This window comes from Ignavibacterium sp. (assembly GCA_032027145.1).
Lineage (GTDB): Bacteria > Bacteroidota > Ignavibacteria > Ignavibacteriales > Ignavibacteriaceae > IGN3.
Window position 1 is genome coordinate 1730146 of the sequence record JAVSMP010000001.1, and the last position, 57671, is coordinate 1787816.

Genomic DNA, 57671 nt, shown 5'->3' on the forward strand with positions numbered 1-57671 from the left:
TTATATGAAGCAACTCGCGGAATAGCCGATATAATTACCATAGAAGGTTTGATTAATGTTGATTTTGCTGATGTGCGTGCTGTTATGAATTCAAGTGGAGAGGCTTTGATGGGATGCGGAATTGCAAGCGGTGAAAATCGTGCAATAGAAGCTGCACAAAAAGCTATCTCAAGTCCGCTGCTTGAAGGAGTTAATATTAAAGGCGCAAAAAGTGTACTTGTTAATGTTACCGGCTCAAGCAATATGACAATGCAGGAAGTTAATGAAGGTAATTATGTTATTTATGAAGCCGCTGGTGAAGAAGCTAATGTGATTTTCGGTATCGTTAAAAAAGAAGAAATGAACGATTACATTTCATATACAGTAATTGCAACGGGATTTGATAGTGCCAGACCGGCAGGTTTTGGAAAGGCTTCAAGCAACAAAAAATCTACTAATTTTATCTCAGGCAAGCTTCAGAGTGGTTTTGTTGATCTGTTTAACAATAATACTCCGGATACAAATGTTGATGCAAATAATCTTGATGTTCCAACAATTCTAAGAGTTAATAGCCCAAAGGCATCACTTGATGACGATGAACAAAAAAATACTCCGAGTGGATTTACTGTGGAGAACTCAAGATATTCCTGGGCGAAGGAAAAAAATGAAAAGAAAAATGATTCAGATAATGATGACGACAGCTCTTCATTTTTAAGAATGATTATGGACTAATTATAAGCAATTAGATAGAACTTTTTAAATCAATAGCTTTAGGAGAGGATTTATGAGTGATGGACATTCAAATTCTGAGTGTGAAAAAATTCTCTCTGCAATTAATACTGAAAATGAGTTCTTCGATGGTAAAGAATATTTCGAACAACTTGATAGGACTATTAAATTAAATGGTAAAGTTATCGTTTATCTTTCCATTATCTACGGGATAATAATTTTTTTAGCCTTAATCTATTTGCTAATGTCTTAAGCTGAACTTTAATAAATAATTAAAGAACAAAGTTAGACTAACGTAGATCTATATAATTAAAAGAACTATTTTCACTCGTCAATCAACCGCGATTCAATCATTACTTCTTTATCATAATCAACCGTAACAATTATTCGGTTTGGTCTGCAGCAAACACGGCAGTCTTCCACAAAATCCTGCTTACCCTCAATCGTTAAATCAATCCATACAGAATTTTCTACGCCGCAATATTGACAAACCCAATCTAATGTATCATCAGTTTGCATATTTACCTCGCAAGAAAATTTACACTTCTAATAAGGCATTTAAATTGTTTAAAATCAATTGTTAATTACGCTATTGATTCTTTGATGCAAAAATTTTATATAGTGTTCAAGTGTTCACTATTTTATTAATATTGAATCTGAAAAGAAAAGAATTATCATCCTTAAGAATGGAACTTGAAGAATTAACATATCGGGCGCCGAAAGAATGGCGCGAAACTACAAAGTTGTTTTCACTGCATCCGCCTATACCACGAAACACAAAGAGAATTGATTTTGATATTTATGACTTTGAAATGCTTTTTAATGATATAAAGACAAATCAACTCATTCGCACAGGACAGACAATAGGATGTTTTTATATCGAATCACCAGGGATGAGAGCATTGCTTCGTAAACTTGATGTACATGATTTTGAAATGCTAACTGCAGCAAGTTCAATTATTCGCCCAGGTGTTGCAGAAAGCGGAATGATGCAGGAGTTTATTGCACGCCACAAAGATCCTGCTAAACGCAAATATTTTATTCCGGAAATGCAAAAAGTTCTTAGTGAAACTTATGGAGTTATGATATATCAGGAGGATGTAATAAAAGTTGCACATCACATTGCAGGCTTAACTTTGGAAGAATCAGACCTTCTCCGACGGGCTATGAGCGGAAAGCTTCGCTCTCATGCAACAATGCAAAAGCTGACTGAGAATTATTTTTCTTCATGTAAAAGAAAAGGTCTTACAGATAAGCAAGCCGATGAACTATGGAGACAGATAGAATCTTTTGCAGGATACGCATTTTGTAAAGCCCACAGCGCATCTTTTGCTTTGCTTTCTTATCAGGTTGCATTTCTAAAATCACATTATCCTGCCGAGTTTATGGCAAACGTATTAAGCAACGGCGGTGGATTTTATTCTGCAGCAGTTTACATTTGGGAGTGTAAACGGCTCGGATTAAAGATTCTGTTGCCATCTATTAATAAAAGTAATTACGGATACACCGGCAGAAATGATGAAATACAAATTGGTTTGATGGCGATAAAAAATCTTTCTGCCAATAGCTGCCATATAATTGTTGATGAAAGAAAAAGAAATGGCGAGTATCATTCACTGGCGGATTTTCTTATTCGCACTAAACTTGGATTTGAGGAAACATCAATACTTATCAAATGCGGGGCAATGGGATGCTTAAAAAAAACGAGACCGGAGCTTTTACGTTTGCTTGATATTTATATCCATAAAAGAAAAATACTTATCGAAAATTATAACGATCTTTTTTTACACGAAACATTTTTACTTGAAAATGAAGTAAGGACAAATGTAAACTTCAGTGTCGAAGAAATCTGTAAAGCAGAATATCAAACATTTGATTATATGGTTACTCGTCATCCGCTTTATTTTTACCGAGATGAAACTGAAAAACCGGATATTGTTAAAGCCAGAGATCTTGAAAAACATCGCGGCAAAAATGTTAAGCTTATTGGATGGTATATGACTTCCAAGCGAATCAAAACAAGAAAAGGAGAGATAATGAAATTCCTTTCACTCGAAGACAGAACAGGAACTTTTGAGGCAGTTATTTTTCCGCGCGAGTATGAAAAATATGCCGAGCAGACAATCTCTATGGGTCCCTATGTTATTGTTGGCAAGGTTGATAAGAACGACGCGACGAATGTTGTTGTAAGTAGTTTATCAATTCTGTCATTTGCATCTGTAAAGGTTGCTGATCAAAAGGACAGCGTTGACAACAAATATTTTGGTGATATAGAAAAAGTAAGCGAAGATGATTTTACGCTGCTGGAAGGAATTGACAAAGAAAAACTTAGATTGGCTTATGCAGGTTGAAGTTTATTATTACTAGTCTTAAAGAGAATTGAATTATTTCATATTCACAAATTGAGTAGGGAAATCCAGTTCTGAATCTTTTATTAATTTTATAACCACCTGTAAATCATCAATCTTTGGTGCAGTTACTCTGATTTGTTCATCTTGTATTTGTGCGTTAACCTTTAACTTTGATTCCTTAATCATTTTTGTAATGATTTTTGCATTATCCTTTGAAATTCCGCTTTGCAGACTAATTGTCTGTTTTAGTCTTCCTCCGGCAGCAGCTTCCGGTTCATTAAACTTTAAGGCTTTAATAGAAATTCCTCTTCGAATAAATTTTGTTTCAAGAATATCAATTGATGCTTTGCGCGAGTAATCATCTTTGGTATTGAGTGAGAGTAATTTATCTTTTTTATTTAACTCAATCTGAGTTTTAGAATCTTTCAAATCGTAACGCTGATGTATTTCTTTTAATGCCTGATTAACAGCATTATCTACTTCCTGAAAATCAATTTCAGATACAATATCGAAAGAATGATTTTGTGCCATCTTAAACCCATTATTTTTAAGTCGGGGTGATAGGATTCGAACCTACGACCTCTTCGTCCCGAACGAAGCGCGCTAGCCGGACTGCGCTACACCCCGAATACTATTTGTAAAAGAAAAATTCTGCGTATTCGGTTCTAATAAATTTTTTATTTTTAAGTTTTTTGAGTTTTAACTCAAATCTATTCGCATCTAAGTTGTTTTCAAAACCTCTTAAAAAAATCAACTCCCAGGATCCTTTAGCTTTTGTTGATTTATTTTGTCCTGAATTATGTTCAACTAATCTTCTTTCAATATCTCTAGTATGTCCTATATACCAGCGTTGATTAGCAGATGATTCAATTATATAAGTATAAAACATTTCCACGACCTTCCCGACCTGTCGGGACGCGCTAGCCGGACTGCGCTACACCCCGAATACTATTTGTAAAAGAAAAATTCTGCGTATTCGGTTCTAATAAATTTTTTATTTTTAAGTTTTTTGAGTTTTAACTCAAATCTATTCGCATCTAAGTTGTTTTCAAAACCTCTTAAAAAAATCAACTCCCAGGATCCTTTAGCTTTTGTTGATTTATTTTGTCCTGAATTATGTTCAACTAATCTTCTTTCAATATCTCTAGTATGTCCTATATACCAGCGTTGATTAGCAGATGATTCAATTATATAAGTATAAAACATTTCCACGACCTTCCCGACCTGTCGGGACGCGCTAGCCGGACTGCGCTACACCCCGAATACTATTTGTAAAAGAAAAATTCTGCGTATTCGGTTCTAATAAATTTTTTATTTTTAAGTTTTTTGAGTTTTAACTCAAATCTATTCGCATCTAAGTTGTTTTCAAAACCTCTTAAAAAAATCAACTCCCAGGATCCTTTAGCTTTTGTTGATTTATTTTGTCCTGAATTATGTTCAACTAATCTTCTTTCAATATCTCTAGTATGTCCTATATACCAGCGTTGATTAGCAGATGATTCAATTATATAAGTATAAAACATTTCCACGACCTTCCCGACCTGTCGGGACGCGCTAGCCGGACTGCGCTACACCCCCAAAAAAAAGATATTAGCTGAACAAATATAAAAATAATTTTAAATACAGTTCGATAGTTCTTTACTTTAAAATCTTTTACCTTTAAGTTTGGGCAAATAAAATTAACCTTTAACTCTATCCCGCGAGATGGAAAAGGATGAAAGAAATTAAACATAAACTAAAATAAGGTAAACCTCTGAGGAATTTGTTCCGAAGAGGCTTTTTTGTATATGGTCATAAAATCAAAAATATTGGATGAAGAAGGATTTGATAGAATCCTAACCAGAATAGCACACGAAGTTCTGGAAAAAAATAAAGGTTCGCATAATCTTGTTCTAATGGGTATGAGAACAAGAGGTGAGTTTTTAGCAGAACGGCTTAAAGAAAAAATTCATCAGATAGATAACAGCGATCTTCCATTTGGTGTTTTAGATGTAACTCTTTATCGTGATGATTTTAGAACAAGATTAAAACAGCCTGAAGTGTCAGTTTCAAATATAACTTTTGATATAAATGAAAAAGATATAATTCTTGTTGATGATGTTCTTTATACAGGAAGAACTGTTCGCTCAGCATTAAATGCAATTATGGATATGGGAAGACCAAGTTCAATCCAACTTTGCATACTAATTGACAGGGGGCATCGTGAACTGCCGATTCGTGCTGATTATGTTGGTAAGAATATACCAACTTCGCACAGCGAAGAAATAAAAGTTAAAATGAAAGAATTTGATGGCGAGGATGCCATTTATATTGTTGAATCAGAAAAGAAGTAAAAAATATGTCATTATCAAACCGTCATTTATTAGGAATGAAAGATGTTCCTAAAGAAGATATACAGTTAATTTTAGATACAGCAACAACTTTTAGAGAGGTTTTAGAAAGACCTATAAAAAAAGTTCCGACATTGCAGGGAAAATCAATCGTAAATTTGTTTTATGAAAGTTCAACACGAACAAGAATATCATTTGAGTTAGCTGAAAAAAGATTATCTGCAGATTCAATAAACTTTGCAGTTTCAGGCAGCAGTGTTAGTAAAGGAGAAACACTAAAAGATACTGTAAAAAATATCGAAGCAATGAAAGTAGATATGATTGTTGTAAGGCATGCTGCTGCAGGTGTTCCATTGATGCTTACAAAGATTTCAGATGCAAATGTCATAAATGCAGGTGATGGAATTCACGAGCATCCAACACAAGCTTTACTTGATATGTATTCCATAAGAGAAAAGCTTGGAAAACTTGAGGGATTAAAAGTTTGTATAGTCGGTGATGTTGCACATAGCCGGGTAGCTCTATCAAATATCTATGGACTAAAAACAATGGGCGCAAAGGTTTCTGTTTGTGGTCCTTCTACAATGATTCCAAAATATCTTGATGAGCTGGGTGTAAATGTTATCCATAGTATTGATGAAGCAATTCAGGAAAATGATGTATTAAATGTTTTAAGAATCCAGCTAGAAAGAAAAGCAAGAGAATATTTTCCGTCTATCAGAGAGTATTCTAAATATTTTGGAATTGACAAAGAACGATTAGAAAAAAATGGTAAAGATATTTTAATACTGCATCCGGGGCCTATAAACAGAGGTGTTGAATTGTCTTCTGAAATTGCAGACGGCAGCTCGCAGATTATTTTACAACAGGTTACAAATGGTGTTGCTGTTAGAATGGCAGTACTTTATTTACTCGGGACACTCAATTAAAAATTTAGAAAGTTTATAAAAATGAAATTAGTATTAGACAATGTTAATCTTGTAAATCCAGATCAAAAGCTAAATGAAAAAGACGTAAGCATTTTAATTGAAGACGGAAAATATAAAAAGATAGGGAAGCTGACTGAAGCAGATAAAAAGGATGCAAAGGTTTTAGAATTAAAAGGAAAATTTGTTGTTCCCGGTTTTTTTGATATGCACGTTCATTTACGTGAACCAGGAAGAGAAGATGAAGAGACAGTTATTACAGGATGTAATGCCGCAGCAAACGGTGGATTTACCGGAATTGCCTGTATGCCTAATACTGAACCAGCAATTGATTCTGCTGAAGTAGTTACATTGATCAAAAAACAGTCAGTAAAACATTTAGTTGATGTTTATCCTATTGGTGCTGCAACTGTTGGACGGAAAGGGGAATTGCTTTCTCCAATGGCTGAATTAAAAGATGCAGGAGTCGTTGGATTTTCTGATGATGGAGTTGCAATTAAAACAGCAGCAATTCTGAAAAGAGCACTTGAATATGCAAGGATGTTTAATCTTCCGATTATTGAACATTGTGAAGATGAATCTCTTGCCGGTGGTGCAATGAATGAAAGTATTAATTCCACATTACTTGGTTTGCCGCCAATACCAACCGTAGCCGAAGACCTGATTGTTATGCGCGATATTTTATTGGCTGAATATGCTGATGCAAAAGTTCATATTGCACACATTAGTTCAAAAAAATCTGTTCAAATGGTCCGCGAAGCCAAGAAAAAAGGAATAAAAGTTACTGCAGAAGTTACGCCGCATCATTTTACACTTACGGATGATGCAGTTAAAACCTATGATCCCAATGTTAAAATGAATCCACCACTTCGAACAAGGGCAGATATTGATGAAATTATTGCCGGATTAAAAGACGGAACAATAGATTGTATTGCATCTGATCATGCACCCCATTCTCTTGAAGAAAAAGAGATGGAATTTGAATATGCTCCAAATGGAATTATTGGATTAGAAACTCAAGTTGGTTTAGCATTTACTGAGTTATATCATAAGAAAGTACTAACTCTTGAACAGATGATTGAAAAGCTGTCTATCAACCCAAGAAGAATATTAAATATTAATATTCCGCAAATAAAAGAAGGTGAGTTAGTAAATATCACAATTCTTGATCCAGATGTTATATGGACAGTAGATAAAACAAAATTTAAATCTAAATCAGTAAATACGCCCTTTGATAAACGTTTGTTAACTGGTAAATCTGTTGCAATAATTAATAAAAATCAGATATTTATTGATGGGAAGTTTGAAAGGCTATAAATGATCTAAAGATTTAAGTTATTGTATTCAGTTGTTGTTCATTTATCTATACAATTACTAATTGGAATACTAATTATTTCTTATAAAATGCCGCTTTTATAGTGGCATTTCTTTTGGCTAATTTTTGTAGTAATTGAATTTATCGAAAAGGTGACAACATGAAAAAGATAACTATAACCGCAGCTCTATTAACAACTATGTTAATAATAACTTCTTGTAATATTAATGATAGTTATGACAACGATTACACTCCGCCAGCAGCACCAAGTGGAATACAAGTTTTAAATGGAGATAATAGAGTAGATATTTACTGGAATAAAAACCGCGAGTCTGACGTTGCCGGATATAACGTTTATTACAATTATACTTATGAAGGCAGATACACCTTAATTGGTTCCACTTCAAGTACACACTTTGCAAACATCTACGCCGAAAATGGTGTAAAATATTATTATGCTGTAGCTGCTTATGATTATAACGGCAATGAAAGTGAATTAAGCTATGATGTAATCTATTCAACACCAAGACCTGAGGGTTTCAATCAATCTATATTTGATTATAGAAGATTCCCAAATAAATCAGGTTTTACATTTAATGACTATACAACTGTTCCATATAATGATAATGCAACTGATTTCTTTTTTGAGATTTATCAGGGAACACCTTATTTAGTTGTTTATGATGATACTGACATTCAGGATATGGGATTGACAAATGATATTTACGATATTCCTTATGCACCTGTTAACGGTTGGAATCCTGACAAAGAAGAAATCGCTAAAATTGGTCATACTTATGTAATCTGGACTTTTGATAATCACTTTGCAAAAATCAGAGTTAAAAACATTACATCTGACAGAATTGTATTTGATTGGGCATTCCAGTTAGTCAGTGGTGAGTATCAGTTGAAACCAGTTATAAAGGGTACTGGAGTACGTGAATTACACAGAAGTAAATTGGCGAGATAATAAAGAATTTATTACTTTTGTCGTGGGTTTGTAAGTAAATATTAAATTACAAACTCACGACAAATTTTTATCGATATGAACAAAATATTTTATATAATTTATTTTACATTTTCTCTAAGTCTTACTTTTTCTCAATCATCTAAGTTTACAAATAAAACCGGTGAACATATTGAAAGTAATCAGCAAGAATCAATATTTAATGAAATTGAGTCGGGGATTAAAGAAGGTAATGTAGAAAGTATTTCAAAATATTTTGGGCAGCGGACTTATTTTAGTTTTTCCAACGGTATTAATGGATATTACAGCAGCAACCAGGCATTTTATGTGCTTGAAGATTTTTTTAGAATTTACAAAGTAACATCATTTAAATTTGAGCATATAAAAAAAGACAAGCTTAATTCCTACGCAACCGGAAAGTATAATTATGACAATAAAGGTCAGCGAAGCACTGCACAAGTATATATTTCTATCAAAAAAGTTGGACCAAATTGGATAATAACTCAATTCACTATTAACTGATGTTAAAAAAGATTGCAGAAAAATTCAAAGGCGATAGAAAATATTTCTCTATCGTCTTTTTTATTTTAATGATGCTTGTTGTATCTGGTATTGTTACAGATAACTATATTGATAAAACTAAAGGTAATTGGTCCAATTTAGTAGTTGAAAAAATTTCTGAGCTAGAAAACTCAGTTAAAAAAGATTTCAATTTTAAACAAAGTGATCTGCTGCAGAAATTAAACATTGTTAAAAAGGATCTTCGCGCATCATTAGAACCGGAAAATGAAACATATAAAGAACTTTTAAGGTCTATAAATAACCGATCACTTGAGAATTTTTCAATTGAGATTTTTGCTCCAAATGGAAAATTAATCGCATGGAATAATCGTATTGCACTAAACCCAGAGGGATTATTTCCATTAAGTTTTCCATTGGGTGAAGTCTATTTCCTGTCTAATGATATTGTTACTAATCTTGCTATTATAGATACTGCTCATATTCAGTCGGATGATTTTTATATTGCACTTTCTACTCCAATTGAAGAATTGGTAAAAATTAATAATCAGTTTTCTAAAAATATAAGTTTTACGCAGGATATATTAGATAAATATGAGATTGATGCAGAGATAGACTATTCAGCATATTCAGAAAAATCAAAAGACGGAAGAAAATATTCATTTGAATTAATAAATAATCGGGGAAGTAAAATAGGCATAGTTTCTTTTGTTAAACCATCTTTGAATAATTCAATAAACATTATAAAAGATAATTCAACAAAGATTCAATCATTACTTGTATTACTTACTCTTCTTTTTGTCGGATTAGGATTGATGTCTGACTTTAAAAAAATTCAGTCATATTTCTTCAGATTTATTCTGCTTATTATTTATTTAGTGATATTAAGAATTCTGATCTTTGCATTCAGTTTTCCATCGAACTTTATTTCCGGACCACTTTCTAATCCGGCTTACTTTTCTTCCTCGTTTGCATGGGGATTTGTAAAGTCACCAATTGAGTTTTTTACAACTGTCTTTTTTGTATTGATTCTATCAATCCAATTTTTCCGTTATACAAAAAATTATTTGTTTAACTCTGAAAGAAAAACACACAAAAAGTATTTTATTGCTGCTGCATTAGGTTTATCAGTAATTATATTTTTATTAATAAGGGGTATAAGTGCAACAATAAGAAGTATAGTTTTTGATTCAACGATCAGATATTTTAAAGAACCCAACCTGATTCCTGATTTACCTTCAATTACAATGAATCTGAATATGCTGCTTTTTACATTTGCAGTAGTTCTGATGATTTTGGGATTCTTAAATATCATTTTAAGTTTTATCTGTTCAGAGAAGATTCGAATAAAACAGTATCTTTTTTTAGTAGTGATAATTTACATTGCATCTTTTATTGTTTACCTGATAAGTAATGATCAACTGCTTACACCAATAATGCTTTTTTTAATATTATTATTTCTGCTATTACTTTACTATCAGGTAATTATCAGAGAACAAAACTCTATCTACAATTATCTTATTATTTTACTTGTAAGCTCGGTGATTTCAATTTCCTTACTTAATCTCTTTAATACAAAGCTGGAAAAAGAATCGCTTAAAACTACTTCCTGGGAAATCAACAGAACAGATTCCAATTTATTATCATTTATGCTTGATGAAACTATACGGAATGTAAAAAATGATAAGAATATATTAAGTCAGTTTGGTGAAAGATTTGCAAATTACAACGCTATTGCTTTTAAGCTGTGGGCACAAAGCCCGATGCAAAGAGAATCTCTCAATTCCGGAATTCAATTTTATAACAGTAAGAAGCAAATTATTGGTGAATATCTGATAGGAATTCAGCCTGATCAGTCAATATTTAATAGCATTAGTAAAGATGATGAAATATTGGTAGTTCCGGTTTATGATAAACAAGAAAATGTTATTGATTATTACAGCGCAGTGATTGAGATAAAGGAGCGTGGAATATTAAGAGGGTACATTGCAGCTTTTGTGGATTTTAATATTAAATCTATTGGAGCTTTGAACTATCCGACATTTTTAGAATCAAATCTTTCAGTATTTAATAAAGTTGTTGATGTAAAGCAGCTTAAAATATTTCAGTTTAGTGATAGAGTTTTAAAAAATGTTTATGGAGATATTTATCCTTCAAGAGATCAGATAAAACAAATACTTAACACTTCAGTTGATAGTTTATTTAGCGACAGCTGGCTAAAAATAAATTTCAATTCAGAAAAGTATGAAGCCTATCTGCTTAAATCTGAAGAAGATGACTCTGAAATTTTAACTGTTGTAGCAATTCAGGAAAGTGCTTTTTCATGGGATCTGTTTAAATTTTTTAAGATATTTATAATTCATTCGTTGTTTATAATAATTGCTTATCTACTAATAGCTTTTTTCTGCGTACGCAAAATAAATTTGACTTTCAAAACAAAGCTTTTACTTTCATTTCTTTTTATCTCAATTATTCCTGTAATTGTATTAGCTGTTTATAATACAAATCTGGTTACCGAACGCGGCAGAGAAGAGATATTGAATGAACTTAGTCAAAGGGCAGATTATATTGAGAAAAATCTCGTTGCTCAATTAAATAAATATAATAACAGAGATATAATAACCGCATCACAAAATGCCTCTGATGAGCTTGGAATATCTTTCGCTTTGTATTCTTCAACTGATCAAATTTATAATTCAAATGATATATACAATAAGATTGGATTGATGCACAAAAAACTGAATCCAAAAGCATATTACTTTTTAAATTATTTAAAGTATCAGGAATTTATTACAACTGAAAAAGTGAGCAATTATCAATATGATTCATACTTCAGATTTATTCATATAAAAGATAAAGATTATATCCTTTCAGTTAATGATGCTTTTAATAAAATCAGGGTTACAATATCTACTAATGAAATTAATGTGGTGATATTTGGAATTTATTCTTTTGCTGTAATTATAATAATCATTATCAGTACCATTTTTGCTAATCAGATTTCTCAGCCAATCCAAAGATTAACAAAAGCTGCTGATGCTGTATCCAAAGGTGATTTGAATGTTACGATAGAACATAATGAAAGAGGAGAACTTAAAGATCTGCTTGATGGTTTTAATCAAATGACTTCTGAACTTAAAAAAAATCAAGCAGAAATTGCTGAAATGGAAAGGGAAGCTGCCTGGAAAGAAATGGCGAAACAGGTTGCACACGAAATTAAAAATCCGCTGACGCCAATGAAGTTAGCTTTACAGCAATTGATAATTTCTTACAAAGATAAAAGTAAGGATTTTGATAAACTATTTGAGAAAGTATCTGCTACTGTACTAAATCAAATAGAAAATCTGAATCATATTGCATCAGAGTTCTCTCACTTTGCTAAAATGCCAAGCCTTAAAATTGAAGAAGTTGATCTCCTAAGTGTGCTTAATGATACTGTTAATATGTTTATGCACGAAAAATCAAAAATTAGTGTTAGCACAGATTTGAAGAGTGTTGTTATAGATGCTGATGTAGGTCAGTTAAGAAGAATGTTCATAAACCTTATCAGAAATTCAATTCAAGCTGATGCTTCGGTAATTAATCTGAAAGTTTTTGTAAGTGAGAATAATTATATTTTAACTATTAACGATAACGGTAAAGGAATACCTGTTTTACTAAAAGATAAAATCTTTGAAGAAAACTTTACAACAAAAAAACAGGGAATGGGTTTAGGATTAAGTTTAGCAAGAAGATTTATGACAAATATAAACGGAGAAATTAATCTCAAAGAAAGCAGTAGTGACGGCTCAACATTTGAATTGATATTTCCGGCAAAACTATTTAACAAATGAGCAAACTTACACCTAATCAGGAATTAGCACTTAATACAAAAGGAAATATAGCTCTTACTGCAAATGCAGGATCAGGTAAAACTTTTGTACTTGCCAGAAGGTATTTAAGTGCGCTCTTGGAAGACAAACTTGATATATCTGCTATTGCTGCGATTACTTTTACTGATAAAGCTGCAAGTGAACTGTATAACAGAATATCTGGTTTGATTGATAATTATATAAAAACCTGTACAGATAAAAAAGAACAGATAAGAGCTGAAAAAATAAGAAGACAACTTGTATCTGCAAACATTTCTACAATACACTCATTTTGTATAAACATATTAAGAGATTTTCCGGTTGAATCGAATTTAGATGCCAGATTTATTCCTATTGATGAAAATTTATCACTGGATTTAATTGAACTTTCTGTAGAAGAAAGCATAAAAAAAAGTTTCGATGATCTATCTACTATTGATGAAATTAAAGACCTTATAAGAATTCTTGGATCAAAAAACAGATTGTTAAAGCAGGTTGTAAAGCTTGTTGAAAACAGAAAAAATGTTCAGGTATTGCAGAGTAAAATTTATTTGCAAAGTAAATCTGATATTAAGGATTTCTTTAATAAGACTTTTGAGGAATACTTCGATCAGGTTTGGAATGGTATTAAAGGAAAATTTTTAAACCGTTTACAACAAATCAATAATAATGTATTAATTTCTGATCCGGAGAACCCAAATGCTAAACAGCTTATTCCGATACTTTCAGTACTTAAAGAAAGTAAATTATCAAACGAAATTATTCTGTCATTAGATCAAATCAGATCGCTTATCTTTACACAAAATTTAACTTTAAAAAAACGCGGATATCTTAGCAAAGTAACAAATGAATTAATCATAGAAGAAGTGAGAATAGTTGAAGATATTTTTTTTGATATTCATAAATTCGGGATACCTGAAGAAAACTTTGATAATGAAATTCTGCTTGCAGATTTTGGTATAAAACTGTTAAAATTATTTGATAATAGTTTACAAACCTATGAAAGAAAGAAGAAAGCCGAAGGTTATATAGACTATGAAGATATTTTACTTTATGTAAAACAGCTACTTCAAATTCCAACCGTACAGGATAATCTTGCAGAAAAATACAAACTAATAATGGTAGATGAATTTCAGGATACAAATGAAATTCAGTATCAGATATTCTTACCTCTGCTAGACTATCTGCGGAAAGGTAATCTGTTTATTGTTGGTGATGAAAAACAGAGTATTTACAAATTCAGAGATGCAGAAATTGAGATATTTAACCTTACACGGAACGATATTAAAAAAGCAAGCAGTAATGATAATTTGTTAGTCCTGCCTGATAGTTTCAGAATGAGTCCAGAAATCTGTGTGTTCTGTAATTATATTTTCAGAAATATATTCAAAGATCCTGTTGAATTATTTGGAGAAGTTACTGCGGCAGATTTGATATGTGCACGCAAAGAAAAAGTTGATGGTAAAGTTGGATTCCTGATTAACATTGAAGATCCTGAATCAGAGATTACTGAAGAACAAATGATAATCAGGAAAATAAAACAAATAAAAAATCAATCGAGTTATAATTATTCTGATTTTACCATTCTTGTCCGTAAGCGAAAGCACTTTGACAGACTAGAAAAAGAATTAATCAATCATCTAATTCCTTACTCTATCATTGGAGGAAGAGGGTTTTATCAAAGACAATCTATAAATGATATTTATAATTACTTATCATTTTTATCTGATAAAAATAATAATACTGCATTAGTTGGAGTTTTAAGGTCGCCGTTTTTTAATGTAAGTGACAGCGATTTATATAAAATATCTCTGCAAAACGGCAGAAGTTTTTGGGAAAGACTAAACAGTTTTTCCAAAGAAAAAGGATTGAATGATATAGTTAATACTCTAACAGAAAATCTTGCACTGTGTAATTCACTCAACATCTCTCAGTTAATCGAAAAGCTTATTACTGATAATGATTATTTAGCAGCTCTTTCATCAAGGATAGATGGGAATCAGGAAGTTGCTAATGTGTTTAAACTTATTAGTATCGCCCGAAATTTTAATGCAACCGGATTCAGAAACCTTTACGATTTTATCAATTATCTGAAAGATGCAATTACAGAATCATTAGATGAAGCGCAGGCATCCGGCATTGTTAATACCGATTCAGTTAAATTGATGACAATCCATCAGGCAAAGGGCCTTGAGTTCCCGATTGTATTCTTATATAAAACAGAAGAAATAAGTCAGCGTTCAACAGCGAAAACAGGAGAAGTAATTGTTGATAAAACATTTGGTTTGTTAACCAAGCTTCCAAAAAATGGAGAGTATTTTGATGATTATTATTCTAGCCCAATAGTTAGTCTTTATAATTTTATAACCGAAAAAAAAGACTATGCAGAATTAAAAAGACTTCTTTATGTTGCTGTAACAAGAGCGATGGATCAATTATATATATCCGGAACAATAAAAAAAGATAAAGTACTAAACAAGAATTCTTTTTTGTCAATGCTTGGTTCAGGATTAAACAGTGATTTTAATTCGGAGAAAATTAATATATCCGAAGAGCTAAATTTTCTTAAACTTGAAGAAGATAGATATGTCAATGAAACCAAAAAGTATAATCTTGAAATTGTTTTTCAAAAAGAAATCGAAGATGTTGAAACACTTGGTAATGATGTAGAAAGTGAATCTTCAGAACTGATAATTTCTACCGGCGGGCTGTACTCAACTGAAAAATTAGAAATCATTTCGGCTTCCAAAGTGTCCATATATAATCAATGTCCTCTTAAATATTACTTAACTTACGAAGCAGGCTTTTCAAAACTTAATTCTTTACAACATACACAAATAAATGAGCAGTCAATTGATAATGAGTTTGATGAGGATACTGCTGATAATTTAGATGATTTGATTGGAGAAAATTTAATTGAGCCGGATAAAAACACTTCCACAGATTTTGATTCAGCTTTATATGGAAAAATGTTTCATAGCTGTATGGAGCAAAATTTAAGATATGAAGAAATTGATAAGTTTATTAACACAGATAAAGGTATTAAAGATTTAGAAAAATATACTGATGCTTTAAAAAATGATTTAAAAAAAATACAGCAATCTAACTTTGCCAAAAAATATTTAAGCATACCTACTTATAAGAATGAATTTGAGATGTACATTAAAGAGAATGATTATTTTTTGCACGGAATAACTGACCGGATAATATTTGATAAAAACAAAATAATTATTTGTGATTATAAAACTGATAATATTGAGTTGAAAGAAATAAAAAAACATTCTGAATATTATTTAATGCAATTGAAGTTTTATTTATATATTTCCAGTAGATTATTTAGTGATTTTGAGATATTTGAGGGAAATTTAATATTTGTAAAACATCCTGATAATATGGTCTCAGTCTTATATTCAAAAAAAGAATTAGAACTCCTTGAAAAAGAAATAACAGAAATTATTTTGAATATCAGAAATAAAAAGTTTGATAAAAATTTATTTCATTGCAGATTTTGTTCTTTTTCTGATTCTGCAAACAGATGTGTGATTAACTAAATATATAGTTACAGAATATGAAAAAACAATTAACACAATTAAGAGACATTGAGGAAATAGAAGAGCAGATTAACAAAGCTCATTCCGGTGTTTTATGTATTCATCTTGCAATAGAAAAGTTAATGCAGTTTGGCTGCAATTTTATTTATCTGGATAAAAACATTTATACTTACCTTGATACTTCGGATGAAAATTACGTACATATTAAATATGGCTCGCTTGGAAGTTTTACAATTTTATCTGAAGAAAAAGTTAATGCTAAATCAGCAGGACTAACTTACAAACTCTCTTACATAACAATTAGCGGAGAGATAAAAGAAGTTGATGATGCTAAACTTGCTGAACAGATTAAAGAGCTTTATCGATCAAAATATTCTGCGTCAGAAAAAGCCGAAAATTATAAAATTGATGAAAATCTTATACCTGTTATTCTTGATTCAAATGAGATTAAGGCTTTAATAGAAGAAGGAAATTAAATAATTCCTGTATAATACTGCTCATATAAATTCGGAGAAATAACTTGTTAAATTATGTTTGGCTTGCTTTACTCTTTCTAGGAATCGCATCCGCTCTCTTTGTAGATATTAGTGACATCTCTAAAAACACCTACAAAAACGATGTGCCTCTCAGCGCAACAGTTCAAATAACTGGCGCCGACAACAATTCAAATTTTGCTTTAGAGCTGAAGATATCACCTGATAATTACAAAAAATTTTCCGATAGCGAGGAGAAATCCGAAATTACAGTTAAAGGATTGGGAACATTCTCATCCGATAAAAAATCATTTCAGCTATATCTTACAATTGATAAATCAAATCCTAAATATTTACAAACCATCGCAGGCGCTTCTGGTAAAGATAATGATCTGATTGCTAATGCTGTTATTACTTCGCAGGTAGATTCTGTTACTTACTCAGCAAATGTTTATTTTGAAAAGATAACATTTATTGAAATGAAGAAAGTAACCAATGATGCAATTAAGATTGCTCAAACTGCAGTTGAAATTGCACTTGGTTTAATTGGAATAATGGCTTTATGGCTTGGTGTAATGAAGGTTGCTGATGATGCAGGGCTGATTAAGATTATTGCAAATGTTTTAAGACCAATTACAAAAAGATTATTTCCCGAAATTCCGCCTGATCATCCTGCAATAGGTTCGATGGTAATGAATATTTCGGCCAATATGCTTGGGCTTGGAAATGCAGCAACTCCTTTTGGATTAAAAGCGATGGAGGAGCTTGATAAGCTTAATCCAAACAAAGGAACTGCAACTAATTCAATGGTTACTTTTCTTGCTATCAACACCGCAGGAATGACCTTAATACCGGCAACTGCAATTGCTGTTCGTGCTGCTGCTGGCAGTTCTGATCCAACAATTATAATTGCTACATCACTTTTTGGTTCAACTTGTGCTACAATTACCGGAATAACTGTTGCAAAGCTGTTCGAAAAATTTCCAATTAAAAAAGGAGGATTTGGTGATTGGTTCAAAAGTAATGTTAAATTTTTAATTACTGTAATTTCACTTATAACCATTATTGTTCTAACCTTTTCAACTGGATTATCAAAATCAATTGGTTCACTTTTCAGTTTTCTTCCTCCAACATTTTTTAAGGATTTAATAACAACAATTTCAACTTTGGCAATTCCATTTTTAATTTTTGTTTTTATCGGTTATGGCGCAATTAAAAAAGTAAGAGTATATGAACAGTTTGTTGAAGGAGCAAAAGAGGGATTTAACATTGCAATCAGAATTATTCCTTATTTAGTAGCAATGTTGGTTGCTATTGCAATTTTCAGAGCTGGCGGAGCAATGGATAACTGGCTGATTCCTTTATTAAGAATTATCACTGATCCGATTGGTATGCCTGCCGAAGCTTTGCCGATGGCACTTATGCGACCGCTTTCCGGCAGTGGCTCGCTTGGTGTAATGGCTGAAACAATGTCTGTTTATGGTCCCGATTCTTTTATAGGAATTTTAGTTTCAACTTTTTTTGGAAGTTCAGAGACTACCTTTTATGTTCTTGCAGTTTATTTTGGAGCTGTAAATGTTAAAAATACAAGACATGCATTACCTGCTGGTTTGTTGGCAGATGTAGCCGGTGCATTAGGTGCTTTGTTTATAGTTAAGCTTTTATTTGGTTGATTAGTGAAAGTATTTATTACAAGAGAAATACCTGAAATAGGAATTTCATTTCTTAAGAAAAAAGGATTTGAAGTTTTTGTTTATAAAAAAGATGAACCAATTACATATAAGCAGCTACTAAATTCAGTTAATGATTGTGATGGAATAATTTCTTTATTAACTGATAAGATTGATAAAGGAATTATTGACTCAATGAAAAAATGTAAAGTGATTGCTAATTATGCTGTCGGCTTTAATAACATTGATGTTGATTATGCAAAAAGTAAAGGCATAATTGTTACTAACACTCCGGATGTACTTACAGATTCCACCGCTGATTTAGCTATTACTTTAGTTCTAACTTGCGCAAGAAGAATTCTTGAATCAGAAAAATTTGTAAGAGAGAAAAAATTTACCGGCTGGAAACCAAAACTTTTATTAGGGGTTGAGTTACGTAATAAATATTTCGGAATTTTAGGTGCCGGAAGAATTGGAACTGAAACTGCAAAGAGGGCATATTCTTTTGGCTGTAAAATCCTTTATTATTCAAATAGCAAAAACGAATATCTTGAAAAGCAACTAAGCGCAAAGAAATTATCTTTAAGACAAATCTTACTGAAATCTGATATAATTTCGCTCCACTTGCCTCTTAACGCAAAAACCAAAAATTTGTTAAACCAGAAAATGCTGAATTTATTAAAACCTGATGCTATTTTAGTAAATACTGCACGGGGAGAAATTATGGATGAAGAATATTTAATAAAGATGTTAAAGCAAAAATCAATCCTTGCAGCAGGATTTGATGTTTACCAGAATGAACCAAAATTAAACAAAGAATTATTTAATCTTAAAAATGTAGTATTACTTCCGCATATTGGCAGCGCCACAAACGAAGCAAGAGATCAGATGTCTTTACTTGCAGCTAAAAATATTGCCGCTGTTCTATTGGGAAAATCCCCATTAACACCTGTTTAAATCAATCCTAATTGATTGCTAATCTTGTAAGCCGTTGGTATTTTTGAAATAAAAAAAAGAGAAAATTAGATGAGATTTGGAATTCCCAAAGAAACTCTTTATGAAGAAAAAAGAGTTGCATTATCTCCTGCAGGAGTAGATGCTTTAGTAAGAGCTGGACACACTGTCTTTATTCAAAGTGGAGCTGGATTAGGCAGCCACTTTAGCGATGAAGAATACCGCACAACCGGTGCTCATATTGTTTACAGTGCTGATGAAGCATTTGCCCGTTCCGAAGTTATTGTTAAAGTTGCCCCTCTGTCTGAAGCGGAATCAGAAATGTTAGTAGAAAATCAGATACTTTTTTCATTCCTTCATCTGGCAATTGGCAAGAAAAATATAATTGAGAATCTGTTAAAGAAAAAAATTACTGCTATTGGTTATGAACTGATTGAGGAAGATGAAAGATTACCCGTTCTTCATTCAATGAGTGAGATAGCTGGACAATTAGCTATTCAGGAAGCTGAAAGATATTTAGAGAGTTTTGTACCTGGAGGTCGGGGAATTTTATTAGGCGGTATTACAGGCGTTGCTCCTGCGGCAGTTGTAATCCTTGGTGCTGGTGTTGTTGGTGTAACTGCTGCAAGTGCTGCTGTTGGAAGAGGAGCTCAGGTTATTGTGATTGATAAGAATCTTAACAGATTAAGAAACATTGATTTGAACTTTAGAAAAAAAGTTACAACTGTTATGGCAAACCCCTACACAATTTCACGCGGAGTTAAGTTTGCTGATGTACTAATCGGAGCAGTTTTAATTAAAGGTGAAAAAGCCCCTAACCTGGTAACAGAAGAAATGGTTAAGCAAATGAAAAAGGGAAGTGTTATTGTAGATGTTTCAATTGATCAGGGCGGCTGTATTGAAACCAGCAGAATAACCACACAATCCGACCCTGTTTATTTACTGCACGATGTTATACATTATTGTGTTCCGAATATGCCTGCCACGGTAGCAAGAACAGCAAGTTACGGTTTAAATAATGCAGCACTTGGTTATATCCAAAATATTGCTGAAAATGGACTGTCTAATGCACTGATTGGAGATCAAGGTTTATCAAAAGGAGTTTGTACATATAATGGCTATTGTTGTAATGAAGCAATCGCACATACATTTAATGTTGAATATCGAAGATTACATGTGTTTTCAAGCAATTAGTTAGATTTTTTTTGAAATGAATTTAAAGAGAAATAAATGACAACAACAGAAGAAATAAAAATTAAAAATCCAGTTCCAACAAATCTTCTTCGGATATATAATCAAAAACTTGTTAGCTCTGATGAAGCTGTAAAGCATATAAAATCAGGTGACAAAATTGTTGTACAACCGGGTTGTGCTGCACCAAATGAATTAATAAGGGCTTTGGTCAGAAGAAAAGATGAACTTGAAAATATTACGATTTACCATATCCTGATTGTTGGCGAACTGCCGTATCTGCAACCAGGTATGGAAAAACATTTTAAGCATAAAGCGTTTTTTATCGGAGCTAATTCAAGAAAATCTGTTAATGAAGGCAGATCCGAGTTTATTCCAATCTTCCTTTCGGAGGTTCCGCTGCTTTTTAAGTTAGGCAGAATTAATACTGATGTTGCACTCCTAAATGTTTCGCCGCCCGATGAACATGGATTCTGCAGTTATGGAGTAGATGTCGGTACCATAAAAACTCCTGCTGAAAAATCTAAAATTATTATAGCTCAGGTAAATAGACATCAGCCAAGAACTTTGGGTGATTGTTTTATTCATATTAATAAAATTAATTATATCGTTGAGCACGATGAAGAACTTAAAGAACTTCCACAGGTAGATCCTGATGCAACTCCTGAGCTGCTTGCAGTGTTTGATAAAATCGGACGAAATGTTGCAGATTTGATAGAAGACGGTTCAACTTTACAGATGGGAATAGGTGCAATTCCAGATTCGGTTATGAGGTATTTGCACGATAAAAAAGACCTCGGCATTCATACTGAAATGTTTTCTGATGGGATTATTGAATTAGTTGAGGCAGGGGTTATAAACGGCGAAAAGAAAACTTTGCATCCCGGAAAAATAATTGCTGGCTTTGTACTTGGAACTAAAAAGGTTTATGATTTCATTGATAATAATCCAATCATTGAGTTCCATCCGCAAGAGTATGTAAACGATCCGTTCATAATATCTAAAAATAATAAGATGGTCGCAATTAATTCTGCACTTGAAGTTGATTTAACCGGACAAGTTTGTTCCGATTCGATTGGAACAAGATTTTATTCAGGTATCGGCGGACAAGTTGATTTTATAAGAGGCGCTTCAAAATCAGAGGGCGGTAAACCTATCATTGCTTTACCTTCTACTACAAAGAATGATACAATTTCCCGGATTGTTCCTTCATTAAAACCCGGTGCCGGCGTAGTAACATCCAGAGGTGATGTTGATTATGTTGTAACTGAATATGGTGCGGTTAATCTGTGGGGAAAATCAATTCAAGAAAGGGCAAAAGCACTTATTTCAATTGCTCATCCAAAGTTTAGGGATGAATTGACTAAATATGCTAATGAAATATTTCATATTTAAGTTATAATGGTAGCTGTAATTGGTGATGTTCACGGATGTTTTAATACTCTAAAAGCACTTGCTGAAAAAATCAGGACAAAGTATCCTGATATACTTATTTATTGTGTCGGGGATCTAGTTGATCGAGGGAATTTTAGTGAGCAGGTTATTGATTATATAATTACGGAAAATATTTACTGCACACTTGGTAATCACGATTATATGTTCTTTTGTAATATGAGAGAACCCTTCAGCCTGATGGCAAGATCCTGGAATTACAACGGAGCTGAAACAACCCTGATATCTTACAGAGATAAAAATGATATAATGGATAAACATCTGGATTTTATTAATTGCTTACCGCTGTTTTATAATTTAGATGACTGCTTTATTTCACATGCCGGTTTATCTGCAAAATACAAATCACACATTTCTGACGGTGTTAAAGATGATAAAGAGCTAACAGAGATTTTAATGAAGGACTTGGATAATCAGGATAGTATTTTGTGGACCCGGGGAAATCTTCTTAATATCGGAAAACTTCAGATTGTAGGTCATACTCATAAAAAAGAAATATATCACGATTTAACAAGCAACACAATGTATATTGATACAACTGCTTATGGTAATAATAAACTGACTGCTGTTATAATTCGGGAAAACAAATGTTTAGAAATAATCGAAGAAAAATCGGTTATTGATGATATTAATAAGAACTGGATATATCATTTTTAATTTGCAACAAGTAATACTTTTCTAAAGCTCATTAAAATTTGTTATCAATAATTTTTCCATTTTACTTCTTAGAGTTGTACGTGGAATTTTCAAGATTTTAGCTGCGGCGGTAACATTATTTGATGCTCTTTCCAATGCCCAATTAATTATTTCCTTTTCTTTGTTGGAAATATATTGTTCAAAATCATCATACTTTTCAAACGCAATTTTATCTTGTTCTGTGTTCTCCGAATTATTTAACAATGGCTCAAAAACTGCGGGATTAATAAAACTATTAGGAGAAAGTGCTATGATTCTTTCTGTTATGTTTTCAAGCTCTCTTACATTTCCGGGCCAATTATATTTCAGCAAGGTTTCATAGATATCTTCATTTAACAATTGAATCTTATCTTCTCCGCCATGCTTTTTGAGAAAATGGATTAAAAGTTCAGGTATATCTTCCTTTCGTTCACGTAAAGGCGGAAGAAAGATTGGGATTATATTAAGCCTGTAGTATAGATCTTCCCTGAATTGTTTTTCTGCAACTTTTTGTTTCAAGTCAACTTTTGAAGCACAAATTATTCTAACATCAATAGGAATGCTTTCTGTGCTGCCAACTCTTGATATTTCTTTTTCCTGAAGAACTCTTAATAGTTTTACCTGAATATTATACGGCAGATCATCTATATCATCAATAAATAATGTTCCATCATTAGCTTTTTCAAAATAGCCAATATGCTTTTTTATTGCACCTGTAAATGCACCCTTTTCATGACCAAACAGTTCACTCTCAATCAGCGTTTCAGGGATAACAGCACAATTGATTGCAATAAAATTTTTGCTCTTCCTTGCAGAAAAATTGTGGATTGTACGGGCGCATAATTCTTTACCGGTGCCGCTTTCACCCTGTATCAAAACAGTGTAATCTTGCGGAGCAATAGTTTTAATTGTGTTCATAAAAGACTTAACTTTTTCTGATGAACCAATTATAGTTTTATCTTCCAGTAAAGCTATCCGCTTTTTTAATTTTTCATTTTCGGACAAAACAAGTTTAAGCTGTTCAATATGTTGTAAAATACTAAGTAATTGTACTGGAGAAAAAGGTTTTATCAGATAATCATAAGCTCCGAACTTTAAGGCTTCAATTGCTGTTTCAACACTTGCATAAGCAGTAATTATTATAACGATTATTTTAGGATTTATTTCCTTTGCATTTTTCAAAATGTCAATACCATTCATACCGGGCAATCTTATATCAGTGATAATTACATCAAAATCATTTTTCTTTAATGATTCATAAGCCTGGCTTCCATTTTCAAAACTTACTACCTCGTGTTTTTCTGTAGTTAAAATATCAGTTAAACTTTTTCTGGTAATTTTTTCATCTTCAGCTAATAATATTTTCATCAGATACCTCAGTTGGGAGAATGACAGTAAATATAGTTTCAGTATTTGGAATGGATCTTACAAGAATCTTTCCGTTATGATTTTCAATTATGTTTAGACTAACCCATAATCCAAGTCCTGTTCCTTTACCTGGATCCTTTGTTGTATAGAAAGGGTCAAATAGTTTTTCAATTTCAGTTTGAGCTATCCCAGGTCCATTATCAGTGATGGAAAAAAAGACAGTATTATCAGAATCATATCCTGAACTAATAACAATTTTGCCGTTCTGATGAATAGCATCGTACGAATTAATTAATAAATTCATAATAACTTCCTGGATTAACTGTGAGTCAACTTTAATAAGTGGAATGTCTTCAGATAATTTCAACTGTACATCTGCATTTTTTTGTTTTAATTTGTATTCCAGCAGTCTGTAAACATTAAAGATAAGCTCATTTAAGCTGTGCAAATTAATTTTTTGAGGCTGCTGACGAACAAATCCTAATAGCTTCTTAATAACATTATCAATATATGTTACACCTTCATTTATCAATGATAAATATTCATTGATTTGGTCATTATTGGTTTGATTATTTTGAATTGCATAAATACAGCTTTTTATTCCATTCAGTGGGTTATTTATCTCATGGGCAATCCCAGATGCAAGCCTTCCGATAGAAGCAAGTTTTTCTGATTGATAAACTTGTTTTTGCGCAATTGATAATTGATCTTTTGATTTGTATAATCTTTTTAGCAGATCATCAAATCTTTCAAACATAAATCCTATCTCGTCCTTACTCTCTATCAGATGTATTCTTTCATTAGTGTTAAAATCAATCTTATCAATTTGTTTAACAAGATTATTAAGTGAATATGTTATCTTATTCACTAACAAATACAATACTGATAAAGTTACGAGTGAAATAATTACAGTTAATCCCAAAAGAGCAAAGAAGATTTCTTTAATCTCGTTTCTGACAGGCTTGGCATCAAATCCTATTTTTGTTATGCCCCATCTTTTATCTCCAATTACCAGCGGAGTATAAGTTTCCAAAACCCAGTTGTATTCTTTTGATTTATAAATTTTACTCTGGATATTATCCGATTTTATGTTTTCAATCTTTCCAAAAGATTTTTGGTTTTTCTTAAACACCACATCTTTTTCAGCAATTACATTATAGTTCTCATCAAATATCTGTATATACTTAATGTCTGTTACTTTCTGCATAAAATTATCAATATAGGTTTCCAGAAGATCGCCTTTTAATAATTCACGCTGTTCAGCATAGATCATTGCATCCAGTGCAGGTACAACAAAAGCATTTGCAACCGACTGTGCATTATGAATTTCTTTTTTTATAAGAATTGTTCTCCATTGAAAAAGTATAGTGATAGAGATAAGCATCATTATAAGAATAAGAACTGATCCAGTAACAAAAAGTATTCTGGTTTTAAAACTATGCTGAATCGGAGTCATTTTTAATTACTCCCTGAATACTTTCTAATCGGATTATAATCGCTGTCATTTGCTTCCACAAAGCCATATATAAATTCTTCATCCCAGTTTTTTACAAGGTTTTTATAATATGGTTTAGTTGAATCTATTTTAAGCAGTAATGATTTTATTGTTTCAATAACTTCTGCATCATAATTTTTTGCTGCAACGATTGGGGAGCCTGGTACAGGTTCGGAATAAGCAACTAATTTAAGATCACGATTTTTGTAATCTTTAAAAACTTTATCCTTCACTACTCCAACATCGTAGTTTCCATTTGTTACCTGAAATACAACATTTTGATGGAATGGGAAGTTTTTTATTTCGATAAGATCTTTTTCAGAAACACCGATTTTTTTTAACTCATATTTAATAAGCCAGTTTCCTGAAAATGATTCCTGAGACGGCAAAGCAATTTTTTTTCCTACTATATCTTTTATAGTAATTATTCCACTGTTGTTTCTTGTAAAAAGAATAGAACTAAAAAATGGTTTATGATCTTCATTAAGTGGTTTTAATATTGGGACTATTCCGTACTGCTTGTGGGCATTTATGTAAAGCAAAGATCCGAAGAATGCAACAGATATATTTCCATTTATTAGCTGATCAACGGTTTCGCTGTATGATGTACTTAACTTAAGTTCAAAATGGTATTTGTCGTTCTGATTTAAATAATCTATAATAGGTTGATATCCATTGAAGATTATATTAGGTGGATATCTGGATATAACACCTACATAACAAATTGGTTTCTTCAAATGATTTGTGTTTTCTATAGTATTAACTTCAGGACGAGTAATTGTCGAAATATCAACCACATAGTTATAGAATAAAACTGTACCTAAAATTCCTATTAAAAACACTGAGCTAATAAATATCAAATACTTTTTTCGCATACTGACAGGAATATTTTTAAAATAATTATTCATCTTAGATACAAATACCAAACCGATTGCTAAAACTGAGCTTTCTTTTGTTAAATTGATTAAATGCGGCGATATATCGCCAAAGTGACGACGAAAAATAGTCAAATAAAACATAATAGGTGTAATTTGGGGAGAAATACTTTTGTTTTTTTACATTTTTAATCAACGATTTGCAAAAATCGAAAAATTTTTGGGGCACAAACATTGTCTATTAAATGAAAACCAAATCATAAAAAAAAAGGAGTAATAATGGAAAATATCATACCGCGCTGGGAATGGCGCACCTTTACTAATGACCTGGGGAAGGCTGAAGAAAATATTCGTAAACATCCTGAAGGCAAAACCCGTGAAAGTGATGAGGTATATATTCTCTCTGAAGTAAGTATGGATAATACAAAAGTTCGTGATGATCTGATGGACATTAAAACATTACAGCAAGTTAATGAGGATAGATTAGAGCAATGGCTTCCGATTATGAAAGGGACTTTTCCATTACCAGTTTCTGAAATTGAAAAAGTATTTAAATGCTTTAAAGTTGCTTTACCAAAATTTGAACGAACTGAATATACTTTTCAACAATACATTGATGAGGTTATTAAACCATCTAAATTATTAAAAGCGGTTAATGTTCATAAAAAAAGGACTGGATTTACAATTAATAATACAATTGTTGAAATTGCAGAAGTTACTGTTGATGGTAAAGTTATAAAAACTGCTGCTGTTGAAATGGAAGATCCTGCATTGGTAATAAAAACTGTAAGAGAACTTGAGTTGGATAAATTTCCAAATATTAATTACTTGCGCGGATTAAAAAATATGGTTGGAATGAAATAAGGAGAATTTTTATGGCAAAAGAAATTGAAAAAAAGTTTTTGGTTAAAGGGGAGTTCAAAAACCTTGCAAGCAAACAAACAAGGATTGTTCAGGGTTATTTGTCATCTGTTCCCGAAAGAACTGTAAGAGTCAGAATTAAAGGAGATAAAGGATATATCACAGTTAAAGGGATTGGAAATGCTTCGGGCGCAAGCAGGTATGAATGGGAAAAAGAAATTCCCACATCTGAAGCGGAAGAGCTTTTAAAAATCTGTGAACCTGGTGTTATTGATAAAACAAGATATTTAGTAAAAGTTGATAATCATACTTTTGAAGTTGATGAGTTTTATGCAGATAATCAAGGATTGGTTTTAGCTGAATTAGAATTATCCTCAGAGGATGAAGTATTTAATAAACCATCGTGGTTAGGAGAAGAAGTAACCGGAGATGTTAAGTACTATAATGCTATGCTGATGAAAAATCCGTTTACAAAGTGGTAAACAATCTAATTTCTTTTAAACTAGCTGAGGAATAATGACTAAAGCTGACATTCTTGATATGAGTAATTATCGTATCGAAAAACTGCCGAAACGAAAAAAATCAGAATTTGAAAAAAGACTTGCATTTATTGGTTCATTACTGGCTATTGCAGCATTTATCTTATTTGCATTTGTAATCAAACTGCCTTTTCTTGAATCAATAAATCCAAATGAAATTGTTTCTGATACTGCAAAGAATGTGTATAATAAGATAGGTTCAACTGCATTTATAAGAAATAATGAGTTTATGCTTGCGATATTTGCTGCATCCATTATTTTATGGATGACAGAAGCAATACCTAATTATCTAACATCTTTAATTTTAATTATATCGTTAGTTCTAACCGGAATATTACCTGAGAAAACTGCTTATGCACAACTTGGGCATCCTGTTATGTGGCTTAATATTATGTCATTTGTTCTTGCTAGTATGCTGGTAACAACCGGACTTGCAAAACGATTTGCGCTTTGGCTGATTGTAAAGTTTGGTAAAAATGCTAGTACAATATTTATAACTTTTATAATAATTAATCTGGTTCTTTCAGCATTTATCTCAGCGACAACAGCTAAAGCAGCAATACTGCTTCCTATCTTTATGGTTATTGCCGCAATCTATGGCGCACAAAGCGGGGTAAACAGAAATAATTTTGGAAGAAGTATTGTACTGCAGAATTTATTAAATATTAATATAGGTGCTGGTGCATTTGTAACAGGTGCCGGTGCTAATCTGTTAGGTGCAGCGCTTCTTGGCAGTGCAATTCAGGGAAATATTTATTTTGGTCAATGGATGATGGCGATGCTGCCTTATGTTATTCTGCTTATGATCATTGGCTATTTTGTTGCTATGAAAATATTTTTTCCATTAAAACCGGAAGAAAGATTACCGCAAATTGAAGGCGGAATGGAAAGGTTAAAAACTGAGTATGAAAAACTTGGACCTTTAAGTCATAATGAAATAAAATCAGCTTTTATTTTTATTACCATTTTGGGTCTGTGGGCAACTGATAATATTCATGGAATAAGCGCAACTGCTGTAGCATTTGTTGGGGCTATTGTAGCTTTGTTACCTAAAATTGGTATTGTAAAATGGAATGAGGTTGATATTCCCTGGCACCTGATGTTATTCTCTGCAGGCGCTTATACTTTGGGAGCAGCATTGGACGAAACTGATTTGCCGTCTATTTGTGTAAATGCCTTTTTTAATTCATTGGGAATCGGAAACCAATCACAATTCTGGGTACTATATTTATTTTTAACAGGTGTTATGATTTTTAGTGCTCTAATTTTTCAATCAAAAACCATGAGAGCAATGATATTTATTCCGATTGCTATTGGTGTGGCAAACAGATTTGGATTTGATGTAGTTAGTTTAGCTCTTCCCGTTGCGTTTATGAATATTCATGTTTATGTGCTTCCTTTTAACAGTAAACCGGCTGCTCTTTTATATGAAACTGATCAGTATAGTTTAACTGATACTTTTAAATACGGTCTTACAATAATGATAATCGGCTGGATACTGGTAATAGCAGCCGGCGAAACCTGGTTTAGATATCTTGGTATTACACCCAATGGAGTATTTGGTATTTAATATTATAAATTATACTATGTTTCGATTCATAGTTAATCTTTTTAAGGAATAAAAAATGTTTTTAAAGAAAACCAGAAAACTCGAGATACAAATTGATGAATATCTTGATTTAGTAATAAAAGGGGGGCTAGTATTTAAACTTGGTATTAAATGCTATCTGGATAATCAGATGACTGAATTTGAAAGTCATCTTAAAGATTTAAGAAAGATCGAAGAAAATGCAGATGATTTAAGAAGGAACATAGAGATAAAACTTTATACCAGAACTCTAATTCCTGAAGCACGAGGAGACGTATTGGGGTTGTTAGAAAGCTGTGATAAAGCACTAAACATTACAACAGATACTCTGCTTGAATTCTCTGTTGAAATTCCGACAATCGTAAATGAACTTAAACCTGGCTTTTTGGAACTTGCTGATAGCTCAATCTCTTGTCTTGAAAATACAGTAAGCGGTATAAGGTCTTATTTCAGAAATATTGATGCTGTAAGGGATTATGTAACCAAAGTTCAGTTTTATAAAAAGGAAACCAATAAGATTGCCGAAAAAATTAAACGCGCAGTTTACAGAACTGATAATGATTTAAGTTTTAAAATTCATATTCGCTACTTCGCATTTCATATCGAAAGAATAGCTGAACAGTCTGAAGATGTTTGTGACAGATTATCAATTGCAATAATTAAAAGGCTGGAGTAGAATTGAGTATTTCAGTATTGTTTTTCATATCGAGTGCTTTGTTTCTTGGCTGGGCAGCCGGTGCAAATAATGCAGCAAATCTTTTTGGTACTGCAGTTATTTCAAAAATGGTCAAATTCAGAACAGCTGCTATCGTAGCTGGTATTTTTGTTATACTTGGATCTGTTATCAGCGGCGCAGGAACAACTGAAACACTAACTGATCTTGGATCAGTAAATGCTTTAGCAGGAAGTTTTGCAGTTGCAGTTGCTGTAGGTATTTCTATTATTTTGATGATTCGTGCAAAAGTACTGGTTTCATCTTCTCAGGTTATTTTGGGTGGAATAATTGGCTGGAATTTATTTACTGGTTCACCAACTGATAATAATGCCCTTTATAAAATCTTATCCAGTTGGGTCGCATCTCCGATTATTGCTGCAATATTTGGGTTTATATTATTTAAGATCGTCAAGAATACTGTACTCAAATGGAAAATCCATCTTTTAGAACTTGATACTTATACACGCATTGGGCTTATTATTGCCGGAGCTTTAGCTGCATATTCTTTTGGGGCAAATAATATTGCAAATGTAATGGGAATGTTTGTTGATTCAGCACATCTGCCGGATTTGAATGTGGGCAGTGTTTTTAGTTTAAATGGAGAACAGCAATTATTTTTCTTTGGCGGGGCAGCAATCGCAGTAGGAATTTTTACTTACGGTACAAATGTAATGGATACCGTTGGAGAAGACTTTACTAAAATATCCCCGATTACAGGGCTTGTTGCAATTTCAGCCGAGATTATTGTGCTCTTTTTATTTACCTCACAACGACTTGAACAATTTTTGTTAGAAAATAATTTACCAACAATTCCACTTGTTCCGCTTTCAATAACTCAGGCATTTATAGGCGCGATCATTGGAACAGGCTTGGCAAAGGATCCTCATTCAATAAATTTTAGAGTAGTTGGCAGAATGGTAGTGGGATGGGCTGTTGCACCGGTAACAGCAGCTTTAATAACAGTCATATCTCTTTTCTTTATTCAGAATGTTTTTGAGCAAACTGTCGTAATTCCAGAGCCTTATGAAATTACAAAATCTGTAATAATTAAGTTAGAGTCTGAAGGAATTGATGCTGAGAAGATTGAAGATCTGTCGGATAAAAGATTTTTTAATAAGAAAGAATTTCGAAATGAAATTTTAAAAAGACATGACTATACCAATGAACAGTTATACAACATATTTACATATTCACTGATTGACAGCTTTGTAGTTGATTCAAATCTGATAAACAGCAGATTACACTCACCTGAGTATTCTAAAGCGGAAATTGATTTTCTGAAGTCTCTTCACTCAAAAAGATATTCACACAAAATCAATTTTGAAAAAGATGTTTTTCAGGCAAATGGTTTATGGCAGACCACAGGAGATAAATTAACTGATAAAAAAAATGAAGATAAAAAACTATTAATCGAACAGTTATTTAGAATTAAAGAATCAAATAAATCACATAATTAGAATTATTTAACAACAACAATTCAATGGAGAAATAATGAAAAATAATAAAAGAAGTTTCATAGCTTTCGGCTTAATTCTATTCTTTTTCATCAGCACCATAAACATTTTAGCTCAGGAAGTTCCAGGCGGATCGCAGAAAGTACCGCTTGGCGGCGAAGTACGTAATGGTAAACTTTTGTTCAAGTCTGATGATGGAAATTTCAGCTGGTGGTTCGACGCAAGAGTACAGTTTGATGGGGCTATGTATTTTGAAAACAAAAATGCTTTAAGTAATGGCACTCATTTCAGACGTGTAACTTTTGCCTTAAAAACACAACTGTGGAAAGACTGGAATGCTGAGGTTGATATGGGTTTGAATGAAGCCGTGGATACTAAATCCCAGATCAAACTTAGAGATGCATGGGTCAAATATACTTTTCCTAAATTCAATCTTGCAATTCAAGCTGGTAACTTTAAAGAACCATTTGGTATGGAAAGATTAAATAGTTCAAGATTGTTGCCATTTCTTGAAAGATCTGCTATAACAAACGCAATGGCATTAGGTAGAAGAGTTGGAGTTTCAGCTAGATATTGGACAGATTTTGCACAAATTACCGCAGCTGTTATGGGGCACGAAACAGGAACCAGAATTGATAAAGGGCAAAGGGATGAAACATTTTCTGCAAATATAAGAGCATCTTTGGCTCCAATAAATAACTTCGGTGAAAACCTGCATGTTGGATTAGCCTATTCTTATAAAATACCTGATGTAGTATCGGATATGAGACCAAATACGATTGAAATGAATGCGAGAGTAGAATCGTATGTTTTTAATCCTAAATTTCTTCACACTGGTGATATCTCAAATGTAAACTATTATGATAGATATGGATTTGAGTTTTTGTATATAAGAGGTCCATTCCTTTTACAATCTGAATTCCTTGGCACAAGTATCTACAGATGGTACGGCAATCCGACAGTAAATCTTAAAGGCGGATATGTAACAGCATGCTGGGTGATTACAGGTGAGAATAGATATTATTATGTTGATGAAGGAGAAGTTGGTCCTATTGAAGCACCAAAAAACTCTTTTGGAGCTTTTGAATTAGCAGCACGTTACAGTGTTACTAATCTAAACGATCTTGATGCTGGTGTAAAAGGCGGACAGGCAAACCAGTTAATGCTTGGGCTGAATTACTATCCTAACACAAATATTAAAATTCAGTTTAATTATTCAATGGTTAATCATGATCAGTTTGCAACTAGAAAAGGTAATCTCATAGGTGATGATGACTTCTCATTTATTCAAATGAGAGTTCAGGCAGCATTTTAAATTTTTAAGGAGAAAAAAATGAAAAAAATTATTTTTGTATTATTTATTATAACTTCAGGCATATTTTTATCTTGTTCAAGAGACGAACCATTTGTTGCTCCACCGCCTCCTCCACCGGCAGCGCCTGATATCAAGATTAATGAAATATATTCAAGAGGTACAGTTGGCAACGAAGATTGGGTTGAAATATATAATCCGGATAATACTTCTAAAGACATTAGCGGATATAAAATTTATGATAATGGCGGACAATCCGGAACAAAACCTAAGAAAGAATTTCCTGCAGGAACAATTATACCTGCCGGCGGATTGTTAGTAATTATTGTTGATGATACAACTGACAGCGGTTTTGGTTTATCAGCTGGTGGTGAACAAATTTGGCTGGAAAAATCAGATGGAACTGTTATTGATAATATTACTTTTCCTGCACTTGGGGTTGATACTTCCTATGGAAGAAAACCTGATGGATCTAATAATTGGGAAAAACTTTCTCCACCAACTAAAGGAGCATCCAACGGCAGTGGTGGTGGTGCAGTTCTTCCATTAGTTATGAATGAAATTTATTCCAGAGGTACAGTAAATGACCCAGATTGGATTGAAATTTATAACCCAAACCCCATCCAAGTAGATTTATCCGGATATAAGATTTATGATAGTGGTGGAAATAGCGGTTCCAAACCTAAAAAAGAGTTTCCAGCGGGTACATTTATACCGGCAAATGGCTTTTATGTAATTGTTACAGATGATGCTGATGCAAGCGGTTTTGGATTATCTAGTGGAGGAGAATCTGTTTGGTTTGAAAATTCCAGTGGAACTGTAATAGATAATATTGATTTTCTATCAATGGATGTTACACAGTCTTATGGAAGATATCCGGATGGAAGTACAAATTGGCAGATATTAGGTACAATTACTAAGGGTGCACCAAACCAGCAGTAATTGTTTTATTTTTCAGAGAACCAAACATTGTTTGGTTCTCTTTATTTAAAAGTATGGATATGCTAAATAAATTAAGATTCTTTTTCTTATTGATCATAACTCAGATACAGTTCTTTTTGCCAGGATGTTCAAGAGATAATCCTGCTGTTGTAACTGATACAAAAACAATTAATAAGATTTTCCCACTCGAAGAATATAATTTAGATATTCCTGAACCATCAGGTATTACATATAATTCCAAGAATAATACTCTTATGGTTGTTTCAGATGGCGAATCAAATATTTATGAGATTGCTTTTAATGGAGCAATATTAAATAGTATTCCTACTTCAGGATCAGATATGGAAGGTATAACACTATCAAAAAACTGCGATACAATTTTTGTGGTTGAAGAAAAAAAGAAACTTGTTACAGCATTTGATTTATCAGGAAACAAGATTACCTCATTTAGTGTTAACGTTTCTACTTCTGATAATCATTCACTTGAAGGGATATCATTAAATATATTAACTAATGAATTATTCGTTATAAATGAAAAAAATCCTCAAATGATATTGAAGTTTTTAAACAAACAAGAACTATGGCGAAAATCAATTGCATACACTTTGGATATTTCGGATATTTGTTATGATGAAACTTCAAATTGTATATGGATAATTAGTGATGAGTCTAAAAGGATATTAAAGCTTTCAACTACCGGAGAACTTCTTAAAGAGTGGGAAATACCATTTACAAAAGGAGAGGGGATTACAATTGTAAATGAGAAAATATATGTTGTTAATGATTCCAATAGTAAAATGTATGTTTTCCAAAAACCTAATTAGTTATATTTTTTTAATAATTGCCCAGGAGTTTATATGAAATACAAGTTACATTTGTTCATTATTCTCTCTTCATTTTTCCTTTGGAGTTCTTTATATGCTCAAACTCCATTGATCAATGAGTTGTTCTCACGAGGAACTGAAATCGAACCAGACTGGATTGAAATCTATAATCCTACTTCATCATCAATAGATATTACTGGTTATAAGATTTATGATAGCGGCGGAAAGAACGGAACAAAACCCAAAAAAGAATTTCCTTCCGGATCAGTTATTCCTGCTAATGGATTTCTTGTAATAATTACAGATGATACAGATCCAAGTGGTTTTGGTTTATCAAGCGGTGGTGAGTGGGTTTGGTTTGAAAATACAAGCGGAACAGTAATAGATAGTGTTAATATGGCTGCTGTTACCGATCCCGAAGCATCTTATGGCAGACTTCCTGATGGGAGTGCAAACTGGCAAATATTAATTCCAAGAACAAGAGGTACGTCTAATACAATAATTGTAGTAACACCTGTCATTAACGAATTGTTCTCACGCGGAACTGAAATCGAACCAGACTGGATTGAAATTTATAACCCTTCTTCTTTAGCAATGGACATTAGTGGTTATAAGATTTATGATAGCGGCGGAAAGAACGGAACAAAACCCAAAAAAGAATTTCCTTCCGGATCAGTTATTCCTGCTAATGGATTTCTTGTAATAATTACAGATGATACAGATCCAAGTGGTTTTGGTTTATCAAGCGGTGGTGAGTGGGTTTGGTTTGAAAATACAAGTGGAACAGTAATAGATAGTGTTAATATGGCTGCTGTTACTGATCCCGAAGCATCTTATGGCAGACTTCCTGATGGGAGTGCAAACTGGCAGATATTAATTCCAAGAACAAGAGGTTATTCTAATGTTCCTGTTACTTCTCCAGTAGTGATTAATGAATTATTCTCACGTGGAACCGATACAGAACCAGATTGGATTGAAATCTATAATCCCTCTTCATCATCAATGGATATTACAGGTTATAAGATTTATGATAGCGGTGGAAAGAACGGAACAAAACCGAAAAAAGAATTTCCTTCCGGATCAGTTATTCCTGCTAATGGATTTCTTGTAATAATTACAGATGATACAGATCCAAGTGGTTTTGGTTTATCAAGCGGTGGTGAGTGGGTTTGGTTTGAAAATGCAAGCGGAACAGTAATAGATAGTGTTAATATGGCTGCTGTTACTGATACATCAGCATCCTATGGAAGGCTTCCAGATGGAAGTGCAAACTGGCAGATATTAATTCCAAGAACAAGAGGTTACTCAAATTCAACCACGGATGTCGAAGATGAAATTAATCCGGTTTCAGGATTTCAATTATCTCAGAACTATCCCAATCCATTCAATCCAGCAACAAAAATAAATTTCAGCTTAACTGTTGCTTCTAAAGTTAAGATTACAGTGTATAATTTACTTGGTCAGATTATAAATCAACTTGTTAACGGCAATTATACAGCAGGGAATCATACTGTTAGTTTTAATGCAGATGGATTAAATAGTGGAGTGTATTTTTACAAAATTGAGGCTGTTGGAATTGATGGACAGAATTTTGTTTCTACCAAAAAAATGATTCTAACCAAATAAACTTTCAGAAGTATTTTTTTCAGAGTTCATATCTTACAGGATATGAACTCTTTTTTTATATATCCTTCTGTAAAGATTTTAAACCAGCTTTTAAAAAAAAGTAAGAACTTAACGATGCTATTAAAAAGAGTATCAAAGTACTGGTTATCAGATTAAATCTGGAAATTTGGTAGCCGCTTTTAACTTCCTGAAAGAAATTAAATACAGGCACAAAAAGAATTACAACAATCAAAATTAAAAACATCAGGCTTAATAATAATGTAATTGATGCTCCTTGTGAAGATGCAATTCTTATTGCATTTCGTTCTTTTAGATTTAAAAAAATTCCACCCATACCAAAATTTAAACTGACTAAAGCAATTGTTATAATAGCCATGTTTATCTGAGCAATAATTGCCAGTTCTACGGGAAAGTGAAAATTAGAAAAGTAACTTATTATCTGTCCAATCAAAAAAACTATTAAAAAGTAAATGGAAAGTTTTTTGAATATTAAATTCTTCAAGTCCACAGGAGCTGAACGTAACTTCCAGAATGATTCTCCCTCAAGACTTATTAACGGAAATATAAATCTTATTGAGATTGAAGAGACTAAGAATACATTAAAAATTGTTACTGCTATGTAAATTGCTGTTCTGAAGTAATCATTGTAAGCATTTAGAATTGTCATATCTATACCAGAAATACTGGTTATAAAAATCATGATTAGGAAAAGCATAACAATTAAATGGATCCATTGATTAGGTTCTCTGAAAAACAATAATATCTCTCTCTTTAATATTGATTCGTTTATACCATTCAATAACGAGGATTTAAAATTAAAAATTGATTCTCTTTTATTATTCGTTTTTAGTCTGAAAGTCGAATTAGAAATAGAGTATTCTGACCAGGTTTTATAATACCACTTATATGCTAAGAAAATCGCAATACAAAACATTGCAATTGAAGAAAGAATATTTACATACATAAATGGAAAAGCTCTTTCATAGCTTCCGTTAGAAATCCAGAAAAGTGAGTCTGAAACCCAATAGTTTGGTAATAATTTAAGCAAGTTATTATCTAGAAAACCAAAGTACGCATTAATATTTGGATAATACTCAAAGACTTTTTGTACTGTATCAGCCGGACTGCTTAAGAAATAATAGCTAAGCACACTTGCAGCATATATTAACCCGATAGAAGTTAAAACTTTCTTTATTCCAATTTTCGAAGAAAGTTTCAGAACAAGTAATAAAATAATTGCACCGAGTGAACCAGCAGTAAACATAAACGGCAAAATGATTCCAATCAGAGAAATCGGATAAAAATACCAGTCCAGATTAAAATATATTCCATATCCTAAAATTATCGCTCCAACAATCAGTAATAAAGTTGAAGAACTGTAAAAGAAGTTATCTAAGAATTTGATAATAAATATCTTTGTAAATGAGATAGGCTTACTTATAAAGAAATAAATTTCTTTTGATTTATAAAGCGTTGAATATGATACTACTATGTTGCCTATGTTTATTGTGATAAAAAAGATAAAAAGGATAACAGAAATAAATCTGTGGAAAAGAAACATACCAATATTGATTCCGGATAATAAATACTCCATTGAATTGGTAGTAAAAAAGAAGCATCCATAGGCAAATAATCCATAAACAAGCGATGAGCTTAATGCTTTAAAAAAATAACCGAATGAAATCTCCGAGTTTAGTTTAAAAAAAACTAATAACTTATATTTGATTATGTGAAGGATTGATTTCATTATTTTGTCAAATGTAAAAACAATGATTCAAGATTATTATGATCTGAATTCTTGATAGCTTCAACAACTTCCTTTTTATCTTCAAATATCATCTTACCGCTCTTAATGATTCCTATACGGCTGCAGATTTCTTCTGCTACATTAAGACTATGTGTTGACATAAATATTGCAGTTCCGTTACTTGAAAGTTTTTTAAATAGGTTTTTTACAATTAATGCACTCTGCGGATCCAAACCTATCATAGGCTCATCAACAATCAGTAATTTGGGATTGTGTAAAAGGGCGGAAGCAATTGCTATTCTTTGTTTCATTCCCTGAGAATATTCTTCGGTTCTTTTATCAATCCAGTTATCAATTTTCAGTTCATTAATAACTGAATCAATTCTGGCTTTGAGTTTTTCTTTTTCAATTGAGTATAGTCCTCCGCTAAAAAATAAAAACTCGCGTCCAGTTAGTTTTTCGTACAAAAATGGTTGATCGGGAATATAACCAATTAGTCTTTTCGCTTTGATAGGTTCTTTTGCAATATCAAAACCGTTTAATATAATTCTACCAGAGGTTGCAGTATATAAACCTGCAATCATTTTAATAGTAGTGGTTTTACCAGCGCCGTTTTGTCCAAGGAAACCAAAGAAATCACCGGCGGCAATTTTTAGATTAAGGTTTTCAACAGCAGTAAAGTTTCCAAATTTTTTTGTGATGTTAATTAATTCGAGCATAATATTCTGTTAAATAGATAAACAAAGATAAAAAAGAATGAGGGGAAAACAGGAAATTATTTTTCAATTGTTCTCAGTGTTGTTAAATCATCAAAAGTAATTGTCATTAAATCTCCACTCATAATATTGGGCATAGATAAGATTCTATCTTCCTGAATTGATATTGCTCTGTTTAGTAATTCCTTAATTGATCTGGCGTTATAAAAATTTCTGTTCTTTTCATTCCGCATTTCATCAATCAATTCCAGTAACTGCTGCCAGGCACCTTCATCCAGTTGATAATTTTTCTTCTGACATATACTTAAAGCAATTTCAAGAAGCTGACGGTTTGTATAAGGCTCAAACTCAAACTTGTTCGGAAATTGACTTTCCAGAACAGGAAAACTTTCAATAATAATTTCTATTTCTTCTCTTGTCCCCGATAGAATTGCAGTAACATCATCATTCATTAAATACAATTTCTTAAGAAAGTATTGCAGCAATGAATCACTGAAATGTTTTAAGCACTGAAGTGAAGCTGTTACATCATTTACTAAGATAACATTTCCTGAAAGTTTATTAAAAAGTTCATCCATTGTTAAATATGCATCAAGCTTACTTAATCCATGAAACAAAGAGCTGTCAATTTCGATAAGCTGTCCTTTAGAAAGTTTGTTTGATGCAAAAAGGCTTTTTGCAAAAAGACGGGCAACTGTTGACGTGCCTGACCCGGGCTCTGCTATAAAAATTGAGTTATAAGTTTTGTGTACTGACGAGATTGATTTTTCAGATTTTAATTTATCAACTTTTATAGATGCAATTATCTTATTAAAAGTGGTCTTTACCTTATTAAGACCAACAAGATTATTCATTTCATTTGAATAACGATCAAGTTTCTCATTTGATTTTATAACTGAATTATTCCGGTTGTTTATGTTTAACCAGGCTGATTGAATATCGTTAACAAGGATTGTATTAAGAGAATTGAAATCCTTTTCTTCATCTTCAAGTAAATGATATCTTTTACTCAATTCAATCTTAGTTTCACTGAAAAGATTCCTGATAAAACGTGCATTGCCAAATGATCCGTCTGTATTATCAATCAATGAGTCGAGTTTTTCTTTTAAAAATTTCTCAGCTTTTTCGTTAAAGCTGTATTTTTCTTTTTCAGAAAAAATTCTGAATATATCTGCAAGCTCATTGGAATTATAATCATCAAAATAAAAATGATGTGTAAACCGGGACTTTAAACCCGGATTAGAGCTGATAAATTTTTCCATTAGTTCAGGATATCCTGCTGCAATTACAAAGAATTTATCCTTGTAATCTTCCATGCGCTTAAGAATTATATCAATTGCTTCCTGTCCAAAATCTTGAGAATTATTATTTCGTTTTAACGAGTAAGCTTCATCAATAAATAATATTCCTCCTAATGCCTGATTTATTACTTTTTCAGTTTTCTGAGCAGTCTCACCTATATACTCTCCGATCAAAGAAGCGCGGTCAACTTCAACTACATGCCCATTTTTAAGAATACCAATAGTTTTGAAAAACCTTCCTAAAATTCGGGCAACAGTTGTTTTGCCTGTACCGGGATTACCTAAGAAAATACAATTAGCAGAAATATTCTCATTCGTTTCGATTCCCTTTGCTTTACGTTCTTTAACAAATTCAAGGTAAGAAATAAAATCTTTTAACGATTGTTTAAGATTATGAAGTCCTATCAGGTTATCAAATTCTTCAAATAAACTTTTTATCGAATTATTATCACAATTTGTTTTTTGTAATTGTTCTAATTTCTTAGGCTGCTGTGTGTTTTGTTTATTTGAATAACTATCTGATTGATCATTTTCATCCAGAAAATTAATTATTTCCTGAGTTCCAATCTGAAAATAGTGCTTAATAATCTGCTGGTTTTCCAAAAGAATTTCAATCCGGACTTCTCCGCATTTCCAAAATCCAGGAATTGGAGTTCCCCAGCTTTGAACAAACTCAACAAATTCCCATTCTTTTTTTAATAACAGATTAAAATCATTTCTGCCAATTTCTTCATCTTCAAAGTACCAAATTGTTAATCCTCTTAATAATCGGTTATCTGATTTAAAGAATGGATTTTTAATAATTACTTCTGCTGCAATGTAAGTAGCAATTGATTCATCAAATTGAAGCAAATAAGTTTTCTTTTGCGAATTTAAACTTTCTTCAAGATTAAACATCCTTACTGATTTTGCTTCAATTATTAATACAGAATTTGAACTTTTACTCTGAATTTCAGTTTGTAATAATTGGTTAGCAGTTAAAAGTCCGGGAGGCATTACTCCATCAGAAAAAAACTCATTGGATTTTGAGTGATTGCCGTTTTTATTGTTCATTTGTTTATCTAAAATCTCTGGAAATTAAATATTATCAATTAATTCAAATTCCCTGCCATCAAAAAAATGCTAAAAGAAAACAAAAAAGGCGAGGGGAAACCTCGCCTTGTAAAAATAACAGCAAAAAGGGATTTAGTACATTCCATCCATACCGCCCATACCTCCCGGAGGCATAGCAGGCATTGAAGTTTCTTTTTCTTTCTTCTCATAAACAACTGCTTCGGTTGTTAACAGCAAAGAAGAAACTGAAGCTGCATTTTCAAGAGCAGTTCTTGCAACTTTAGTTGGATCAATAACTCCGGATTTAACTAAGTTCTCATATTTTTCTGTAGCAGCATTAAATCCAAAATCATCTTTTCCTTCACGAACTTTTTGAAGTACAACCGATCCTTCCAGTCCGGCATTGTTAACTATTTGTCTTAAAGGTTCTTCTAAAGATTTTTCAACAATTTTAACACCGGTAGTTTGGTCAGGATTCTCACCCTTTACTTTTTCTAAAATATCCATAGCTCTAACTAAAGCAACACCGCCGCCAGCTACGATGCCTTCTTCAACTGCGGCACGAGTAGCATGCAATGCATCTTCAACTCTGGATTTCTTTTCTTTCATTTCAATTTCGGTGGAAGCTCCGATTTTTAACACTGCAACACCACCGGAAAGTTTTGCCAATCTTTCCTGTAATTTTTCTTTGTCATAGTCTGAAGTTGATTTTTCAATCTGCGATTTTATTTCATTTATTCTTTTCTTAATATTATCAGTTTTACCGGAACCTTCAACAATAGTAGTATTATCTTTATCAATAACAACTTTTTTAGCTTTGCCTAAATAATCAAGTGTTGCATTTTCTAATTTGTAACCTTGTTCTTCAGAAATTACCGTACCATTTGTAAGAACTGCAATATCTTCTAACATTGCTTTTCTTCTATCACCAAAACCAGGAGCTTTAACAGCAGCAACTTTTAAAGTTCCGCGAATCTTGTTAACTACTAATGTAGCTAATGCTTCACCTTCAAGATCTTCTGATATGATTAACATTGCTTTGCCTTGCTGAGCAACTTTTTCCAATATCGGTAAAAGATCTTTCATTGCAGAGATTTTTTTATCGTGGATAAGAATAAAAGGATCTTCTAAAACTGCTTCCATTGATTCTGTATCGGTAACAAAATAAGGAGAGATATATCCGCGATCGAACTGCATACCTTCAACCACATCTAACACAGTTTCAGCCGATTTGCTTTCTTCAACAGTTATCACACCATCTTTTCCAACTTTTTCCATTGCATCAGCAATTAAATTACCTATTGATTTATCATTGTTTGCAGATATTGCGCCAACCTGTGCAATTTCATTTCTTCCTTCAACATCTTTGCTGATTGTTTTTAAGTATTCAATCACTTTTTGCACTGCAATATCAATTCCTCTTTTAAGATCCATTGGATTTGCACCAGCAGTAACATTTTTTAATCCTTCTCTGTAAATAGCCTGAGCCAGAACAGTTGCAGTTGTAGTTCCGTCTCCAGCAACATCACTTGTTTTTGATGCAACTTCGCGCACCATTTGAGCACCCATATTTTCAACAGGATCATCAAGTTCAATTTCTTTTGCAACTGAAACGCCATCTTTAGTTACAGTTGGGGCACCAAATTTCTTTTCTAAAACAACATTACGTCCCTTTGGTCCAAGAGTAACTTTAACTGCATTTGCCAGTTTATTTACACCGCTTATTAATTTTGCCCGGGCTTCGGTGTTGTATTCAATTAACTTTGCCATAGTTTATTCCTTTATAATTTATTTTATTACTTACCTAAAATTCCGAAGATATCACTCTCACGCATAATGAGGTATTCTTCACCATTAATAGTAACTTCTGTTCCGCTGTATTTTCCATAAAGAACTCTGTCACCAACTTTAACTTCCATTTTAATTGATTTACCATCATCAGCTACTTTACCAGGACCAACAGCAATAACATTTCCTTCAACTGGTTTTTCTTTAGCTGTATCTGGTAATATGATTCCACCAGCTGTTTTCTCTTCAGCGGCGGCTGGTTTAACAACTACTCTATCACCTAATGGTTTTAATTTAATATCACTCATTTTTAACTCCTTTTAGTTTTAAATTTGTTAGCACTCTCAAAAGACGAGTGCTAAAATATAATTATTGGTTCCTTTTGTCAAGATTTTTTAATGTTGGTGTGATTTAAAATGGTTATTTTTGCAAATAAAACTACAATAAACCATTAAATGACTAAACTGACACAAGAGCTTAGAAAACTGATATTAATAATTAAAGAATTGGATAAAAAGGTTACAGTAATTTTTCTATCTGTGGCAGTATTGCAGACTTTTTCATTTTATTTTACATCAAGAAGATTTTTCAGAGAAAATTTATTTCAATACTTTCAAACTTATTCTGATCCATATTTAATTGAATATTTTTATTGGTTTTTAGGAGATTTCTTAATCTACCTGATTCTGGGCACCTTGATAATAAAACTGGTTCTAAAAGAAAACCTTAATGATTATGGATTTCGTTTAGGTGATTACAGACTTGGACTTCTTTTAACCCTGATTTTTATTGCAATAATGTTAATTCTGATTTGGTTTGTTTCTGCGTCACCATCTTTTGCACAAAAGTACCCGCATCTATCCGGTGCAAAGCTTAACTGGAACACTTTTTTAATTTATGAGTCAGGAATGTTGATTTATATGTTTGCATGGGAATTTATGTGGCGTGGATATATGCTTTTTGGTCTTGAAGAAAAATTCGGTTACTATTCTGTCTTAATTCAGATGATACCTTTTGTGATCTTACATAATGGAAAACCTTTTTTAGAAACTTTCGGTGCAATTTTCGGTGGTATTGCTTTAGGTATTCTTGCGTTAAGGACTAGGTCATTTTATTATTGCGTTGTTATTCATATTGGTGTTATGTTCTCAATTGATTTTGTTTCAACATTACGTTTTAGAGCAAATGAATATGGAATTGGTATAGAATCATTTATAAATTTAATTAAACAAATATTTTGGGTGTTAAGATGAGATTATCATTAAATGTAGATCATATTGCAACCATTCGAAATGCAAGGAACGAAAGTCAGCCTGATCCGGTTACTGCTGCCTTAATTGCTGAACACGCTGGTGTTGATGGAATCGTTGTTCATCTTCGTGAAGATAGAAGACATATAAATGAAAGGGATGTAAGATTACTTCGCGAACTTATTGCAACCAGACTAAATCTTGAAATGGCTGCGGCAGAAGAAATATTAAAAATTGCCTGCGATGTAGGTCCTGAACTCGTTACATTAGTACCTGAAAAAAGGCAAGAACTTACAACAGAAGGCGGACTTAATGTTATTGATAATGTTTCTTTAATAAGAGATACAATTTCTGAACTGCATAAGTATGAAATTGAAGTTTCACTTTTTATCGAACCTGATATAATGCAGATAGATGCAGCTGCAGAAATTGAAAGTGATTTTGTAGAAATACACACCGGTATTTTTGCAAATGCAATTTCTGAAGAAGAACAATTTGATGAGCTGGATAGAATAAGAACTTCTGTTAAACATGCTAAGAAATTAGGATTAGGTATAAATGCAGGTCACGGACTTAATTATCAAAACATTAAAGTTTTCAGAGAAATACAGGATATTGATGAGGTTAGTATTGGTCATGCAATTATTGCAAGATCAGTTTTCGTTGGTATTAAACAAGCAGTAAAAGAAATGTATGATCTGATAAGGTTTGGATGATCAGTAATTAAACTAAATGAAATAGGTTATTGCCTATTAGTATCTCTGTTTTTAATTGATCTATCCAGAGAGCTTGAAAATAATTTATCTTGTAATTATACTTTAATGAACGAAAGTCTGTTTATTTCTTAAAAACCTGCTTGAATAAATTAACCATCTCCTGCCAGGATTCTATATCAGCTTTTTTATTATAGGCGATTGGCATATTAAATTTTTTACCAAGACTATCTGCTTCCGGATTTGAAAAAGCATGTAGTGCTCCTTCATAATTAATAAAGCTGTAATGAACGCCTGCATTATCCATTTCTGTTTTAAAATCTTGAATTTGTTCGGGAGTTACAGACTTATCGGCTGCACCATTACAAACTAAAATAAATGCATTTACTTTTCCTTTTTCAGCTGATGTAACCGGTTGTAATCCGCCGTGAAAACTGACAACAGCTTTAAGGTCTGTTCCTACCCGAGCCATTTGAAGAACTATACTGCCTCCGAAGCAGTATCCTATTGCTGCAATTTTATTACTGTCAGTTGTTTCGTAGTTTTTCAGAAAATTATATGCGGCTAAAAATCTTTCTTCACCTGTAGTCATATTTTGATAGACTGACATTGCAAGATTTTGTGCTTCTTCAGGATTGTCTGTGTTTTTTCCTTCACCGTACATATCCAAAGCGAATGCAGTATATCCGAGTTCAGCAAGCATTCGTGCTCTTCTTTTAGCATAATCGTTCAATCCCCACCATTCGTGAACAACCAGCACTCCAGGTCTTTTCCCTTTCACATCATCATCATAGACTAAATAACCTTTTAATTTTACTCCTTCTGCCGAATACTCAATACTTTTTTCAACAAGACTGTTTTTTTCATTTTGTTTATCCACACAGGAAAATAACAACAACCCAAATAAAAACACTAACACTGATTTTAACTTCATGATAAATCCTCATTTGATTTAATAACTGTTCAATTTTTTCTAATTGTTAGTAACAAAAAATCTGAAGAAGTAACAGTAATAAACAGTTCAAGTATAGTAACAGGCAATAGTCTAATAAGCAAATCAGGTGCTTTTATAAGCTGCAATAGAAAGGATAGACTAATTCGCTTCTTTAATAAATTTATAAACGAGCAACTTAAAGCAGTATTAAAGAATTATATATTCAAAACAGAAACAGCTCTATCAAAATCTTCAGGTCTTACAAAAATCAAATAGCCAAACATTCCTTTACCATCGGTTACACCGTTTGAAGCATAAACATTAATATTGGCAGTGTAAAGCAGATGATGAATTTCTTTCAGAGCATTTAGTTCATCTCCCTGAACCAGAAATGCACGATGTGGTCCATCGAGTATCAAATTACTTTTCTTGGCTTCTGAAATTAACTTGAGTGAATTATCCGGGAAAAGCTGCAGTTGAGTTCGGTTTGGACCGATTGGAATAGCAGTAAAGGCTAATAAGTTAATTCCACTTTTCTCAAGCTCTGATAGAAGTTTGTATGACTCACCTGGCTGGTCAACAACTGAGCAATAAAAGTAATCTATTTTATGAATTTTATAAGCCATAATTAACTCCAAATAAAAATATGTTTATTGGTTTACCTAATTATAATAGAAATTTTCTTTTTGAATAATTTCGGGTGTTCGCTAAGCAAACTAAGTATTTATATTTTGTTTTTCAAAATTTAAACTATGGAACCCCTGAATTTTTTAAGTATAATATCTTTTCGTTTATCATTACTGGAGCAAACTAATCTATATAAATTAAAATTTCAATTCTAAGATTTCTTTATGGAAGTTAAATAAATTTTCCAGAGTTTTTGTTGCATCATTTTCATCTGATATTGATTAAACAGAATAATTACAGCCTTTTAAGAAAACTGATGAATAAATTAAATGACAATTTGATTCTAACCAATTTCCAAAAGAATGATTTAAAAGTGTTAATTTTAAACTCACTAATTCCATAATTAAAGTATAAGAAATAATTTACGGAGAAGAAGTGCACTATAATCTCATAAAAAAGTCAGAGTTTGATAAGGTCAAATCGTTCAGTGGAAATTGGGCAACAAGAATGCAGTTGTTTGCAGATATGTGCCGCTACAATACACTGGTTGCTGTTAAAAAAGCCGGTTCAGGTCATCTTGGTTCGAGTTTAAGTGCTATGGATATAACTACATATCTTTATTTAAATGAGATGAATGTTTTTGAAGCTGGTTTTGATTCTTTCGATCGTGATATTTATTTCTCGTCTAAAGGGCACGATGTTCCCGGATTGTATTCTTTGTTTTATGCGCTTGGAATTATCTCCGAAGAAAAATTATTAATGCTAAGAAGACTGCACGGACTTGATGGTCATCCTGAAGTTCGTCAAAAGGGTATTGAAGCGAGCACTGGTTCACTTGGGATGGGAATTTCAAAAGCAAAAGGATTTGCCTGGGCAAAAAAATATAATAATAACAAAGGTAATGTTTATGTGCTGACTGGTGATGGTGAATTTCAAGAAGGACAAATCTGGGAATCGCTGCAGGCAACAGCTCATCAGAAAGTGAATAATATAACAGCTATTATGGATCATAATAAGTATCAGACAGATATGCTTGTAGCTGATGTGAATAATATTGAAGATGTTGTTGAAAAGGTGAAAGCGTTCGGGTGGTATGTTGTTAGAATTAACGGACATGATTTTAATATTCTGGAAAAAACATTTTCTGATCTTAAAAAAGTTACAGATAAACCAAAGATGATAATTGCTGATACAATTAAAGGAAGAGGAGTATCGTTTATGGAAAAACCATTGACCGAAACTTTTCAGGGAAAAACACTTTACAAATGGCACTCAGGCGCACCCGATGATGACAGTTATCAAAAAGGCTTGACTGAACTTGCTGACAAAATTATTATTCTTTCTGAAAAACTTGGAATTGAAAAAATTCAGATTCCGGCAAACAAGTCAGAAGGAAAAACAATAACCAAACTCGATAAAGAATTTGTAACTGAAGCTTACGGTGATGCTTTAGTTGAAATTGCAAAAACAAATAAAAAATTAGTGGTACTTGATGGAGATCTTTCTGCTGATTGTAAACTTAGGAAATTTGAAAAAACTTATCCGGATAGATTTATTGAAAACGGAATTGCAGAGCAGGATATGGTCTCAACAGCCGGTGGATTGGCAAGAATGGGGTTGATTCCAGTTGTAAATACTTTTGCAAGCTTTCTTGCTGCCAGAGCAAATGAGCAGATTTACAACAATGCAGGTGAACAGACTAAAATTATTTACACTTGTCATTTTTCAGGGATGATTCCAGCCGGTCCCGGTAAATCTCATCAAAGTGTACGTGACATTTCATTGTTCAGTGCTTTACCGAATATTACTATCATTCAACCCTGTAATGCTGAAGAAACTAAATGGGCAACTGAATATTGTGTGAACGAAGCAAAGGAAAACTGCGTTTTAAGATTGGTAATAGGACCATCTCCGGAAAGAATACAATTGCCCAAAGATTATAAATTCAAAGTTGGAGTTGGTGCTGAGCTGACTAATGGCAGTGATGCAATTTTATTTGGATACGGACCTGTAATGCTTCACGAAGCGTTAGCAGCTGCTGAATATTTAAAAAGAATTAATCTCAGATTAAAAGTAATTAATATGCCTTGGTTAAACAGAATAGATAGTGAATGGCTGAAAGAGATTGTAAAAGATCAAAGGAGAATTTTTGTTTTAGAAGATCATTCAGCAGTTGGCGGTTTAGCAGACAGGTTGTTAAACGAATTAGTGTCAATTGATGTAATCTGTGGTAAAGAATTTATCAACTTAGGAATAAAAGAATATCCCGAATGCGGAACTCCGCTTGAAGTTCTTGAATACCATAAACTTGATGGCAAATCGCTAGCACAAAGAATATCAGGAATTTCAGCCATTGAAACCTCAGATTTATTAAATCAAAAATATACTGAAGAAGCGCCGCAGTAGTAAGTGAAGTCATTGCGATCGCGACTTGTTGGGAGAAGCTGTCTTTAGTATAAGTGGATCACTTCGCTCCGCTCGTGATGAATTTTTTTATGAATTTATTTAACTGAAACTCGTGTCTGATTGGATGCATTACTGCATGTTCTAACATCGATTCAATACAAAAATCAACTCCCCAATTTGACTTGTAAACCTTATCTTCAAATAGTTCAGGCTCAACATTCTGAAGAGGGACTCTCCATTTTTCAATAAGATGTTCAATAAATTTATCAGCATTATCAACTATTATTTCCGGAAACGGAGCTTCATCAATTTGCGGATCAGGCAATTTTAATTGCAAACATATCCAGACAATATAACCTCTTGCTGATCTTAAAACATGATACAGAAGTGTATTCAAAGATTTGTAATAAGGGTCATCGGTGATTGGTAATTTTATATCCAGCTCTTTCGCTTTCTTCCAGGTATTGTAAAATTCTTTTAGGTGAATTTCATGTAATGAAACTAAAGCTTTGGCACCATTATATTTATATTCACTTTCAATCATTAAGCATTGGGTCAGATTTTAACTTTAACAACAACCTTTTTTACAAAAGACTTTTCTCTGAATTTTATTCCGGGCATATGAACATCGTTTGGAAAAAATATTGCAAACATTCCTTCTTCAACTTTTAAGAATGATTTTTCACCTTCAAAAAAAGCAATATCATTTTGTTCATTGTATTCGTTTATCACTTTTTGATTTTGAAAAGGAGCATAACCAATTAATTCAGTTCCTTTAACCACGAATTGAACATCAATATATTTTATGTGAGCCTCGAGTTTTCCTTCAGTTTCATCTTTGGTTTTGTATTCACTAATTAAAGCGAAAATATTATCACCATCAATTTCATATTTGCCTGATTGGGTTTTGGAAAAATCAGTTTGTTCCAGATAAGCAAAAGCTTTGTTAATTCTTTCGCTGAGTGAAGAGTACAAATTTGAGTTTGAGAGTTTATCAATTATCATAAAATCATTTCCAATTTGTTATTACACAAAGATAATCTTAAAAAATACAGCCGCTAAACGGTTCGCAGCTGCTGATCTGTGATCGAATTAAAACAACGAATTCAAATTTCGTAAATAAAAAGCCAGTCCCGTCATTTTAGTTTCAAGCTGAGTTTCTGAATAGTAATTTGTATTATAATATCTGATCTCAAGGTGATTACTTATAAAATCCAAAACAGGATGCTTTGTCCAGAACGCACAAAGTTTCAGCAATCCCCTTGTATTTATCTCATAGCCAGTTGTCTTTTGTGGATCAGGAAAGCCTCTGCCTGAGAAGTGACCGAAAGAGAAAGAGAATGTTTCAGCAAAATCAAGTTTAGTTCCAACGCGGGAGATTATTTTATTATTTCCTTTAATGAGGATGACATTATCCCAGAAATCAAGATCATCTTGATACTCCCAACTATTGTGATATACTGAAACTAAAAAATCTTCGGCTAAAGATGTAAATGACAGATTAAATGCATTAAATCTAAAATCCTTAATAGCTAAATCAAATCCGGTTGATATACCATAACCAATTCTTTCAACTCTTGGCAGCGGACTTGATTGAGGAATCCCGCTATATTGAAGCGAATCACCAATATTAGATTTTGAATAACCGAGCGAAATGTTAAATGTTGGATAAGCTTTAATTTCTTCATTAAAACTTATCTGCACTTTATCGTTAATTAATTTTATTACAGGTACATTGATCAGAATTCCAAAATCATTCACTTTATTTTTAGCTCTAACCTCTCCGGAATCCGGATGAGGTGAAGTATCAGCAAAAAATGAATTAATATCTTTGATTGAATAACCAATACTTAGTTGAGCTCCAAAATCAAGACCTAAACCAAATGAATATGCGTGATAAGAATCTTCTGGTCTGTATGTTCCAAGTGGCTCTGGATTATTAGAGCCAGTAATAACAAACTCGCCAAATTTAAGTTTTACATTTGAGTAACCGAGACCAAGGCTTAACGGAACTCCGATTAAATCCCTAAAGTTGTAACCAGCATTAAAAGCCAAACTGGTTAACTTTATTGGAGCCAATCCCACCCATTTAATTTCTGTTGGATAAAAAATAAATGAAAGATTATTTGTTTGGCTTGTATGTCCAAGTTGTGCAGGATTCCAAAGAAATCCAAACGGATCATCAGTCGGTAGTGCTGTACCTGTTCCTCCCATTGCGCTATTTGATGGGGAAGGATTTATTATTAAAAATGGGATTGCAACTTCACCTTGTGGGAAAACCGCAGTTGTAAATGTTAGGAGTGAAATAAGAATAAGTACTAATAAATTAGCTTTCATAATACTCTCCTGATTTTGTTATTACTAAACTATTATTAAGTTGTCAATTTATAAAAGGTATAAATCTTTCCCGATTTTTTATAATTGAACACCAGCGGTTAATTTTAAAATTGTCTGTTTCCTAAACTCACCTGAAAATAAATGTGAATCAGCACAAGCAAGATCAATTGAAATAATCGAAAAGTTTAGATTTAAACCTGCTGTTAAAAAGAATGCATTGAATTCTGATTCCAATTCTCTGAAAAGAGTGTTACTGATTTTAAAATCATTAGAGTAAAAACCAAGTGAGGCTTTAACAATTTCTGAAAACTCATACAATGTGCTGAAAGAAATTTCCAATTGGTCTTTATAATTTTCTTTTTGGTTACTCCAAAACACTGTTCGCAAACTACCCAGAAACATTAAATATTTAGTTGCATCAACAGCAATATCAAAATTTAATTCAGAAGGAATTGTATATCGCCCGGTATAATTGACCTGATAATATGTAGTATTAGGAGTGTTCCCATGAAAAACTAAAAGATTATTCTCAATTTCGTGATTAACATTAAACTGATTTGATAGTTCATAACTTAATCCAAATTGTAAATATCTTTGTTCATCCAAATTAAATTGGGTAGCAATACCTAATCCAAAACTACTTGAGTATCCTTTTGCTTTCAAATTGTTTATCCAGATTTTTTCCTGATGATGCAAATAATTCAGAGAATATTTTAATCCTAATTTAATATCAAAGTTACTTTGCAATATCTCTGCAAATGAGAAAGCTGTTGAAAGTGAGTAGCTCTGAATTAAGTTTTCTTCGCTCATTTCAAAAAATATTCCGGTTCCATCGGGCTTATCGGGCGTTGTAATTTGAATCTTCCCAAATTCCTTTGTGCCGTTATATCTTTGTCCTAATCCCACCCCAAAGGAAAAGCCACCGAGTTTTGCAACAGCACCAAATGACTGCGGAAAATAATTATAGATTCTTTCCATACCGATGCCTAAAATCCAGGCATCCTTAAGTTTGGTATTTATTTGATATGATATTCCAGCAGAATAATTTTTCAATCCTGTTATTGCCGCTGGATTCATAAAGCTGATATTTGATACATTATTTATTATTGAAGAATTACCGTAAGAGTTTAATAGTTTTAAATCATATCCTTGAGGGAATAACATGAGATCATAATTAGTGGATAATTGTGCAACAGTATTGATTGAAGAAAATATAAAAAGAAAGAAAACTAAACGTTTCATAAAAGCCCCCTAAATAAAATATCCAAAAAATATCTTCACGAGCAAAGCGAAGTGATCTGTATTATGAAACAGATTGCAGCCTCGCTTCGCTCATGGTAATTACTTACTTAATAATTTTTTTCTCTCTTAAAACAGTTTCAACTGTTATTGCACCGATTTCCTGCAGATCATATTTAACTCGTGTGCTTGGTTTTTTAATTTTAATATATCTGCTAAGATCAATTGGTGTTCCGATTACAACTGCATCGCATTTAGTGTTATTGATTGTTGTTTCAAGGTCTTTTAACTGTGCTGCACCATAACCCATTGCCGGCAGTAAAGCTCCGATGTTTGGATATTTTTGATATGTGGCAGTGATAGATTTTACAGTGAATGGTCTTGGATCAATTATTTCTTTTGCACCAAGTTTTTGTGCAGCAACCACTCCAGCACCAAACTTCATTTCACCGTGAGTAAGTGTTGGACCATCTTCAACTACAAGTACTCTCTTACCTCTAATTAATTCAGGATGTTCAACTGTAACAGGCGAAGCTCCTTCAATTATTGTTGCTTTCGGATTTACTTTTCTGATATTGTCTCTTACTGTATTAATTCCTTCAACATCAGCGGTATCAATTTTATTGATAATAACTGCATCAGCAAGTCTTAAAGAAGTATTGCCGGGATAATAATGCATTTCATGTCCTGGTCTGTGTGGATCAGCAACAGTAAATGTTACATCAGCTTTATAAAATGAAAAATCATTATTACCGCCATCCCAAAGAATGATATCAGCTTCTTTTTCAGCTTCTCTTAAAATTGCTTCATAATCAACACCGGCGTAGATAACTCCGCCTCTTGCAACGTGTGGTTCATATTCTTCAATTTCTTCAATCGTGCATTTGTGCTTTTTAAGATCGGCATAAGCTGCAAATCGTTGAACTTTTTGTTTAACCAAATCACCATAAGGCATAGGATGACGGACAGCAACAACCTTTTTGCCGGCAGCAGTTAATACTTCAATAATTTTTCTTGATGTTTGGGATTTACCGCAGCCGGTTCTTACTGCAAGTACTGCAATAACAGGCTTCTTACTTTTAATTTCTGTTTGTGCAGCTCCAAGTAACTTGAAAGAAGCACCTGCAGTATTTACAATTGAAGCTTTAGTCATAACATAATCAAATGGAATATCAGAGTACGAAAAAACTACTTCATCAACTTTAAGTTTTTTAATAAGATTTTCTAATTCTTTTTCTTCGTAGATCTTTATTCCGTTTGGATAAAGTTTACCGGCAAGTTGTTTTGGATAAGTTCTGCCTTCGATGTTGGGGATTTGAGTCGCTGTGAATGCAACAACATTGTAATCATTGTTGTCTCTAAAGTAAACATTAAAGTTGTGGAAATCGCGTCCAGCAGCGCCCATAATCAACACATTCTTACGAGCCATAAAAATACTCTCCTTTGTGCTTTTAAATTGAGTTGTTGTATAAAAAGTTTTTGTTTCAATGTTTTTGAATTTTCAAAAATTATTAATGTAAAATTAGGTGATTTTATCCTGAGTTTCATCAGAAATTTTTTAGTTAACAGCGATTAAGAAATGATAATTTTAAAAAAGTGCGTTTAAGTTAAATAGGGCTGTAAAATCCTACTAAAAAATCTGAAAAATATTTTTTAATAAGAGTATAAAAATCCACATCTGAGTGTGAGTAATTGATAAGATAGTCTTGCAGCTACTTTAATAACATTAACTTCATACTTTTAAATTGAGCGTTGAAACTTAATCTGGCAATATAAACTCCAGAACTAAGATGAATGCCCGAGCTGTTTGATCCATTCCAGTTTACTTTATAACTGCCGGCTGGTTTTTCATCATTAACTAAAGTTGCAATCTCATTTCCCAAAACATCATAAATTTTCAATTGAACAAATTGCTTACTGGCTATTGCATATTGAATACTGGTTGAAGGATTAAAAGGATTTGGATAAGCATTTAAATAGAATTCAGTTAGAACAACATCATCGTCATCAACAGATGTCGGATTATTTGTTGAACCCGGTGTTGGCGTCATAAATACCCAGTTACTTCCTGAATCAATCTGACGTCCGAAAGAAATATCTTTAGTTTGCTCTCCAAAAGTGATTGAATCAATGATTGAAATTCCATCATTATTAATCAAAGCGACAAATTCCCCATCTTTACTTAATTTAAAGTTTGTATGTATGCCTTGCTGAGATTGCTGTTCATCGCACCAGATTAATAAATACTCATTCGGATTGATAAATAAATCGGGCTGAGTAAACTTATATTTTGTAAGATTACTTTTTTTATCAGTTAAATATTTTCCTGTTAATTCAATTGGTGAAGAACTTGAATTATAAATCTCGATCCAATCATCATATTCACCATTTGGATCAGGGATTGTTGTGGAATTATCCGCCATAAGTTCATTAATAAATAAATTACCCGAAACATTTTGCTGGGTTCTGATCTCAATTGCTTTTTTTCTCGGATAGACCTGAAATTGATTACCATTATCTTTTACATAAATAAAAAAATTACCCGAATTTCCGGCACCGATTGGTGGAATTGTTCCTATCCATCGATCAGATTCTTCTACTTTTTTTGTGTTTGAAATAGGATTGTAAGACATTGGAAATATCTGAACAGAAGTAGAATCATCATCCTGATAATAAATTAATACTTCATTCAAACCTTCATTATCAAAAGCTGATACAACAACATTGATAGAATCATTAGCCCCCGGATATTTTGGTTCATAATCGATATAGTAAACAATTGGTTTAGCATTTTGATAGTTTAGCCAGCCGGGCAGAAGAGAATTTTTAAGATTTACAAACTGTTTAATTCCAAATTTTACGTGTTGATTGCTGTACCCGGAGGATGAATACGAATTAAAAAAATCATTTGTATCAAATCCATAGTCAAGAGTCCGGAATGAATCAGCTATCACTGAACCGGCAATCATATTTTTTAAACTGTCTAAACGATTTTCCCATCGAGAGAGTAAAAAGACATTTTCTCTGTAAAACTCTAAAAAGTGTGTGTAAAGATTTCGGTACTGAGGCACAAGCATAAATTTTTGTGCCAGCGGGCGATAGCCGTTTACAACTTTAGGATAATTGTACGGATCAACATCAGTCCAGTTTGTTCCGCTCCAATCAATTCCAAATGTGTTATCGTAATCATAAGGAATAAAATGAAAAATATCTTTTGAAGGTTCATGATACAAATAATAATTATTCATCAGCGACCAGTAATCATCCCACTCACCCACAAGAATATTTACTGCAAAGTATTTTAGTACTTCCGGAACTTCAATCAAAGATTCTATTGAATCAGCGAGAGATGTAGTTGGTGTGTTGTTAAGAACGGAAATAAATTTTGACAATTTTGAAAAATCTCCAACATCTTCATTAGTTTTTAATTCGTAAACAGGTCTTCCATTACTGATTAAATTCTTATAAATATTTGGATCTTCACCAAGGAAGTTTAAATCTGCGGGATAAAGACATTTCCATAAATTTCCTGTATCATCTTCAAAATTTTTAAACAAAAATTCATCATCAATATGCTCAACAGAAATGTATAAACCATAATATATTCCGTTAATGTAAACTTCAGCGTGATTGGCTCGGCTTGCCTTCATTCCGATAGTTTGATAATGGTCGAAGCTTAGTTTACTTCTGATAATGGATGGATCATTATGTTCTCCGTTTAAGTTCAATTTGTCCACACCGTAGAATTCTCTTCCCTGCACAAAAGTATTAAATGAAACTTTAAAGGATTTTTTATATGCGTGTCTGGATGTATTTCCTCGTAATCGGAATCCGATATTTTCTACATTCTCGTTAATATATTTGTTTTGAAAATGTAAAGAAGCAACAAACTCCGAATCACTTTCAACATTCTGATAAAGCCATTCCAGTGCAGCGGGATCAATTATTATATCAACTCTCGCAACCTGTGTGTCATCATAAAGCTTCCAGCTTTCATCACTTTGTCCTAAAACTTGATTGGAAAAAAAGATGAGAAGCAAAATTGAGAATTGAACTTTTAGTAATCGTAGAAAAATTGCCATTATCTATCCGGTCATTTTATCATTTTCATTAATCCAAAGTTCGACAAAAGATTATTAAATTACTACAACAAAAAAAATTAGATAAAAACAAAGTGAGGAAAAAATGAAATCTCTTTTAACTTTGCTTCTTATAAATCTTACATTAGCTGCCCAAACCAATCCAGACTTTAATGATTATTTTTCAGATGAAACACTGCGGATAGATTATTTTCACATCGGTGATGCTAAAACAGAAATTATCACAATTGATAAAATGCACCGTTATGGCACCTGGGCAGGAAGCCTGAATAATTTGATAGATAATTTTAATAACGGCAAATATTATCTGAAAATTTATGATTCCAACTCCGGCAGTTTAATCTACTCAAAAGGTTTTGATACATTTTTTGGCGAATATGCTTCAAGCGATGCTGGTATAAATGGAATTCAAAAAAGTTTTCACGAAACTGCAATAATTCCTTTTCCTAAGAATAAAATTATTTTCGTATTGGAAAAACGTGATGATAAAAATGAACTAAAAGAATTTTTCAGAACTGAAATTGATCCAGGCAGCATATATATAATTAAAGATAAGATTGCAAATGAAACGGTTGAAGTTTTTAAACCTGTCTATAACGGCAATCCTCATAACAAGGTTGATATTGTTATACTTGCTGAAGGTTATTTAAAATCTGAGAAAGAAAAATTTGAAAAAGACCTTAATCGCTTTGTGGATTATTTCTTTGAACAGGAGCCATACAAATCACAAAGAAGTAATTTTAATATTTACGGAGTTTTTAAGCCATCTGAAGAAAGCGGAACTGATTTACCTGGTGCTGATATTTTTGTGAATACAATTCTTAATACAACTTTCTGGTCGCTTGGCTCTGAAAGATATTTAATGACTGAGGATAATAAAACAATGCACGATTTAGCAGCATTTGTTCCGTACGATGCAATCTACATT

Annotated in this window: 50 protein-coding genes and 1 tRNA gene (2 of these 51 only partly in view); 29 read left to right on the top strand and 22 right to left on the bottom strand. The window is 32.5% G+C overall.

From position 1 onward, the window contains the following. Both ftsZ and ROY99_07200 read left to right on the top strand, forming a co-directional pair. Positions 1–711, top strand: the 3' portion of a protein-coding gene (gene ftsZ / locus ROY99_07195; protein ID MDT3696164.1) for a cell division protein FtsZ. The gene continues 576 nt to the left of window position 1, outside the view; only the last 711 of its 1287 coding nucleotides appear in the window; its start codon lies off the left edge, out of view; it ends in the stop codon at positions 709–711. A 52-nt stretch (positions 712–763) separates the two neighbouring features. Further along, positions 764–961: a hypothetical protein gene (locus ROY99_07200; protein MDT3696165.1), complete on the top strand. Its 198-nt coding sequence runs from the start codon at positions 764–766 to the stop codon at positions 959–961. 71 nt (positions 962–1032) lie between these two features. Here the strand turns inward: ROY99_07200 and ROY99_07205 are convergent, their stop codons facing one another. Continuing rightward, on the bottom strand, positions 1033–1227 hold the full coding sequence (locus ROY99_07205) for a CPXCG motif-containing cysteine-rich protein (GenBank protein MDT3696166.1): 195 nt from the start codon (positions 1225–1227) through the stop codon (positions 1033–1035). 131 nt (positions 1228–1358) lie between these two features. Here ROY99_07205 and ROY99_07210 point away from each other — a divergent pair, with 131 nt between their 5' ends. Further along, positions 1359–3059, top strand: a complete 1701-nt coding sequence (locus ROY99_07210; protein MDT3696167.1) for a hypothetical protein — start codon at positions 1359–1361, stop codon at positions 3057–3059. Positions 3060–3092: 33 nt separating this feature from the next. Here the strand turns inward: ROY99_07210 and ROY99_07215 are convergent, their stop codons facing one another. From ROY99_07215 to ROY99_07235, 5 genes are all read right to left on the bottom strand, one after another. After that, on the bottom strand, positions 3093–3590 hold the full coding sequence (locus ROY99_07215; protein ID MDT3696168.1) for a YajQ family cyclic di-GMP-binding protein: 498 nt from the start codon (positions 3588–3590) through the stop codon (positions 3093–3095). A gap of 21 nt (positions 3591–3611) precedes the next feature. After that, positions 3612–3686: transfer RNA gene (locus ROY99_07220), tRNA-Pro, on the bottom strand. A gap of 4 nt (positions 3687–3690) precedes the next feature. After that, positions 3691–3948, bottom strand: a complete 258-nt coding sequence (locus tag ROY99_07225) for a GIY-YIG nuclease family protein (GenBank protein ID MDT3696169.1) — start codon at positions 3946–3948, stop codon at positions 3691–3693. Positions 3949–4007: 59 nt separating this feature from the next. Next, positions 4008–4265 carry a GIY-YIG nuclease family protein gene (locus ROY99_07230; protein ID MDT3696170.1) on the bottom strand — a complete coding sequence of 86 codons (258 nt, stop codon included), beginning with the start codon at positions 4263–4265 and terminating at the stop codon, positions 4008–4010. Between the two features lie 59 nt (positions 4266–4324). After that, on the bottom strand, positions 4325–4582 hold the full coding sequence (locus tag ROY99_07235) for a GIY-YIG nuclease family protein (protein MDT3696171.1): 258 nt from the start codon (positions 4580–4582) through the stop codon (positions 4325–4327). A 264-nt stretch (positions 4583–4846) separates the two neighbouring features. On the opposite strand from ROY99_07235, the gene pyrR reads away from it, so the two are divergent. The 13 genes from pyrR to ROY99_07300 all read left to right on the top strand — a co-directional run bounded on the left by pyrR (position 4847) and on the right by ROY99_07300 (position 22915). Beyond that, positions 4847–5392: a bifunctional pyr operon transcriptional regulator/uracil phosphoribosyltransferase PyrR gene (gene pyrR, locus ROY99_07240; protein ID MDT3696172.1), complete on the top strand. Its 546-nt coding sequence runs from the start codon at positions 4847–4849 to the stop codon at positions 5390–5392. A 5-nt stretch (positions 5393–5397) separates the two neighbouring features. Next, positions 5398–6318, top strand: a complete 921-nt coding sequence (locus ROY99_07245; protein ID MDT3696173.1) for an aspartate carbamoyltransferase catalytic subunit — start codon at positions 5398–5400, stop codon at positions 6316–6318. A 21-nt stretch (positions 6319–6339) separates the two neighbouring features. Beyond that, the gene (locus ROY99_07250) at positions 6340–7632 is read left to right on the top strand and encodes a dihydroorotase (protein MDT3696174.1); all 1293 of its coding nucleotides are present in this window, start codon (positions 6340–6342) and stop codon (positions 7630–7632) included. Between the two features lie 158 nt (positions 7633–7790). Beyond that, positions 7791–8600: a hypothetical protein gene (locus tag ROY99_07255; protein ID MDT3696175.1), complete on the top strand. Its 810-nt coding sequence runs from the start codon at positions 7791–7793 to the stop codon at positions 8598–8600. Positions 8601–8675: 75 nt separating this feature from the next. After that, positions 8676–9119, top strand: a complete 444-nt coding sequence (locus ROY99_07260; GenBank protein MDT3696176.1) for a DUF4783 domain-containing protein — start codon at positions 8676–8678, stop codon at positions 9117–9119. Beyond that, complete coding sequence (locus ROY99_07265) at positions 9119–12949, top strand: ATP-binding protein (GenBank protein MDT3696177.1); 3831 nt, start codon at positions 9119–9121, stop codon at positions 12947–12949. The genes ROY99_07260 and ROY99_07265 overlap by 1 nt, the downstream gene beginning before the upstream one ends. After that, entirely contained in the window at positions 12946–16518 is a 3573-nt protein-coding gene (locus ROY99_07270; protein MDT3696178.1) for a UvrD-helicase domain-containing protein, read from the top strand. Before ROY99_07265 ends, ROY99_07270 begins: the two co-directional genes overlap by 4 nt. A 17-nt stretch (positions 16519–16535) precedes the next feature. Continuing rightward, a complete protein-coding gene (locus tag ROY99_07275; GenBank protein ID MDT3696179.1) occupies positions 16536–16994 on the top strand; it encodes a hypothetical protein in 459 nt (152 codons plus the stop codon). Between the two features lie 44 nt (positions 16995–17038). Beyond that, a complete protein-coding gene (locus tag ROY99_07280) occupies positions 17039–18664 on the top strand; it encodes a nucleoside recognition domain-containing protein (protein ID MDT3696180.1) in 1626 nt (541 codons plus the stop codon). A gap of 3 nt (positions 18665–18667) precedes the next feature. Next, on the top strand, positions 18668–19618 hold the full coding sequence (locus ROY99_07285) for a D-glycerate dehydrogenase (GenBank protein ID MDT3696181.1): 951 nt from the start codon (positions 18668–18670) through the stop codon (positions 19616–19618). A 69-nt stretch (positions 19619–19687) separates the two neighbouring features. Beyond that, positions 19688–20809 (top strand): alanine dehydrogenase, encoded by a 1122-nt coding sequence (ald, locus tag ROY99_07290; protein MDT3696182.1) that lies wholly within the window; start codon positions 19688–19690, stop codon positions 20807–20809. Positions 20810–20845: 36 nt separating this feature from the next. Next, a complete protein-coding gene (locus ROY99_07295) occupies positions 20846–22201 on the top strand; it encodes an acetyl-CoA hydrolase/transferase C-terminal domain-containing protein (protein MDT3696183.1) in 1356 nt (451 codons plus the stop codon). A 6-nt stretch (positions 22202–22207) separates the two neighbouring features. After that, positions 22208–22915: a metallophosphoesterase gene (locus ROY99_07300; protein MDT3696184.1), complete on the top strand. Its 708-nt coding sequence runs from the start codon at positions 22208–22210 to the stop codon at positions 22913–22915. Positions 22916–22936: 21 nt separating this feature from the next. Here the strand turns inward: ROY99_07300 and ROY99_07305 are convergent, their stop codons facing one another. The 3 genes from ROY99_07305 to ROY99_07315 are packed head-to-tail and all read right to left on the bottom strand — an operon-like array spanning position 22937 to position 26815. Further along, positions 22937–24301, bottom strand: a complete 1365-nt coding sequence (locus ROY99_07305) for a sigma-54 dependent transcriptional regulator (protein ID MDT3696185.1) — start codon at positions 24299–24301, stop codon at positions 22937–22939. Next, the gene (locus ROY99_07310) at positions 24282–25757 is read right to left on the bottom strand and encodes an ATP-binding protein (protein ID MDT3696186.1); all 1476 of its coding nucleotides are present in this window, start codon (positions 25755–25757) and stop codon (positions 24282–24284) included. Before ROY99_07310 ends, ROY99_07305 begins: the two co-directional genes overlap by 20 nt. A 2-nt stretch (positions 25758–25759) precedes the next feature. Then, entirely contained in the window at positions 25760–26815 is a 1056-nt protein-coding gene (locus ROY99_07315) for a PhnD/SsuA/transferrin family substrate-binding protein (protein MDT3696187.1), read from the bottom strand. A 135-nt stretch (positions 26816–26950) separates the two neighbouring features. Here ROY99_07315 and ROY99_07320 point away from each other — a divergent pair, with 135 nt between their 5' ends. Genes ROY99_07320 through ROY99_07360 form a run of 9 tightly spaced genes read left to right on the top strand, consistent with a single transcriptional unit; the run spans position 26951 to position 36532 of the window. Then, entirely contained in the window at positions 26951–27535 is a 585-nt protein-coding gene (locus ROY99_07320; protein MDT3696188.1) for a hypothetical protein, read from the top strand. 11 nt (positions 27536–27546) lie between these two features. Next, positions 27547–28014: a CYTH domain-containing protein gene (locus ROY99_07325; protein ID MDT3696189.1), complete on the top strand. Its 468-nt coding sequence runs from the start codon at positions 27547–27549 to the stop codon at positions 28012–28014. A 34-nt stretch (positions 28015–28048) separates the two neighbouring features. Continuing rightward, the gene (locus ROY99_07330) at positions 28049–29641 is read left to right on the top strand and encodes a DASS family sodium-coupled anion symporter (protein ID MDT3696190.1); all 1593 of its coding nucleotides are present in this window, start codon (positions 28049–28051) and stop codon (positions 29639–29641) included. Between the two features lie 55 nt (positions 29642–29696). Further along, positions 29697–30335, top strand: coding sequence for a DUF47 family protein (locus ROY99_07335; protein ID MDT3696191.1), 639 nt, complete (start codon positions 29697–29699; stop codon positions 30333–30335). Between the two features lie 2 nt (positions 30336–30337). After that, a complete protein-coding gene (locus ROY99_07340; GenBank protein ID MDT3696192.1) occupies positions 30338–31831 on the top strand; it encodes an anion permease in 1494 nt (497 codons plus the stop codon). 34 nt (positions 31832–31865) lie between these two features. Beyond that, a complete protein-coding gene (locus ROY99_07345) occupies positions 31866–33143 on the top strand; it encodes a porin (GenBank protein ID MDT3696193.1) in 1278 nt (425 codons plus the stop codon). 18 nt (positions 33144–33161) lie between these two features. Then, positions 33162–34082 (top strand): lamin tail domain-containing protein, encoded by a 921-nt coding sequence (locus ROY99_07350; GenBank protein ID MDT3696194.1) that lies wholly within the window; start codon positions 33162–33164, stop codon positions 34080–34082. 59 nt (positions 34083–34141) lie between these two features. Then, positions 34142–34906, top strand: coding sequence for an SdiA-regulated domain-containing protein (locus ROY99_07355; GenBank protein ID MDT3696195.1), 765 nt, complete (start codon positions 34142–34144; stop codon positions 34904–34906). A gap of 33 nt (positions 34907–34939) precedes the next feature. Then, on the top strand, positions 34940–36532 hold the full coding sequence (locus ROY99_07360; protein ID MDT3696196.1) for a lamin tail domain-containing protein: 1593 nt from the start codon (positions 34940–34942) through the stop codon (positions 36530–36532). A 55-nt stretch (positions 36533–36587) separates the two neighbouring features. Here ROY99_07360 and ROY99_07365 read toward each other — a convergent pair whose 3' ends face one another. The 5 genes from ROY99_07365 to groES form a co-directional block, all read right to left on the bottom strand. Further along, positions 36588–38279, bottom strand: coding sequence for a hypothetical protein (locus ROY99_07365; GenBank protein MDT3696197.1), 1692 nt, complete (start codon positions 38277–38279; stop codon positions 36588–36590). Further along, positions 38279–38998 (bottom strand): ABC transporter ATP-binding protein, encoded by a 720-nt coding sequence (locus ROY99_07370; protein MDT3696198.1) that lies wholly within the window; start codon positions 38996–38998, stop codon positions 38279–38281. The genes ROY99_07365 and ROY99_07370 overlap by 1 nt, the downstream gene beginning before the upstream one ends. Positions 38999–39054: 56 nt before the next feature. Then, positions 39055–41349 (bottom strand): AAA family ATPase, encoded by a 2295-nt coding sequence (locus tag ROY99_07375; GenBank protein ID MDT3696199.1) that lies wholly within the window; start codon positions 41347–41349, stop codon positions 39055–39057. 132 nt (positions 41350–41481) lie between these two features. Next, positions 41482–43119 carry a chaperonin GroEL gene (groL, locus tag ROY99_07380; GenBank protein ID MDT3696200.1) on the bottom strand — a complete coding sequence of 546 codons (1638 nt, stop codon included), beginning with the start codon at positions 43117–43119 and terminating at the stop codon, positions 41482–41484. Positions 43120–43145: 26 nt separating this feature from the next. Next, positions 43146–43436 (bottom strand): co-chaperone GroES, encoded by a 291-nt coding sequence (groES, locus tag ROY99_07385; GenBank protein ID MDT3696201.1) that lies wholly within the window; start codon positions 43434–43436, stop codon positions 43146–43148. A 156-nt stretch (positions 43437–43592) separates the two neighbouring features. Here groES and ROY99_07390 point away from each other — a divergent pair, with 156 nt between their 5' ends. Together ROY99_07390 and ROY99_07395 are read left to right on the top strand one after the other, a co-directional pair. After that, the gene (locus tag ROY99_07390) at positions 43593–44390 is read left to right on the top strand and encodes a CPBP family intramembrane glutamic endopeptidase (protein MDT3696202.1); all 798 of its coding nucleotides are present in this window, start codon (positions 43593–43595) and stop codon (positions 44388–44390) included. Continuing rightward, positions 44387–45103 carry a pyridoxine 5'-phosphate synthase gene (locus ROY99_07395; GenBank protein MDT3696203.1) on the top strand — a complete coding sequence of 239 codons (717 nt, stop codon included), beginning with the start codon at positions 44387–44389 and terminating at the stop codon, positions 45101–45103. Before ROY99_07390 ends, ROY99_07395 begins: the two co-directional genes overlap by 4 nt. 121 nt (positions 45104–45224) lie before the next feature. Here ROY99_07395 and ROY99_07400 read toward each other — a convergent pair whose 3' ends face one another. Together ROY99_07400 and ROY99_07405 are read right to left on the bottom strand one after the other, a co-directional pair. Further along, a complete protein-coding gene (locus ROY99_07400; protein ID MDT3696204.1) occupies positions 45225–46034 on the bottom strand; it encodes a dienelactone hydrolase family protein in 810 nt (269 codons plus the stop codon). Between the two features lie 215 nt (positions 46035–46249). Next, positions 46250–46660, bottom strand: coding sequence for a hypothetical protein (locus ROY99_07405; protein ID MDT3696205.1), 411 nt, complete (start codon positions 46658–46660; stop codon positions 46250–46252). Between the two features lie 436 nt (positions 46661–47096). Here ROY99_07405 and ROY99_07410 point away from each other — a divergent pair, with 436 nt between their 5' ends. Then, positions 47097–49067 carry a transketolase C-terminal domain-containing protein gene (locus ROY99_07410; protein MDT3696206.1) on the top strand — a complete coding sequence of 657 codons (1971 nt, stop codon included), beginning with the start codon at positions 47097–47099 and terminating at the stop codon, positions 49065–49067. 58 nt (positions 49068–49125) lie between these two features. On the opposite strand, the gene ROY99_07415 is transcribed toward ROY99_07410, so the two are convergent. The 6 genes from ROY99_07415 to ROY99_07440 form a co-directional block, all read right to left on the bottom strand. Next, a complete protein-coding gene (locus ROY99_07415) occupies positions 49126–49611 on the bottom strand; it encodes a hypothetical protein (protein ID MDT3696207.1) in 486 nt (161 codons plus the stop codon). An 11-nt stretch (positions 49612–49622) separates the two neighbouring features. Next, positions 49623–50072, bottom strand: coding sequence for a YhcH/YjgK/YiaL family protein (locus ROY99_07420; GenBank protein MDT3696208.1), 450 nt, complete (start codon positions 50070–50072; stop codon positions 49623–49625). A gap of 87 nt (positions 50073–50159) precedes the next feature. Then, positions 50160–51404, bottom strand: a complete 1245-nt coding sequence (locus ROY99_07425) for a hypothetical protein (GenBank protein MDT3696209.1) — start codon at positions 51402–51404, stop codon at positions 50160–50162. 78 nt (positions 51405–51482) lie between these two features. Beyond that, positions 51483–52646: a hypothetical protein gene (locus ROY99_07430; protein MDT3696210.1), complete on the bottom strand. Its 1164-nt coding sequence runs from the start codon at positions 52644–52646 to the stop codon at positions 51483–51485. A 103-nt stretch (positions 52647–52749) separates the two neighbouring features. Beyond that, entirely contained in the window at positions 52750–54072 is a 1323-nt protein-coding gene (locus ROY99_07435; GenBank protein ID MDT3696211.1) for a cyclic 2,3-diphosphoglycerate synthase, read from the bottom strand. A 283-nt stretch (positions 54073–54355) separates the two neighbouring features. Then, complete coding sequence (locus tag ROY99_07440; GenBank protein ID MDT3696212.1) at positions 54356–56725, bottom strand: CotH kinase family protein; 2370 nt, start codon at positions 56723–56725, stop codon at positions 54356–54358. A gap of 103 nt (positions 56726–56828) precedes the next feature. Here ROY99_07440 and ROY99_07445 point away from each other — a divergent pair, with 103 nt between their 5' ends. Continuing rightward, on the top strand, positions 56829–57671 hold the 5' portion of the coding sequence (locus ROY99_07445) for a M64 family metallopeptidase (protein MDT3696213.1). Its footprint extends 621 nt past the window's final position; only the first 843 of its 1464 coding nucleotides appear in the window; it begins with the start codon at positions 56829–56831; its stop codon lies beyond the right edge, outside the window.

Coding starts and splice junctions, on each gene's coding strand:
- ROY99_07200 (MDT3696165.1), top strand. CDS start 764: ATGAGTGATGGACATTCAAATTCTGAGTGTGAAAAAATTCTCTCTGCA.
- ROY99_07205 (MDT3696166.1), bottom strand. CDS start 1,227: ATGCAAACTGATGATACATTAGATTGGGTTTGTCAATATTGCGGCGTA.
- ROY99_07215 (MDT3696168.1), bottom strand. CDS start 3,590: ATGGCACAAAATCATTCTTTCGATATTGTATCTGAAATTGATTTTCAG.
- ROY99_07225 (MDT3696169.1), bottom strand. CDS start 3,948: ATGTTTTATACTTATATAATTGAATCATCTGCTAATCAACGCTGGTAT.
- ROY99_07230 (MDT3696170.1), bottom strand. CDS start 4,265: ATGTTTTATACTTATATAATTGAATCATCTGCTAATCAACGCTGGTAT.
- ROY99_07235 (MDT3696171.1), bottom strand. CDS start 4,582: ATGTTTTATACTTATATAATTGAATCATCTGCTAATCAACGCTGGTAT.
- pyrR (MDT3696172.1), top strand. CDS start 4,847: ATGGTCATAAAATCAAAAATATTGGATGAAGAAGGATTTGATAGAATC.
- ROY99_07245 (MDT3696173.1), top strand. CDS start 5,398: ATGTCATTATCAAACCGTCATTTATTAGGAATGAAAGATGTTCCTAAA.
- ROY99_07250 (MDT3696174.1), top strand. CDS start 6,340: ATGAAATTAGTATTAGACAATGTTAATCTTGTAAATCCAGATCAAAAG.
- ROY99_07255 (MDT3696175.1), top strand. CDS start 7,791: ATGAAAAAGATAACTATAACCGCAGCTCTATTAACAACTATGTTAATA.
- ROY99_07260 (MDT3696176.1), top strand. CDS start 8,676: ATGAACAAAATATTTTATATAATTTATTTTACATTTTCTCTAAGTCTT.
- ROY99_07265 (MDT3696177.1), top strand. CDS start 9,119: ATGTTAAAAAAGATTGCAGAAAAATTCAAAGGCGATAGAAAATATTTC.
- ROY99_07270 (MDT3696178.1), top strand. CDS start 12,946: ATGAGCAAACTTACACCTAATCAGGAATTAGCACTTAATACAAAAGGA.
- ROY99_07275 (MDT3696179.1), top strand. CDS start 16,536: ATGAAAAAACAATTAACACAATTAAGAGACATTGAGGAAATAGAAGAG.
- ald (MDT3696182.1), top strand. CDS start 19,688: ATGAGATTTGGAATTCCCAAAGAAACTCTTTATGAAGAAAAAAGAGTT.
- ROY99_07295 (MDT3696183.1), top strand. CDS start 20,846: ATGACAACAACAGAAGAAATAAAAATTAAAAATCCAGTTCCAACAAAT.
- ROY99_07300 (MDT3696184.1), top strand. CDS start 22,208: ATGGTAGCTGTAATTGGTGATGTTCACGGATGTTTTAATACTCTAAAA.
- ROY99_07305 (MDT3696185.1), bottom strand. CDS start 24,301: ATGAAAATATTATTAGCTGAAGATGAAAAAATTACCAGAAAAAGTTTA.
- ROY99_07310 (MDT3696186.1), bottom strand. CDS start 25,757: ATGACTCCGATTCAGCATAGTTTTAAAACCAGAATACTTTTTGTTACT.
- ROY99_07315 (MDT3696187.1), bottom strand. CDS start 26,815: ATGTTTTATTTGACTATTTTTCGTCGTCACTTTGGCGATATATCGCCG.
- ROY99_07320 (MDT3696188.1), top strand. CDS start 26,951: ATGGAAAATATCATACCGCGCTGGGAATGGCGCACCTTTACTAATGAC.
- ROY99_07325 (MDT3696189.1), top strand. CDS start 27,547: ATGGCAAAAGAAATTGAAAAAAAGTTTTTGGTTAAAGGGGAGTTCAAA.
- ROY99_07330 (MDT3696190.1), top strand. CDS start 28,049: ATGACTAAAGCTGACATTCTTGATATGAGTAATTATCGTATCGAAAAA.
- ROY99_07335 (MDT3696191.1), top strand. CDS start 29,697: ATGTTTTTAAAGAAAACCAGAAAACTCGAGATACAAATTGATGAATAT.
- ROY99_07345 (MDT3696193.1), top strand. CDS start 31,866: ATGAAAAATAATAAAAGAAGTTTCATAGCTTTCGGCTTAATTCTATTC.
- ROY99_07350 (MDT3696194.1), top strand. CDS start 33,162: ATGAAAAAAATTATTTTTGTATTATTTATTATAACTTCAGGCATATTT.
- ROY99_07355 (MDT3696195.1), top strand. CDS start 34,142: ATGCTAAATAAATTAAGATTCTTTTTCTTATTGATCATAACTCAGATA.
- ROY99_07360 (MDT3696196.1), top strand. CDS start 34,940: ATGAAATACAAGTTACATTTGTTCATTATTCTCTCTTCATTTTTCCTT.
- ROY99_07365 (MDT3696197.1), bottom strand. CDS start 38,279: ATGAAATCAATCCTTCACATAATCAAATATAAGTTATTAGTTTTTTTT.
- ROY99_07370 (MDT3696198.1), bottom strand. CDS start 38,998: ATGCTCGAATTAATTAACATCACAAAAAAATTTGGAAACTTTACTGCT.
- ROY99_07375 (MDT3696199.1), bottom strand. CDS start 41,349: ATGAACAATAAAAACGGCAATCACTCAAAATCCAATGAGTTTTTTTCT.
- groL (MDT3696200.1), bottom strand. CDS start 43,119: ATGGCAAAGTTAATTGAATACAACACCGAAGCCCGGGCAAAATTAATA.
- ROY99_07390 (MDT3696202.1), top strand. CDS start 43,593: ATGACTAAACTGACACAAGAGCTTAGAAAACTGATATTAATAATTAAA.
- ROY99_07395 (MDT3696203.1), top strand. CDS start 44,387: ATGAGATTATCATTAAATGTAGATCATATTGCAACCATTCGAAATGCA.
- ROY99_07400 (MDT3696204.1), bottom strand. CDS start 46,034: ATGAAGTTAAAATCAGTGTTAGTGTTTTTATTTGGGTTGTTGTTATTT.
- ROY99_07405 (MDT3696205.1), bottom strand. CDS start 46,660: ATGGCTTATAAAATTCATAAAATAGATTACTTTTATTGCTCAGTTGTT.
- ROY99_07415 (MDT3696207.1), bottom strand. CDS start 49,611: ATGATTGAAAGTGAATATAAATATAATGGTGCCAAAGCTTTAGTTTCA.
- ROY99_07420 (MDT3696208.1), bottom strand. CDS start 50,072: ATGATAATTGATAAACTCTCAAACTCAAATTTGTACTCTTCACTCAGC.
- ROY99_07425 (MDT3696209.1), bottom strand. CDS start 51,404: ATGAAAGCTAATTTATTAGTACTTATTCTTATTTCACTCCTAACATTT.
- ROY99_07430 (MDT3696210.1), bottom strand. CDS start 52,646: ATGAAACGTTTAGTTTTCTTTCTTTTTATATTTTCTTCAATCAATACT.
- ROY99_07435 (MDT3696211.1), bottom strand. CDS start 54,072: ATGGCTCGTAAGAATGTGTTGATTATGGGCGCTGCTGGACGCGATTTC.
- ROY99_07440 (MDT3696212.1), bottom strand. CDS start 56,725: ATGGCAATTTTTCTACGATTACTAAAAGTTCAATTCTCAATTTTGCTT.